Annotated in this window: 51 protein-coding genes and 1 other RNA gene (1 of these 52 running past the window's edge); 21 read left to right on the top strand and 31 right to left on the bottom strand. The window is 34.8% G+C overall.

Features of this window, described 5'->3' with window-relative positions; all coding sequences use genetic code 11:
- Window positions 1-42 precede the first annotated feature (42 nt).
- Together EQG63_RS07080 and EQG63_RS07075 are read left to right on the top strand one after the other, a co-directional pair.
- Entirely contained in the window at window positions 43-2,421 is a 2,379-nt protein-coding gene (locus tag EQG63_RS07080; protein ID WP_129435660.1) for a hybrid sensor histidine kinase/response regulator, read from the top strand.
- A gap of 178 nt (window positions 2,422-2,599) precedes the next feature.
- Window positions 2,600-3,859, top strand: a complete 1,260-nt coding sequence (locus EQG63_RS07075; RefSeq protein ID WP_129435659.1) for an aminotransferase class I/II-fold pyridoxal phosphate-dependent enzyme — start codon at window positions 2,600-2,602, stop codon at window positions 3,857-3,859.
- 55 nt (window positions 3,860-3,914) lie between these two features.
- Here the strand turns inward: EQG63_RS07075 and EQG63_RS07070 are convergent, their stop codons facing one another.
- On the bottom strand, window positions 3,915-5,033 hold the full coding sequence (locus EQG63_RS07070; protein WP_129435658.1) for a GTP cyclohydrolase: 1,119 nt from the start codon (window positions 5,031-5,033) through the stop codon (window positions 3,915-3,917).
- A 5-nt stretch (window positions 5,034-5,038) separates the two neighbouring features.
- Window positions 5,039-6,100, bottom strand: coding sequence for a transporter (locus tag EQG63_RS07065; protein ID WP_129435657.1), 1,062 nt, complete (start codon window positions 6,098-6,100; stop codon window positions 5,039-5,041).
- A 93-nt stretch (window positions 6,101-6,193) separates the two neighbouring features.
- Here EQG63_RS07065 and EQG63_RS07060 point away from each other — a divergent pair, with 93 nt between their 5' ends.
- From EQG63_RS07060 to EQG63_RS07045, 4 genes are all read left to right on the top strand, one after another.
- Complete coding sequence (locus EQG63_RS07060) at window positions 6,194-6,469, top strand: DUF4834 family protein (RefSeq protein ID WP_129435656.1); 276 nt, start codon at window positions 6,194-6,196, stop codon at window positions 6,467-6,469.
- 94 nt (window positions 6,470-6,563) lie between these two features.
- Window positions 6,564-8,987, top strand: a complete 2,424-nt coding sequence (locus EQG63_RS07055; protein ID WP_129435655.1) for a YfhO family protein — start codon at window positions 6,564-6,566, stop codon at window positions 8,985-8,987.
- Window positions 8,988-9,353 carry a fluoride efflux transporter CrcB gene (gene crcB / locus EQG63_RS07050; protein ID WP_129435654.1) on the top strand — a complete coding sequence of 122 codons (366 nt, stop codon included), beginning with the start codon at window positions 8,988-8,990 and terminating at the stop codon, window positions 9,351-9,353.
- Between the two features lie 31 nt (window positions 9,354-9,384).
- The gene (locus tag EQG63_RS07045) at window positions 9,385-10,659 is read left to right on the top strand and encodes a glycosyltransferase family 4 protein (protein ID WP_129435653.1); all 1,275 of its coding nucleotides are present in this window, start codon (window positions 9,385-9,387) and stop codon (window positions 10,657-10,659) included.
- An 81-nt stretch (window positions 10,660-10,740) separates the two neighbouring features.
- Here the strand turns inward: EQG63_RS07045 and EQG63_RS07040 are convergent, their stop codons facing one another.
- Window positions 10,741-11,406 (bottom strand): hypothetical protein, encoded by a 666-nt coding sequence (locus EQG63_RS07040; RefSeq protein WP_129435652.1) that lies wholly within the window; start codon window positions 11,404-11,406, stop codon window positions 10,741-10,743.
- A gap of 273 nt (window positions 11,407-11,679) precedes the next feature.
- Between EQG63_RS07040 and EQG63_RS07035 the strand changes: the two genes are divergently transcribed.
- The gene (locus tag EQG63_RS07035; protein WP_129435651.1) at window positions 11,680-12,870 is read left to right on the top strand and encodes a M20/M25/M40 family metallo-hydrolase; all 1,191 of its coding nucleotides are present in this window, start codon (window positions 11,680-11,682) and stop codon (window positions 12,868-12,870) included.
- A gap of 34 nt (window positions 12,871-12,904) precedes the next feature.
- Here EQG63_RS07035 and uvrA read toward each other — a convergent pair whose 3' ends face one another.
- Entirely contained in the window at window positions 12,905-15,691 is a 2,787-nt protein-coding gene (uvrA, locus tag EQG63_RS07030; protein WP_129435650.1) for an excinuclease ABC subunit UvrA, read from the bottom strand.
- 143 nt (window positions 15,692-15,834) lie between these two features.
- On the opposite strand from uvrA, the gene glpK reads away from it, so the two are divergent.
- The 5 genes from glpK to EQG63_RS12240 all read left to right on the top strand — a co-directional run bounded on the left by glpK (window position 15,835) and on the right by EQG63_RS12240 (window position 20,592).
- Window positions 15,835-17,322, top strand: a complete 1,488-nt coding sequence (glpK, locus tag EQG63_RS07025) for a glycerol kinase GlpK (protein ID WP_129435649.1) — start codon at window positions 15,835-15,837, stop codon at window positions 17,320-17,322.
- Window positions 17,323-18,873, top strand: coding sequence for a glycerol-3-phosphate dehydrogenase/oxidase (locus EQG63_RS07020; RefSeq protein WP_129435648.1), 1,551 nt, complete (start codon window positions 17,323-17,325; stop codon window positions 18,871-18,873).
- Window positions 18,874-18,889: 16 nt separating this feature from the next.
- Complete coding sequence (locus tag EQG63_RS07015; protein ID WP_129435892.1) at window positions 18,890-19,597, top strand: MIP/aquaporin family protein; 708 nt, start codon at window positions 18,890-18,892, stop codon at window positions 19,595-19,597.
- A gap of 216 nt (window positions 19,598-19,813) precedes the next feature.
- Entirely contained in the window at window positions 19,814-20,398 is a 585-nt protein-coding gene (locus EQG63_RS07010; protein WP_129435647.1) for an RNA polymerase sigma factor, read from the top strand.
- A 50-nt stretch (window positions 20,399-20,448) separates the two neighbouring features.
- The gene (locus EQG63_RS12240; RefSeq protein WP_164974475.1) at window positions 20,449-20,592 is read left to right on the top strand and encodes a hypothetical protein; all 144 of its coding nucleotides are present in this window, start codon (window positions 20,449-20,451) and stop codon (window positions 20,590-20,592) included.
- Window positions 20,593-20,615: 23 nt separating this feature from the next.
- On the opposite strand, the gene EQG63_RS07005 is transcribed toward EQG63_RS12240, so the two are convergent.
- Window positions 20,616-21,275 (bottom strand): endonuclease III domain-containing protein, encoded by a 660-nt coding sequence (locus EQG63_RS07005; protein WP_129435646.1) that lies wholly within the window; start codon window positions 21,273-21,275, stop codon window positions 20,616-20,618.
- A 63-nt stretch (window positions 21,276-21,338) separates the two neighbouring features.
- Here EQG63_RS07005 and bcp point away from each other — a divergent pair, with 63 nt between their 5' ends.
- Window positions 21,339-21,791 carry a thioredoxin-dependent thiol peroxidase gene (gene bcp, locus EQG63_RS07000; protein WP_129435645.1) on the top strand — a complete coding sequence of 151 codons (453 nt, stop codon included), beginning with the start codon at window positions 21,339-21,341 and terminating at the stop codon, window positions 21,789-21,791.
- Window positions 21,792-21,826: 35 nt separating this feature from the next.
- Here the strand turns inward: bcp and EQG63_RS06995 are convergent, their stop codons facing one another.
- The 3 genes from EQG63_RS06995 to EQG63_RS06985 all read right to left on the bottom strand — a co-directional run bounded on the left by EQG63_RS06995 (window position 21,827) and on the right by EQG63_RS06985 (window position 26,033).
- Complete coding sequence (locus tag EQG63_RS06995) at window positions 21,827-22,447, bottom strand: L-threonylcarbamoyladenylate synthase (protein WP_129435644.1); 621 nt, start codon at window positions 22,445-22,447, stop codon at window positions 21,827-21,829.
- A gap of 51 nt (window positions 22,448-22,498) precedes the next feature.
- Window positions 22,499-23,617 carry a hypothetical protein gene (locus EQG63_RS06990; protein WP_129435643.1) on the bottom strand — a complete coding sequence of 373 codons (1,119 nt, stop codon included), beginning with the start codon at window positions 23,615-23,617 and terminating at the stop codon, window positions 22,499-22,501.
- 79 nt (window positions 23,618-23,696) lie between these two features.
- Window positions 23,697-26,033 carry an ATP-dependent helicase gene (locus tag EQG63_RS06985; protein WP_129435891.1) on the bottom strand — a complete coding sequence of 779 codons (2,337 nt, stop codon included), beginning with the start codon at window positions 26,031-26,033 and terminating at the stop codon, window positions 23,697-23,699.
- A gap of 100 nt (window positions 26,034-26,133) precedes the next feature.
- Between EQG63_RS06985 and EQG63_RS06980 the strand changes: the two genes are divergently transcribed.
- Window positions 26,134-26,655: a DUF7935 family protein gene (locus EQG63_RS06980; protein ID WP_129435642.1), complete on the top strand. Its 522-nt coding sequence runs from the start codon at window positions 26,134-26,136 to the stop codon at window positions 26,653-26,655.
- Window positions 26,656-26,661: 6 nt separating this feature from the next.
- On the opposite strand, the gene EQG63_RS06975 is transcribed toward EQG63_RS06980, so the two are convergent.
- The 3 genes from EQG63_RS06975 to EQG63_RS06965 all read right to left on the bottom strand — a co-directional run bounded on the left by EQG63_RS06975 (window position 26,662) and on the right by EQG63_RS06965 (window position 28,471).
- The gene (locus tag EQG63_RS06975) at window positions 26,662-26,898 is read right to left on the bottom strand and encodes a CBU_0592 family membrane protein (RefSeq protein WP_129435641.1); all 237 of its coding nucleotides are present in this window, start codon (window positions 26,896-26,898) and stop codon (window positions 26,662-26,664) included.
- Between the two features lie 69 nt (window positions 26,899-26,967).
- Complete coding sequence (locus EQG63_RS06970) at window positions 26,968-27,549, bottom strand: hypothetical protein (RefSeq protein ID WP_129435640.1); 582 nt, start codon at window positions 27,547-27,549, stop codon at window positions 26,968-26,970.
- Window positions 27,550-27,571: 22 nt separating this feature from the next.
- Complete coding sequence (locus tag EQG63_RS06965) at window positions 27,572-28,471, bottom strand: OmpA family protein (RefSeq protein WP_129435639.1); 900 nt, start codon at window positions 28,469-28,471, stop codon at window positions 27,572-27,574.
- A gap of 238 nt (window positions 28,472-28,709) precedes the next feature.
- On the opposite strand from EQG63_RS06965, the gene EQG63_RS06960 reads away from it, so the two are divergent.
- Complete coding sequence (locus EQG63_RS06960) at window positions 28,710-31,730, top strand: M4 family metallopeptidase (RefSeq protein WP_129435638.1); 3,021 nt, start codon at window positions 28,710-28,712, stop codon at window positions 31,728-31,730.
- A 58-nt stretch (window positions 31,731-31,788) separates the two neighbouring features.
- Here EQG63_RS06960 and ssrA read toward each other — a convergent pair.
- Window positions 31,789-32,185, bottom strand: a transfer-messenger RNA (tmRNA) gene (gene ssrA, locus EQG63_RS06955).
- Window positions 32,186-32,223: 38 nt separating this feature from the next.
- Window positions 32,224-33,435, bottom strand: a complete 1,212-nt coding sequence (locus EQG63_RS06950) for a serine hydrolase domain-containing protein (protein ID WP_129435637.1) — start codon at window positions 33,433-33,435, stop codon at window positions 32,224-32,226.
- A gap of 159 nt (window positions 33,436-33,594) precedes the next feature.
- On the opposite strand from EQG63_RS06950, the gene EQG63_RS06945 reads away from it, so the two are divergent.
- A complete protein-coding gene (locus EQG63_RS06945; protein ID WP_129435636.1) occupies window positions 33,595-34,797 on the top strand; it encodes an NAD(P)-dependent oxidoreductase in 1,203 nt (400 codons plus the stop codon).
- A gap of 152 nt (window positions 34,798-34,949) precedes the next feature.
- Window positions 34,950-36,320 (top strand): M28 family peptidase, encoded by a 1,371-nt coding sequence (locus EQG63_RS06940; protein WP_129435635.1) that lies wholly within the window; start codon window positions 34,950-34,952, stop codon window positions 36,318-36,320.
- A 37-nt stretch (window positions 36,321-36,357) separates the two neighbouring features.
- Here EQG63_RS06940 and creD read toward each other — a convergent pair whose 3' ends face one another.
- From creD to EQG63_RS06850, 18 genes are all read right to left on the bottom strand, one after another.
- Complete coding sequence (gene creD, locus EQG63_RS06935; RefSeq protein WP_129435634.1) at window positions 36,358-37,716, bottom strand: cell envelope integrity protein CreD; 1,359 nt, start codon at window positions 37,714-37,716, stop codon at window positions 36,358-36,360.
- A gap of 349 nt (window positions 37,717-38,065) precedes the next feature.
- On the bottom strand, window positions 38,066-38,362 hold the full coding sequence (locus tag EQG63_RS06930; RefSeq protein ID WP_129435633.1) for a winged helix-turn-helix domain-containing protein: 297 nt from the start codon (window positions 38,360-38,362) through the stop codon (window positions 38,066-38,068).
- 6 nt (window positions 38,363-38,368) lie between these two features.
- Window positions 38,369-38,977 carry a hypothetical protein gene (locus EQG63_RS06925; RefSeq protein ID WP_129435632.1) on the bottom strand — a complete coding sequence of 203 codons (609 nt, stop codon included), beginning with the start codon at window positions 38,975-38,977 and terminating at the stop codon, window positions 38,369-38,371.
- Window positions 38,978-39,007: 30 nt separating this feature from the next.
- Window positions 39,008-39,292 (bottom strand): hypothetical protein, encoded by a 285-nt coding sequence (locus tag EQG63_RS06920; protein WP_129435631.1) that lies wholly within the window; start codon window positions 39,290-39,292, stop codon window positions 39,008-39,010.
- 106 nt (window positions 39,293-39,398) lie between these two features.
- Window positions 39,399-39,962, bottom strand: coding sequence for a DUF4256 domain-containing protein (locus tag EQG63_RS06915; RefSeq protein WP_129435630.1), 564 nt, complete (start codon window positions 39,960-39,962; stop codon window positions 39,399-39,401).
- 94 nt (window positions 39,963-40,056) lie between these two features.
- Window positions 40,057-40,905: a hypothetical protein gene (locus tag EQG63_RS06910; protein ID WP_129435629.1), complete on the bottom strand. Its 849-nt coding sequence runs from the start codon at window positions 40,903-40,905 to the stop codon at window positions 40,057-40,059.
- A gap of 25 nt (window positions 40,906-40,930) precedes the next feature.
- The gene (gene kdsA / locus EQG63_RS06905) at window positions 40,931-41,749 is read right to left on the bottom strand and encodes a 3-deoxy-8-phosphooctulonate synthase (RefSeq protein WP_129435628.1); all 819 of its coding nucleotides are present in this window, start codon (window positions 41,747-41,749) and stop codon (window positions 40,931-40,933) included.
- A gap of 69 nt (window positions 41,750-41,818) precedes the next feature.
- Entirely contained in the window at window positions 41,819-43,408 is a 1,590-nt protein-coding gene (locus EQG63_RS06900; RefSeq protein ID WP_129435627.1) for an MDR family MFS transporter, read from the bottom strand.
- A 140-nt stretch (window positions 43,409-43,548) separates the two neighbouring features.
- Window positions 43,549-44,628 (bottom strand): HlyD family secretion protein, encoded by a 1,080-nt coding sequence (locus EQG63_RS06895; protein ID WP_129435626.1) that lies wholly within the window; start codon window positions 44,626-44,628, stop codon window positions 43,549-43,551.
- Window positions 44,629-44,640: 12 nt separating this feature from the next.
- Complete coding sequence (locus tag EQG63_RS06890) at window positions 44,641-45,966, bottom strand: TolC family protein (RefSeq protein ID WP_129435625.1); 1,326 nt, start codon at window positions 45,964-45,966, stop codon at window positions 44,641-44,643.
- Entirely contained in the window at window positions 45,956-46,579 is a 624-nt protein-coding gene (locus EQG63_RS06885; protein ID WP_129435624.1) for a TetR/AcrR family transcriptional regulator, read from the bottom strand. The genes EQG63_RS06890 and EQG63_RS06885 overlap by 11 nt, the downstream gene beginning before the upstream one ends.
- Before the next feature lie 238 nt (window positions 46,580-46,817).
- A complete protein-coding gene (trpA, locus tag EQG63_RS06880; RefSeq protein WP_129435623.1) occupies window positions 46,818-47,579 on the bottom strand; it encodes a tryptophan synthase subunit alpha in 762 nt (253 codons plus the stop codon).
- Window position 47,580: 1 nt separating this feature from the next.
- Window positions 47,581-48,759: a tryptophan synthase subunit beta gene (trpB, locus tag EQG63_RS06875; protein WP_129435622.1), complete on the bottom strand. Its 1,179-nt coding sequence runs from the start codon at window positions 48,757-48,759 to the stop codon at window positions 47,581-47,583.
- On the bottom strand, window positions 48,743-49,348 hold the full coding sequence (locus EQG63_RS06870; RefSeq protein WP_129435621.1) for a phosphoribosylanthranilate isomerase: 606 nt from the start codon (window positions 49,346-49,348) through the stop codon (window positions 48,743-48,745). Before EQG63_RS06870 ends, trpB begins: the two co-directional genes overlap by 17 nt.
- Window positions 49,349-49,351: 3 nt before the next feature.
- Entirely contained in the window at window positions 49,352-50,137 is a 786-nt protein-coding gene (gene trpC, locus EQG63_RS06865; RefSeq protein WP_129435620.1) for an indole-3-glycerol phosphate synthase TrpC, read from the bottom strand.
- Window positions 50,138-50,139: 2 nt separating this feature from the next.
- On the bottom strand, window positions 50,140-51,132 hold the full coding sequence (gene trpD, locus EQG63_RS06860; RefSeq protein ID WP_129435619.1) for an anthranilate phosphoribosyltransferase: 993 nt from the start codon (window positions 51,130-51,132) through the stop codon (window positions 50,140-50,142).
- An 88-nt stretch (window positions 51,133-51,220) separates the two neighbouring features.
- Window positions 51,221-51,790, bottom strand: coding sequence for an anthranilate synthase component II (locus EQG63_RS06855; protein ID WP_129435618.1), 570 nt, complete (start codon window positions 51,788-51,790; stop codon window positions 51,221-51,223).
- A gap of 10 nt (window positions 51,791-51,800) precedes the next feature.
- Window positions 51,801-53,201, bottom strand: coding sequence for an anthranilate synthase component I family protein (locus EQG63_RS06850; protein WP_129435617.1), 1,401 nt, complete (start codon window positions 53,199-53,201; stop codon window positions 51,801-51,803).
- 307 nt (window positions 53,202-53,508) lie between these two features.
- Here EQG63_RS06850 and EQG63_RS06845 point away from each other — a divergent pair, with 307 nt between their 5' ends.
- From EQG63_RS06845 to EQG63_RS06830, 4 genes are all read left to right on the top strand, one after another.
- Window positions 53,509-54,024, top strand: coding sequence for a DUF2975 domain-containing protein (locus EQG63_RS06845; protein ID WP_129435616.1), 516 nt, complete (start codon window positions 53,509-53,511; stop codon window positions 54,022-54,024).
- A gap of 2 nt (window positions 54,025-54,026) precedes the next feature.
- Complete coding sequence (locus EQG63_RS06840; RefSeq protein WP_129435615.1) at window positions 54,027-54,233, top strand: helix-turn-helix domain-containing protein; 207 nt, start codon at window positions 54,027-54,029, stop codon at window positions 54,231-54,233.
- Window positions 54,234-54,330: 97 nt separating this feature from the next.
- The gene (locus EQG63_RS06835) at window positions 54,331-55,206 is read left to right on the top strand and encodes an ABC transporter ATP-binding protein (RefSeq protein WP_129435614.1); all 876 of its coding nucleotides are present in this window, start codon (window positions 54,331-54,333) and stop codon (window positions 55,204-55,206) included.
- Window positions 55,203-57,671 carry the 5' portion of a M1 family aminopeptidase gene (locus tag EQG63_RS06830; protein WP_129435613.1) on the top strand. It continues 684 nt past the right edge of the window, so 2,469 of the gene's 3,153 nt are visible here — the first part of the coding sequence; it begins with the start codon at window positions 55,203-55,205; its stop codon lies beyond the right edge, outside the window. Before EQG63_RS06835 ends, EQG63_RS06830 begins: the two co-directional genes overlap by 4 nt.

Raw genomic sequence — 57,671 nt, 5'->3', positions numbered from 1 at the left:
GGTTGAAATTACGTATATTAAAGAATTCCCAAAACATTTCTTATGAAACACAAAGTACTTGTGCCGAAAAGAAATATATTGTTGTGTTTGATTTTGTTGCTTTCAACGCTTCATTTCAACGCACAATTTGTTATTTCTGAAAAAACCAAAATTGAGACAGTGTCTTTACACCAAAATGCAGTCTATTTTGAAGACGGTTCGGAAGCAAAAACCATAGATGAAGTCATAAAGCTCCCTGTTTCGTATTTTAAAAAAATGAAAGGAGTTGCTACGGATTTCGGATTTACGACAAGCAATTATTGGATTACATTTGAATTGATTAATACTACCAACGGGGAATTGACTTATTTCCTTGAAACGGCCAGACCCATTACTGATTTCGTCGAATTGTATGCCATAAAACCATCCAAAGAAGTTGTCAAAATGTTGAGTGGTGACGGGATTCCATTTTACAAAAGAAATTTTGCCGAGCGTAAAACAATTTTTGAAATTGTTTTAAAACCCAATGAGAAGGTCAAGTATTATTTGCATGCACAAAGTGATGGTGAAGCACTTACAATGCCTTTGTTGTTACATTCCACCGAAAATTTATTGCAATTGTTTGCTTTTGAACAATTCGTTTTTGGCTTTTTTTATGGGATTTTGTTTATCGCCGCGATATTGTATTTCTTTTTCTTCTTTGCCATGCGCGAAAAGGTCTTTTTATACTATAGTTTATACATCGTATTTATTGGATTACTTCAATTTTCAGTAGATGGTTATTTTTATCAGTTTATCACTCCAAATTCAGGTTGGTTGTCATTGCATTCCGTTTTGTTGTCGGCAACTTTAGCCAATTTTTTTCTTGGCCGATATGCACAAGTCTATCTGAAAATTCATTTATATAGTAAGGGCATAAATAAAGCTTTTTACATACTTTACGGACTTGATTTGCTTTCATTTATAGCAATTTTATTTTTGCCAAGTGTATTTCAATACTGTTATCCATTAGCCAATTTACTTGGTTTGGTTTTATTGATTTTGATTATTGCGTCGTTATTTGTGATTTATTTTAAAGCTAAAATTAATGATTGGTTTTTTGGAATAGGTGTTTTTTTCTTAGTGGCTGGATTTGTGATATTTATATTTAAGAATTTTAGTTTATTGCCCTTGAATTTTTGGACCGAAAATAGTTCGAAACTGGGAACCGGACTTGAGGTTATTTTCTTATCGCTGTCGATGGCCAACTTAATCCGATTACTTAAAAATGAACGAGAAGATTTACAACGATTAGCCTTGCAGCGTTCGGAAGAAATGAATGAATTGAAATCTTATTTTCTTTCCAATATCAGCCATGAGCTTAGAACTCCATTGAATTCCATTATGAATGTAATCGAAACCATTGCTACAGAAGCAAAAGACGAAAAACTACTTCAAAATTGTGCTTTAATCCAGTATTCTTCCAAAAGCCTATTAAATTCAGTCAATGATATCTTAGATTTTTCAAAGATTGAAAAAAATGAACTTCAATTGGATTCGTTTCCTTTCGATGTTCAAAAAATTATGAATACTATTAGCGAAACATTTCAAGAAAAAGCTACCGAAAAAGGATTGTTGTTCATTTATTCCAAGTCGGATGATTTCCCCAAACAGATAATAGGAGATGAAGCACGATTGGAACAAATTTGTTATGATGTATTATCGAATGCCATTAAGTTTACTTCTGAAGGCACCATTCAGTTTCATTTGAATTGTGAGTATACCAGTGGTAAAACGGTGCAAATAAATATTACCATCTCAGACACTGGAATTGGCATTGCAAAAGAAAAGATAGATACTATTTTCGAATCTTTTTCCCAAGAAAACAGCAACAATAAAAGGAAGTATTACGGATTAGGATTGGGTCTTTATATTGTTAAAAATTTAATCAAATTACACGGTGGAACTCTTGAAGTAAATAGTCATTTGGGAGTTGGAAGTACTTTTAAAATTGTATTGTCCTATCCCTTAGCAACTCCTGAAAACAAATCAGAGGAACCTAAAGAAATCAGAACTCCTTTTGATTTAAAAGGAAAACGAATTTTAGTGGTGGAGGATAACAAAATGAATCAAATGATCATAAAAATGATGACTAAAAAATGGCACAATACTACTATCGAATATGTCGACAACGGAATGGAATGTATTAATCATTTAAAAGAAAAACATTTCGACTTGATTTTGATGGATCTTCAAATGCCTGTGATGGATGGTTATGAAGCAACGATCGCCATTCGGAATGGAGAAGTTGGAGAAGCCATGAAAAACATTCCTATTATTGCCGTTACAGCAGATGTTATGGAATCGACTAAGAACCGAACACTCCAAATCGGGATGAACAAATACCTATCCAAACCCATAGAAAAAGATAAATTATTTAATGCAATAATGAATTTGATTTGATTCTTTTCAAGATATTTTACTGCAAAACGAATGAATAAAGCTTTGTCAAAATTACATTTCACATCGCTGTATTTTATAAGAGAACTTAAATAGTTTTTTTTTGAAATATATCTCTAAAATAATGACAGTTAATCTATTTTAATTTATATTTTTGCGAGGCTTTAAAATCAATTTTGAAATGGTAAAAGATTTATTTGAAAGAATTCAAAACAATAAAGGTCCGTTAGGGAAATGGGCTTCTCAAGCAGAAGGTTACTTTGTTTTTCCTAAATTAGAAGGAGAACTTGGACCACGTATGAAATTTCACGGAAAAGAAATTTTAAACTGGTCAATTAATGATTATTTAGGTTTAGCCAATCATCCAGAAGTGCGTAAAGCCGATACTGATGCGGCAATTCAATATGGTGCAGCTTACCCAATGGGGGCTCGTATGATGTCAGGTCACACCAATTATCATGAACAATTAGAAAATGAATTAGCGGCTTTCGTTATGAAAGAATCGGCTTATTTGTTGAATTTTGGTTACCAAGGAATGGTGTCTATCATCGATGCGTTGGTGACTAAAAACGATATTATTGTGTATGATGTTGATTCGCATGCTTGTATAATCGACGGTGTTCGTTTGCACATGGGAAAACGTTTTACATACAAGCACAATGACTTGGAAAGTATGGAGAAAAACCTTCAGCGTGCTACTAAAATGGCAACAGAAACTGGAGGCGGAATTTTATTCATTACGGAAGGCGTTTTCGGAATGCGTGGGCAACAAGGAAAGTTGAAAGAAATTGTTGCCATGAAAGAGAAATACAATTTCCGTTTGTTAGTAGATGACGCACATGGTTTTGGTACGTTAGGTAAAACGGGTGCTGGAGCAGGCGAGGAGCAAGGTTGCCAAGATGGAATTGATGTGTATTTTTCAACTTTTGCAAAATCGATGGCTAATATTGGGGCATTTGTGGCAGCTGATAAAGATATTATTGATTATTTGAAATATAACTTACGTTCTCAAATGTTTGCTAAAGCATTGCCAATGATTCAAACTATTGGGTCGTTAAAACGTTTGGAATTATTACGTCAATCTTCTGAAATTAAAGACAAATTGTGGGTAAACGTTAATGCCTTACAAAATGGTTTAAAAGAAAAAGGATTCAATATTGGAGATACCAACACGTGTATCACGCCAGTATATTTGGAAGGTTCTATTCCAGAAGCAATGGTGATGGTAAATGATTTACGTGAAAATTATGGAATTTTCTTGTCGATTGTAGTCTATCCGGTAATTCCAAAAGGAATTATTTTATTACGTATGATTCCTACCGCTTCGCACACAATTGAAGATATTAATGAAACATTAGCTGCTTTTGAAGCTATCCGTGAAAAATTAGTAAACGGAACGTATAAAGCATTAGCGGAAGCAAATGTTGAAAATGTAGAGTAAATACAACTTACAATAAATAAAAAACCATCAGTTGTTGCTGATGGTTTTTTTATTTTTATATCATTTTCAAATAGGTTCTTCGTCTTCTAAATACTACAGGGTTGAAATTCTTCCAAAGCAAATGAATGGCAATATTGTCTTCCAATTCTGGGGTTCTGATACAGTTTTCGATTCCTTTTTCGGTAAAAGTGGTATGGTTCTCTTTGAATAAAATGGCATGTACTCCTTTGTTTTGATAATCAGGATGCACACCGATAAGGTAAAAAAGCACATCTTTACTGTTTTTTCGAGCATTTAACATGTGAAATAGACCAAACGGGAACAACTTTCCATTTGCTTTTTGTAAAGCTTCCGAAAACGAAGGCATGACAATACTAAAAGCGACTAAATTATCGTCTTTATCTAATACAAATTTGATGTATTCTGGATTGATAAAACTGATGTATTTCTTTTTAAAGAATTTTTTTTGCGTATCGGTAATAGCAACAAATGAGGATAAATTCGCGTACGATTCGTTAAACAAATCAAACATTTTATCCACATAAGGCATAATGTCTTTTGTTTTAGTAAAATTTAAGGGTCGAACTTGGTATCTCTTTTTGATAACTTCTTGTGCTTTATCGAAGAATTCTAGTTTTACATTTTCAAACGGAAATTTATTTTCTAGATATTCTTTCTCTTTGATATAACCTAATTGTTCTAAATGATTTTTGTAATACGGATAGTTGTACCAAGTAATCATCGAGCCAATTTCATCGAAGCCTTCGGTCATTACACCCACTTTATCCAAATTGGAAAATCCCATTGGACCTTCAATATGTTCCAGGTTGTTTGCAACACCTAATTCTCTGACTTTTTCTAGTAAGGCTTTGGTTACTTCAACATCGTCAATAACATCCCACCAGCCAAAACGAACTTTCTTTTTACCTTGTTTGTTGACTTCATCCCAATTAATAATTGCGGCAATACGACCTACAATTTCATTGTTTTTATAGGCCAAATAAAAGTACGCCTCTGCCGTTTCGAAAGCAGGGTTTTTGGTTTTATCAAAGGTTTCTAATTCATCTTGAATTAATGGTGGAACCCAGTATTTATGGTCTTTATATAATTTGAAAGGAAACTTTACATACTCTTTTAAAAGTTGTTTGGTGTTGGCTTCGATAATTTTAATCATGCTTTTTATTCTTTACCTTCTTCAAAATCATCTAAACGTTTTTTCTTTTCCTCAACAGGTTTTTCGATTTCTTCCTCTTCCGAATCTTTATTCTTCTTTTTATCTTTTTCTGCTTTTTTAGCGGCTTCTTCTAATTCTTCATCCGATAAAACACCGTTTTTCTTTTTATCTTTCTTGTCTTCTTTTACTTCTTTACCATCTTTCATTTTTGGGTCTTTGTGTTTTTTGTCGAAACGCCAAGAACAACCAATTCCTCCATATAATAATTCAGGTGTAGTTTTGATGTTTTTATTAATCGAAACGTCAACTTGTAAATTATTTTTCAAAAGATGGGTAGCGCCTAAAGTAAGAATTCCATCAGAATAATAATCACCTTTGATGCCTCTGTTTTCAAACATTGCCGACCATTTTTCATTGATTCCATAGGTCAACGTTAAAATATATCCAAAACTAGAATTGATAGAAGCAATTTTATCAGCAATTAAATTGGTAACTAATACCCATTTGCCTTGAAAATGATTTTGAGCAATAACCATGACTTTTGGACTAAAAGCTGATTCGCCTGGAATGCTAAAATCGTTTTCCATTACATAGTTTCCTCCTACGTAAGCGGAAACAGCAGGAATTAACGTTTTCCATTTGAATTTTTTATTGGCTTTCCAACTGTAAATATTTGGTTTGTCTGGTCCTTTTTTATACGGATCATAAAATAAATACTTGGCACCAATGGTGGTTTGTCTTAATCCGCCTCTACTATTTTTAATTAAGTTGGAAGTGTATTTATCCATTTGATATTGAAGATCTACAGAAACTTCAAATTGCTCGCGCCAAACACCATAGCGTCCGGTTAAATCGATGGCAAATCCATTGGCTTTATAGTTTAATACATCGTGGGCTTCGTGGATGTAATTTAATCCGCCTTCTAATTGCAACACTTTTTTTCCAACAGAAAACGCTCCAGCAGAATTTCCGGGACGATTCGAATTAATTTGATCGGTAAATTGCGCATAAGTGGAAGCTGAAAAGCTAACTATTCCAATTAAAAATACTGTTTTAAGTAGATTCATCTTGATTGATTTGTGAAATTCAAATGTAGCATTTTTTATTATTATTTTAAGAATTGAATTCGGAATAATGTTTAATTTTGGAAAAAAAATATCATGCAAGAAGCTTCTTTTAGTGGTTTTTTCAAAACCATAATATATATGATTGGGTTTTACTATTTAGTAAAAATTTTGGCCCGAATTTTTATGCCTATTTTAATGCGAAAAGTAATGAATAAGGCACAAGATAATTTTAATAGACAGTACCAACAAGGTAATTTCAATCAAGGTTTCGATACGCGATCTCAAGAGCCTGAAAGAACAACGCGTGACTTTAAAAAACCTACGAAGCAAGTGGGCGATTATGTTGACTATGAAGAAGTGAATGACTAGTTAATAGTCTTCTGTATTCAAAAATCAAAAATCTGATATCTAAAATCTAAAATTTAGTTATCTTCACGCCTTATTTTGATTTCATCTATTTTTTATGAATAATTTCAAACGTTTTTATCCGCATGCACTAGCTGTTTTAGGTTTTGTGCTTATTTCTATTGTCTATTTTTATCCAGTATTGCAAGGAAAAAAAATCCTACAATCTGATATTGTTCAGTACAAAGCAACAGCCAAAGAATTAATTGATTATAGAGAGCAAACAGGTGAAGAAACGTATTGGTCGAATAGTTCATTTGGTGGAATGCCTACGTATCAATTAGGAGCGCAATATCCACACAATTATATCAAAAAAGTTGATAGTGTGTTGCGTTTTTTACCGCGTCCTGCCGATTATATGTTTTTGTATTTCTTAGGCTTTTATGTCTTACTATTAGCCTTAAAAATTAAACCACTCAAGGCATTTTTAGGGGCGCTAGCTTTCGGATTATCAACTTATTTAGTCATTATTTTAGGTGTCGGACATAATGCCAAAGCTCATGCTATTGCGTACATGCCGATGGTGGTGGCCGGAGTACTTTTAGTTTTTCAAAAAAGATGGATTGTTGGTGGATTATTGACAATGATAGCCGCTGCTTTAGAGTTAAATGCGAACCATTTTCAAATGACGTACTATTTATTGATTTTCTTACTGATTCTAACAGCATATTATACATATAGGGCAATCAAAAAAAATGAACTAAAGCCATTGATGTATAGTTTTGGAGTGTTTGTGGTTTCAGGCTTGGTTGGGATAGGTACAAATGCAACTGGAATTTTAGCCACACAAGAATATGCGAAAGAAAGTACACGTGGTAAAAGTGATTTGACTTTTTCACCTGACGGTAAAAAAAGTGAATCCAATACATCTATGACGTATGATTATATTACCGAGTATAGTTATGGAATAGCAGAAAGTTTTAATTTGATTTCTCCTCGTATTTTTGGAGGTTCCAATAGTGAAAATGTTGGTACTAAATCAGCACTATATGAATTTGCCATTTCACAAGAAGTTCCCGAGGATCAGGCTAAAGAAATCGTAAAAGGATTGCCAACGTATTGGGGAGATCAGCCTATTGTTGCAGCTCCGGCTTATATTGGAGCAGTTGTTTTCTTTTTGGCTGTCTTGGTTTTATTTCTGGATAAACGAAAAATTAAATATGCCTTTTTAGCAGGTGCTATCGTTTCTTTACTTTTGTCTTGGGGGAAAAACTTCGCAATACTTACAGATTTGTTCATTAACTACGTGCCGCTTTATAACAAGTTTAGAGCCGTTTCATCGATACAAGTAATTTTAGAATTGTGTATGCCAGTATTGGCAATTATGGGTTTACAGAGCTTCTTTAAAGCGGAAGAAAATCAAAGATGGTCAGTTTTATGGAAATCGGCAGCGGTGTGTGTTGGTATTTTAGTGACGCTATTATTATGCAAAGGAATGTTTAGTTTTTCAGGTGGTAGTGATGGCTATTTGCGTGACTCGTACGGACCTGAATTTGTAGATGCTTTAAAATTAGATCGTCAATCGATGTATACTAGCGATTTAATTCGCTCAGCAGTATTTATTTTGTTGGCTTTTGGAGCTTTATTCTTAACTATTAAAAATACTATTTCTCATAAAGTAGGGATAGTTTTAGTTGGTATTTTAATGTTTGCCGATTTGTTTATTATCGCAAAAAATTATGTAAATGCTGAAGCATTTGTAAATGCAAGTGAAGTGGATGAACCTTTTGTGGAATCTTCTTTTGACACCGAAATTAGAAAAGACACATCATATTATAGAGTATTTGAAGTATCTGGAAATGCGCTGAGTGATCCTCGTTCTTCTTATTTTCATAAATCAATTGGAGGATATTCGGCTGTAAAACCAAGACGTATGCAGGAATTGTTTGATTATCAAATCACCAAAAACAATATGCAAGTGGTCAACATGCTAAATGTGAAGTATTTGATTCAAACGAATGAAAAAGGTCAACAAATCACGATTTTAAATACACAAGCCAATGGAAATGCATGGTTTGTGAAAGATATCCAGGTGGCTAAAAATGCGGATGAGGAGATGAAATTCTTGTCCAAATTTGACTCTAAAAATCAAGCGGTAATGAGTTCGGCTAATGCTGCTAAACTTCCCGTTGTTAAAGATTTTGCAACGGAAGGTGCAACAATTAAACTAACGTCATACAAACCAAACGAATTACAATACGTTTCTAATAATCCTAATCTGGGTTATGCTGTTTTTTCTGAGATGTATTACAAGAATGGATGGAATGCCTATATTGATGGTAAATTAACGGATCACAATAGAGTAGATTATGCTTTAAGAGGATTGTCAGTTCCAGCTGGAAAACACAACATTGTATTCAAATTTGAACCACAAGTTGTCAAAACAGGAAGTACGATTGCTTTAATTAGCTTCGTGTTGATGCTTTTGTTAATAGGTGGCGGAATTTATCTGGAAAGAAAAAAGTTAATTTCAAATAACTAATTGAAAACCATTCTGTACATAGCATTGGGTGGAGCATTAGGAAGCGTTTTACGTTATCTAACTTCTCAAGCTTTATCAAAATATGAAGGATTTCCTTACGGAACTTTTGTAGCGAATGTATTGGGTTGTTTGTTAATAGGTTTGTTCTTCGGTTATTTCGAAAAACAAAATGTACTCTCTCAGGATTTAAAATTCTTTTTAATTACGGGATTGTGTGGAGGCTATACGACGTTTTCTACATTTTCGAATGAGAATGTGCAATTAATACAAAATAATCAAATGGGACTCGCTTTGCTATATACAGCTTTAAGTATTCTCGTTGGATTTACAGCTACTTGGGTAGGATTAATACTAATGAAAAACTAGAAGTGAGATTGCTTCGTTCCTCGCAAAGTCTATGAAAAAAGTACTGATCATAACCTATTATTGGCCTCCAGCAGGCGGACCCGGCGTGCAACGCTGGTTAAAGTTTGTAAAGTATTTACCTGATTTCGGAATTCAACCGGTAGTGTATATCCCTGAAAACCCAACATATCCATTAGTGGATGAAAATTTACTTTCAGAAGTTTCCGATATAGCAATCATTCTAAAAAATAAAATCATCGAGCCTTATGCTTGGGCTTCGGTGTTTTCAAAAAATAGTACCAAAAAAATAAGTTCTGGAATTATTCCCAATCAGAAAAAGCAATCGTTTGTTCAGAAAATGATGCTTTGGGTTCGTGGTAATTTGTTTATTCCCGATGCTCGCGTGTTGTGGGTGAAACCTTCGGTGAAATTTCTTTCGAAATACATACAAGAAAATCAGATAGAAACCATTATTACTACGGGGCCGCCCCATAGTTTGCACTTAATTGGTTTGTCTTTAAAGAAAGAATTAGGAGTGAAATGGATTGCCGATTTTCGTGATCCTTGGACAACCATTGGGTATCATAAAGCTTTAAAATTGACGAATTCCTCGGCGAAAAAGCACAAAGCTTCGGAAAGCGAAGTGATGAATACTGCTGATGAATTGTTGGTTACGAGTCCGACGACCAAAAAAGAATTTGAGGCGATTACGTCCAAGCCCATTTATGTAATCACGAATGGTTATGATGTAGAAAAAGTGGTAAAGCAACCTTTAGATGAAAAGTTTAGTTTAGCGCATATTGGTTCTTTTTTATCCGATAGAAATCCACAAATTTTATGGGAAGTTTTACAGGAATTGATTGCAGAAAATACCCAATTTGCAGACCAGTTTCAATTGAAATTAATCGGAGCCACAAGCCAAGAAGTATTAAATTCTATTGCTACCTTTCAGTTGGAAAGTTATGTCAATAATTTAGGATACGTCTCGCATCAGGAAGCAGTAGCACACCAACGAAAATCGCAAGTGTTATTATTAATTGAGATTGATTCGGAAGAGACTAAAAGTATCATTCCAGGAAAAGTATTTGAATATATTGTTTCGGAAAGACCTATCATTGCGATTGGTCCAAAAGATTCTGATTTTGCCGAAATTATTACTTCCACTAATACCGGTTCCTTTTTTAAATATTCAGAAAAAGAACGATTAAAAGCCACTTTGCTATCCTACTTCGAATTGTATTTACAAAGCAACCTGAAGTCAAATGGTGTCGGATTGCAACAGTATTCGCGTAAAAACTTAACCGAGAAATTGGCTAAATTATTATAAAAGAAAAACTCCCCGCAAAGCGAGGAGTTCAACATAAACAAACCAACCTAACCAAATTTATATATAACCACTATATAAATTCTATCTTCGAGAGTCATCGTCTCTCTTATCTTCTTTTTTATCTTCCAAAGTCTCTACTTTCGCTTTAGTACCATCTTGTTTGTAATAGTAACTGTCACCGTTATCATAAGAATCATAATTGTTTCTTGGATAATCATAATCGTGAGTGTAACCAGTATGATACGTTCTCTTTACATTACCAAACATATCTACAATTCTTCCTTTTCGGTCATAAATAATACGCATTCCTCCAATTTGAGTTAAAGCAAAGCTGTTGTAGCGCATATAGACTGTTCCGATTCTATTCACTCTATCGAATGCATCATAGTTGATGAATGTATTTCCAACTCGGCGAACTCTACCAAAAGCGTCACGCTCTATTCGAACTCCGAAGTTTTCAGGTCTTCCACCTCTTTCTACTACTACAGTCCCTCTTTTTCCTGCGGTTTTGAAGTAGTAATCACCATGCGAATCGTCTGGACGAGTATTGAAATCAAATTCTCCAGTTGGGAAAACATAAAAATCAATTCCTCTTTCATTGAAAACAATTGGCTCGGCATCGCGATAATCTACCAATCGAATTCTTTTTTCTTTGTTGCCTTCAGAAAAAACTGGATTTTCTGACGCATAGGCCATTCCTCCTGCCAGGAAGATGCTGGCCACTAAAAGTGTAATTTTTTTACTCATGACAATAAAGTTTTAAAAATTAAGGTATTTGTGAATCTTTCGATTTCATAATACACCAATTTAAATTTGCTTACTCTAATCGATTTTCAGCTTCCTCGTTCAAGAAAAATATCTTGTTGTGTAGGAATATTCAATATGCGTGCCAAAAATTAATTTTTAGATAAAAAGGAATAGATAATATTTTTAAATATTTGACAAACAGTACGTTGTGATTTTTGATTTAAATGCAGTTTTTTATTAAATTTGAAAAACCAAATCAAATAACTAACCAAAATGAAAAAACGAAACTATTTACCTACTATTATTGCATTCTTATTTTTGAATGTACTACAATCTCAAACTTTCATTCAACGTTATGCGGATATTGCCAATCAAGTTTCTCAATCGAATATTACTACTAATTTAACCGAATATGAAGCCTTGGGAGTAAAGAGAAGAGGAACTGCCGCATTACAAAACACACTCGATTGGCTTAAAAATAAATATACCTCTTTTGGATATTCAGCATCACAAATGACTGAGGATTCTTATACCTACAGTGGTTCTACAGCAGTTTGTAAAAATTTAATTATAACCAAAGTTGGAACGGTTTATCCGAACACCTATGTAATCGTTTGTGGACATTATGATTCAATTGTTGGTACAGGTACCAATGACAATGGAAGTGGCGTTGTGAGTATATTAGAAATGGCGCGTTTGCTTCAAAATGTGCCGACAGAATATTCTATAAAATTTATCAATTTTAGTGGGGAAGAAGATGGATTAAAAGGAAGTCAACACTTTGTAAGTTCGGTTGTAAATGGTACCACTCCAAAAATGGACATTCGCTTGGTCTTTAATTTAGATGAAGTTGGTGGAGTAGCTGGTCTAACCAATAACAATATTACTTGCGAAAGAGATACTAACAATTCTCCTTCAACGAATAATGCCGTTTCAGCAACTTTTACGAATGAATTAATCACTTGTGTGGGCTATTATTCTCCCTTGCAAACGACACTTTCGTATGCTTATGCTTCCGATTATATGCCATTTCAAGCCAATAATGAAATCATTACTGGTTTTTTTGAAACCAATGAAACATCACATAAACATTCAGCAACCGATTTATTGGTGAATATGGATCCCGTTTATAATTTTAATGTGGCAAAAGCAGCGACTGGTGCCATTTTACATTTCGCAAAAGCAGAAACTGCATTGAGTACAACTACGATAGATCAAGATTTTCAAGTTAGTTTTTATCCAAATCCTGCTAAAGATTCCTTACATATCAATATTGGTGTGTTAAAAACAACAGAATACAAAGTATCTGTAGTGGATAGTAATGGAAAAGTAGTTTTAGTGAAGGAAGTTAAAAATCCTAAATTAATTGAAACATTACAAATATCTAGTTTATCAAAAGGGATGTACTTAGTTCAATTACAATCGGAAGACAAACAAATCTTTAAAAAAATTCTGATAGATTAAGTTTTAAAAAAGGGAAGCATTTGCTTCCCTTTTTTTATAATTTATCTTTTAAATAAGAAGCTGTAATCGACTTCTTGTTTTTTACAATTTCTTCTGGAGTGCCAAAGGCCAATAGTTGTCCACCATTTTCACCGCCTTCCGGACCTAAATCAATAATGTAATCGGCACATTTTATCAAATCCAAATTGTGTTCAATAACAATAATAGAATGCCCTTTTTCGATTAAAGCTTCAAAAGAAGCTAATAATTTTTTGATATCATGAAAATGTAACCCAGTGGTAGGCTCATCAAATACAAACAATGCTTTTTCTTTGGTGGTTCCTTTTACCAAAAATGTAGCCAACTTGATACGCTGTGCTTCACCACCAGAAAGGGTAGAAGAGGACTGCCCTAATTGTACATAACCCAATCCGACATCTTGTAAAGGTTGTAGTTTTTGTATGATTTTAGTTTGATTCTTTTCTTTAAAGAAAGCTACCGATTCATCAATAGTCATGGTAAGAATATCATCGATATTTTTGCCTTCAAATTGGACTTCCAAAACCTCTTTTTTGAAGCGTTTTCCACCACAAGTTTCACAAGGCAAAGAGACATCAGCCATAAACACCATTTCTACATTAATCGAACCTTCTCCTTTACAAGTTTCGCAACGTCCTCCATCCACATTGAAAGAGAAGTGTTTGGCTTGATAACCTCTGTTTTTGGATAATTTTTCTTTGGCAAATAACTCACGAATATCATCGTAGGCTTTGATATAGGTGACTGGATTAGAGCGGGAACTTCTTCCAATCGGATTCTGATCGACATACTCGATATGTTTGATATGCGAATAGCTTCCCGATATTTCGGAATATTGACCTGCTTTTTCGCCTACGCCTTCAATTTGTTTTTGAATGGCTGGATATAATATTTTCTTAACCAAAGTACTTTTTCCAGAACCGGAAACCCCTGTAATGACAGTTAGTACATCTAAAGGAAAGGTAACATCTATGTTTTGAAGATTGTTTTCACGCGCTCCTTTAACTTCGATATGGTTTTTGAATTTTCGACGTTTTTTAGGTATTTCTATTTCTAATTTTCCATTCAAATACAATGAGGTCAATGAGTTGGATTGTAAAATCTCTTCATAAGTGCCTTGTGCGACTAATTCGCCTCCAAATGTGCCTGCTTCGGGTCCAATATCAATAATCATATCGGCCGCTTTCATAATGTCTTCATCGTGCTCCACTACAATTACCGTATTGCCTAAATCACGTAGCGAAAGCAATACTTGTATCAAGCGTTCGGTATCTTTCGGATGCAAACCAATACTAGGCTCGTCTAAAATGTACATAGAGCCTACTAAGGAACTTCCGAGTGAAGTCGCTAAATTGATTCGTTGGGATTCTCCTCCTGATAAACTGGCCGAATTCCGATTTAGGGTCAAATAATCCAAGCCGACATTTTGTAAAAAAGCCAATCGGGTATTGATTTCAATTAGCAATCGTTTGGCTACTTTTGAATCGTATTCGGATAATTGCAATTCGGCAAAAAAAGGAATTAACTTTTTAATTGAAACATCTACCAATTCAGGTAAGGTTTTTCCGCCGACTTTGATGTTATTCACTTCCGAACGAAGTCGTTTTCCTTTGCAAGTGTTACATTTCGTTTTTCCGCGATAGCGAGAAAGCATCACACGATTTTGAATTTTATAATTTTTCTCTTCTAATTCTTTGAAAAAGCTATGCAAACCTTCAAAGTATTGATTTCCGTTCCAAACCAGTTCTTTTTGTGCTTCTGACAATTCAAAATACGGTTTGTGGATGGGAAAATCGAATTTATGAGAATTATTCACCAATTGATCTCGGTACCAGCTCATGCTTTCACCTCGCCATGGAAAAATCGCATTTTCATATACCGAAAGTGCAGTGTTAGGAATTACTAAATCTTCGTCAATCCCAATGATATTTCCGTATCCTTCACATTGTGGACAAGCACCATATGGATTATTGAAACTGAATAAATGAACATTTGGTTCTAAAAAGGTGATGCCATCTAATTCAAAATTGGCACTGTACGAATTTCTTCTCTCCGTATTTAACTCTTGTAAATAGCAAATTCCTTTCCCTTCATAAAATGCCGTTTGTACCGCATCGGCCAATCGGTTATAGAAATCTTCCTCATGTTTGACAACAATTCGGTCGATAATTAAAAGAATGTCTTTATTGTCAAACGAATGTTGGTCAATTTCATCTAAACGAATCATTTCGTTATTGACTAAAATTCGTGCGAAACCTTGATTTAGAAGTGCCTTGAGTTTGTTTTCTAATTGACGCCCTTCTTCCAAGTGAATTGGAGAAAGCAGTAACCATTTGGAATCTACTTCAAAAGCTTTTACATCATTAATGACATCGGAAACGGTATTTTTTTTGACTTCTTGGCCTGTTTTAGGAGAATAGGTTTTTCCAATTCGCGCAAAAAGTAATTTTAGATAGTCATAAATTTCGGTCGAAGTTCCAACGGTAGAACGTGCGTTGGTTGTATTCACCTTTTGCTCAATAGCCACTGCCGGGGCAATTCCTTTGATATAATCGACTTTGGGTTTGTCCAATCGCCCTAAAAACTGACGGGCATAACTCGATAAACTTTCTACATACCGACGCTGTCCTTCGGCATACAACGTATCGAAAGCCAAACTCGACTTTCCTGAACCCGATAAACCTGTAATTACTACTAATTTATTACGAGGAATGGCCACATCCAAATTTTTTAAATTATGAATTTGTGCGCCTTTAATAAGAATATTTTTTTTGGGTTCGAGTGTTGAAATATCGGTAAGCATATAAAAATGTCAATTTTTACAAAGTTAAACATTTATGAAATGACTTTTGTTAATAAGTTGTTGTCAGAAATAATAATCCTACATTTTCAATGATTATTTTTATGAAAAAGAATTATTTTCTTTTCTGTTAAAATCTATTTTTTATGTCAAAATACATCTTGTCGCTTGATCAAGGTACTACTAGTAGTCGCTCTATTTTATTTGATAAAGACGGAAATGTTGTCGCTGTTGCTCAAAAAGAGTTTGCTCAAATTTTCCCTAATCCAGCTTGGGTAGAACACAGTCCAATGGAAATATGGGAATCGCAGCTTGAAACCATGTTGGAAGTCATTCAAAAAGCCAATATTCAAGTTTCAGAGATTGCTTCTATTGGAATTACCAATCAAAGAGAAACGACAGTCGTTTGGGATAAAAATACTGGTTTTCCAATTTACAATGCCATTGTTTGGCAAGACAGAAGAACGGCTTCATTTTGTGATGAATTGAAAATAGCTGGAAAAGCAGCTTTAATTCAACAAAAAACAGGACTAATAGTCGATTCGTACTTCAGTGGTACGAAAGTGAAATGGATTTTGGATAATGTTGAAGGGGCAAGGGCTAAAGCAGCATTGGGTGGTTTGCTTTTTGGCACTATTGATACGTGGTTGCTATGGAAATTAACGAATGGTAAAGTACATGCGACTGATGTGAGTAATGCCAGCCGAACAATGCTATGTAATATCGCTAGCTGCGAATGGGATGAAGAATTGCTTACAATTATGAATGTTCCTAAAAGTGTACTTCCTAAAATATGTAGTAGTAGTGAAGTGTATGGACAAACTACTATTCTTGATGGGTCAACAGCAATTCCAATTGCGGGAATCGCCGGCGATCAACAATCGGCTTTGTTCGGACAGATGTGTATTTATCCTGGAATGGTTAAAAATACCTATGGGACAGGTTGTTTTATGCTAATGAATACCGGAGTAGAAATGATTACTTCCCAAAACAATTTATTAACGACTGTCGCTTGGAAAATAAACGGAGTGACCCACTATGCACTCGAAGGTAGTGTTTTTATTGCAGGTGCTGTCGTACAATGGCTTCGTGACGGATTGGGAATAATTAAATCATCTGATGAAGTGGAAGCTTTAGCAACGAAAGTCGACACAACCGATGGCGTATATATAGTACCTGCTTTTGCCGGATTGGGGGCGCCATATTGGAATCAGCATGCTCGTGGCACCATTACCGGATTGACTAGAGGGACAAATACATCTCATATTGCGAGAGCAGCGGTAGAAAGTATTGCCTATCAAACGATGGATGTGCTTTCGGCGATGAATGCCGATAGTAATATCAAAATAAAGGAACTTCGTGTCGATGGCGGAGCTACCATTAATAATTTACTAATGCAATTTCAAGCTGATGTTTTAGATACTAATGTAGTTCGTCCAGTCATTACCGAAACTACAGCATTAGGAGCCGCTTATTTGGCCGGATTGGCGGTTGGATTTTGGAAGAATATAGATGAAATTCAAAACCAATGGAAAGTCGAACGCATTTTTGAATCGCAAATGACAGAAGCGAACCGAAATGTTTTAAAAACAGGATGGGAAAAAGCCATTAATGCTTCTATTTCTTTTATATAAATGAATCGCGAAGAGCAAATACATATACTTTCTCAAAATCCCACTTACGATATCATTATCATAGGTGGTGGTGCAACGGGTTTAGGTTGTGCTATCGATGCCACCTCCCGGGGCTACAAAACACTATTGTTAGAAAAGCATGATTTTGCCAAAGGGACTTCGAGTCGAGCCACTAAGTTGGTTCATGGTGGCGTTCGTTATCTGGCACAAGGCAATATTCGATTGGTTCGAGAAGCACTCTTTGAGCGTGGTAGAATGCTTCGAAATGCACCGCATGTTTGCAAAGTTTTACCATTTGTAATGCCTTCGTATACCTATTTCGATAAATGGTTTTATGGTACTGGACTTTGGATTTATGAATTCTTATCAAGTACATTAAGTTTGGGAGCCACCAAATTTTTATCTAAATCAAAAACATTAGAATACCTACCGGATATTAATAAAAAAGGATTAGTAGGCGGTATTTTATATTTTGATGGTCAGTTTGATGATAGTCGATTGGCAATTAATCTGGCCCAAACCGCTATTGAAAATGGAGCAACTGTGCTCAATTATTGTGGTGTTTCGCAGTTTATTAAAGAAAACAATCAGATTGTAGGTGTTGTTGCAAAAGATTCGTTTAACGAGGAAGAATATCAAATTAAAGGGAAGTCAATAATTAATGCAACTGGCGTTTTCGCCGATGATGTTTTGCAAATGGCTGAGGGAACGTCAACCAAAACCATTGCACCATCACAAGGAATTCATTTAGTCATAGACAAGCATTTTTTTAGCGGAAATACTGCTTTAATGATGCCTAAAACAGATGATGGACGAGTGTTTTTCTTGATTCCTTGGCATGATAAGTTGGTTTTAGGAACGACCGATACACCAGTGAAAAATGTTGCATTAGAACCTCAAGCCTTGCAAGAAGAAATTGATTTTGTATTGCATCATTTCAATAAATATTCGACATCCAAAATTTCAAGAGCCGATGTGAAAAGCGTTTTTGTGGGATTACGTCCTTTAGCAAAAGTAGTAAACGAATCTTCTACGGCAGTCATGCCTCGAGATCATAAAATTACAATTCTATCTTCGGGGTTAATTCATATTACTGGTGGAAAATGGACCACCTACAGGAGTATGGCACAACATACCATAGATATTGCCATTCAAAAAGCCCAATTGGAATTTGTGAAATGTAAGACCAAGCGATTAAAAATTCACGGTTGGGCAGATGTTTTCGAACCTTCTCACTTATCGATTTATGGTTCAGATGCAGAAAAAATTCAAAAGTTGATTCAAGACGATTCTGAATTAGGTGAACCTTTGCATCCCGATTATCCCTATACCAAAGCGGAAGTGGTTTGGATGATTCACAATGAAATGGCACAAACTATAGAAGATATTTTAGCCAGAAGAATACGATTACTTTTTTTGGATGCTAAAGTAGCTAAAGAATGCGCAGTTGTCGTTGCTTCGATCATGGCTAAAGAAAAAAATAAATCTCCCGAATGGGAACAACAACAAGTAGTGTATTTTACAGCACTCGCCAATCAATATTTAATTTAACTAAACAAGCAAAATGATGAGTCCTTTTTTCGCCGAATTTTTAGGCACAATGATTTTAATCCTTCTAGGAAATGGAGTAGTAGCCAATGTAGTTTTAGACAAAACCAAAGGGAATAATGGTGGCTGGATAGTGATTACTTTTGGATGGGCTATGGCAGTTTTTATCGCAGTTTATATGGTTTCCGCAAGTAGTGGTGCACATTTAAATCCAATAGTAACATTATCTTTAGCTGTTTTAGGAAAGTTTGCTTGGTCGAGTGTTCCACTTTATATTTTGGCACAATTTTTAGGAGCAATGGCAGGAACAACTTTAGTATTTCTTGGATACAAACAACATTATGATGAGACTTCTGATGCCGGTTTAATCAAAGCTACTTTCTGTAATGAACCAGCCATTAGAAATAACTTTTACAATCTCCTTTCTGAATGTATTGGAGCTTTCGTATTAATTATTGGTATTTTGTTTTTAACCGGTCCTGATAATTCTTTAGGAAGTTTAGATGCGTTACCGGTAGCATTGTTGGTACTTGCCATCGGATTATCATTAGGAGGTGCCACAGGTTACGCAATTAATCCCGCTCGTGATTTAGGACCACGAATTATGCACGCGCTTCTTCCTATTAAAAATAAAGGAACTAGCGATTGGCGTTATAGCTGGATTCCGGTAGTAGGCCCAATTTGTGGCGGTTTACTTGCTGTACTTGTATTTAGCATCTTGCAATAATTACGATAAAATTTTAGAAATCACTTCTTTAGAATACAGAGAAGTGATTTTTAGTATATAAAAAATGTTAAATTTTTAAATTTATTTTGTTTTTGTTGACTTTTTTAATTTAACTTTGGGGCAATAACCATTAAAAACGTAAGCTTATAATATAAAAATACTTTTAAGAGAAATTATTCTCGTAAGATTAACACCCAAAATCTAAAAAGTATTGTTATGGCTACAAATCAACTTCCAGACGCTTTATTAGTTAAGAATTATATTGACGGTGATGAAACTGCATTAGAAGTTTTAATCAATCGACATCAATCTAAAATCTATGGTTTTATCTATTCTAAAGTATTAGATAGAGACATTGCTGATGATATCTTTCAAGACACTTTCATTAAAGTGATTAAAACCTTAAAAGGAAACTCCTACAATGAAGAAGGTAAATTCTTGCCTTGGGTCATGAGAATTGCACATAATTTAATTATTGATACTTTCAGAAAAAACAAAAAAATGCCGATGAATAGAGAAACGGAAGAGTTTTCTATTTTTTCATACATGACCGATAATAGTCCAAATATTGAAAGTCAAATAATTACCGAACAAGTTGAAAATGATTTGTTAAAATTGATTGATGAATTGCCTGAAGATCAGAAGCAAGTCTTAAAAATGCGTATCTATGACGATATGAGTTTCAAAGAAATTGCCGATTTAACCAATGTGAGTATCAATACCGCTTTAGGAAGAATGCGATATGCATTGATGAATTTACGAAGACTCATCGAAAAAAATCAAATTATTTTAACCAACTAAACAATATTACAATTGAAGTTGCGTTATAGTGTAAACAATTAACATAAAATATGGCAAAACTTTACACTAAAAAGGCAAAATCTACCCAAAAAATGTTACCGAAAAAAGAAACGGTTAATTTTATTTTAAACTATTCAAAAGCTTTGAAAATAGTGAAGGTAGGAAATGAAAATGTCGAATTGAATGCAAACTAAAACAACACGAAAAACGTCCCAATTTATCGGGACGTTTTTTTATAGTATTCTTTAAGAACGCTACTTCTTCCAATGGTTTTAGTGATGATGTCTTTTTCTAAATCCCATCCACGAGCAGGGGAATATTCTCGACCGTACCAAATAATTTGTAAGTGTAAATCATTCCAGGTTTCCTCCGGAAAAATACGCTTCGCATCGGCTTCGGTTTGTTGTACATTCTTTCCATTGGTCAAGTTCCAACGGTACATTAATCGATGAATGTGTGTGTCAACCGGAAAAGCTGGTACTCCAAAAGCCTGACTCATTACAACACTGGCTGTTTTGTGTCCCACTGCCGGCAATTCTTCCAAAGCTTCAAAACTTTGAGGTACTTGACCGTTGTGTTTTTCGATTAAAATTTGCGATAGACCATAAATTCCTTTCGATTTCATTGGAGAAAGCCCGCATGGCTTAATAATTTCGCGTATTTCTTCCACCGAAAGTTTTACCATATCATAAGGATTATCAGCTTTGGCAAATAGGAGCGGAGTGATTTGATTCACACGAACATCCGTGCATTGTGCCGAAAGTAACACCGCAATTAAAAGTGTATAAGGATCTTTATGATCTAACGGAATGGGTATTGTAGGATATAATTCTTTTAACGTATTTATAACAAACGTTGCACGTTCAGCTTTGGTCATTTTAGTTTATTTTTGGTAAAGCTAAAAACTAAACTTTTAAACTCCTAAACTTTTAATACGAAAATGACACATTTGAATAGTGGTGATAAAGCACCTAATTTTTCAGGCTTTGACCAGGATGGAAAACAACATACTCTTGAAATGTACAACGGAAAAAAATTGGTGGTTTTCTTTTATCCGAAAGCCAATACTCCAGGTTGTACAGCAGAAGCCTGCGATTTAAGAGATAATTTTGAACGTTTTCAAGCGAATAATTATGCTCTGTTAGGTGTAAGTGCCGATTCGGCAAAAGCACAAGGAAAATTTAAAGATAAATTTGAGTTTCCCTTTCCCTTATTAGCAGATGAAGATAAATCGGTGATAAATGCATTTGGAGTTTGGGGGCCGAAGAAATTTATGGGGCGCGAATTTGACGGTATTCATCGTACAACTTTTGTGATTAATGAGAACGGAATTATTGACGAGGTAATTACCAATGTCAAAACCAAAGAACACGCCAATCAGATTTTAAAATAAAAAAAAAGACAGTACTAATTGATACTGTCTTTTTTTTATAAGATATCTAAGCTACCTTTTCCTTCCCTAACAACAATTGGTTCGCCGTCGGATAAATCGATAATGGTAGAAGCATGATTGTCTCCATAACCACCATCGATAACCAAATCGACAAGGTTTTGCCATTTTTCAAAAATCAATTCAGGATCAGTAGTGTATTCAATCACTTCGTCCTCATCGTGAATAGATGTCGATACAATGGGGTTTCCTAACTGACGCACAATTTCGAGAGCAATGCTATTATCTGGAACACGAATACCCACTGTTGTTTTGTTTTTAAATTCTTTCGGCAGACTATTATTTCCGGGTAAAATAAAAGTATAAGGTCCTGGTAAGGCTCTTTTTAATATTTTAAAAGTTGGTGTGTCAATTTGCTTGATATAGTCTGAAATATTACTCAAATCACTACAAATGAAAGAAAAATTAGCTTTTTCCAACTTGATTCCTTTGATTTTGGCGATACGCTCTAAAGCTTTGGTATTGGTAATGTCACAACCTAAACCATACACCGTATCCGTTGGATAGATGACCAAACCTCCATCACGCAGTGTTTTAACGACTTTCGCAATTTCCTTTTCGTTCGGATTTTCGGGATATATTTTGATGAATTGTGCCATTATTAAAGCTTTAATTATTAAGATAATAAAGTTAAGTCTTTTTCTTACTTATTACAACTCCTTTTTCAATTGCATTTGAATAGTATCCTTATAAAAAATCATATTCCATTCCATCGAATTACCTTTAAACTTATTTATTTTGACAGCAATTGTATCAGGTCGTTCAGGATTTTTCTCGTAGGATATCACTTTTATAGCATCTTTTTCTTCATTGTATTCATATTTCATAAAAATTGAAGTATCGTCATCATACTTATAAGGATTGGGTGTAAACAATAATTTACCGCGTTCTTCAAAGTAAATAGTTTTCCAAGCGGTAGTATCTTTTTCCCAAGCATCATCGGCAATTAATTTTCCGTTGCGTTTCAGAGTTTCTACTTTCCATTTCCCGAAATATTTTGAAGAAGCATACACATTGGTTTTGTATTGAACCAAAAACAAAATCGGAATTATAAGACATAAAATTCGGGCAATATTCCTAAAACTACGACTTCCAATTGAAGGTAAATTATTTTCGAAACTTTTGAATAACGCTAGAATCTCCTGTTTTCTTTGATACAATAAATAACTCAAACCCAACACCATCGTTAATGCTGTGAATGTTGTTATTGGACCAATTCCGTAAAATATATTAATTAATAGAATATTGAACATTACCGGTAATAGCATCGAAACTCCGACTAAAATAGTTTTTCTGTATAACAACAAATAGCTTCCTACTATTTGAAAAAAGGCTACCACAATGGAAATTCCATACGAATAACTATAATAAATCCAAGTTAATTCTTGACCGTTTAAAAGCCCAGCAGGTGTATCATTTCCATGAAAAGAAGGCGCAAAATTGATTCCCATTAATTTCTCAAATCCAAATATGGAAATGTGTAAGGCTAACCAATAACGTAATAATGAGGTGAGCCACAAATGCCATCTTTCAGAGTTAAAATTTCCCTTCTTCTCTTTAACTTGCCAATAAATTGAAAAACCAACTGAAAACAAAATAGCAATTGCCAAACTAATTAAACCAAGTGGCATAATGAATTTTGATAAGTGAAATGGTAATAAAGGTAATGCGATGAAAAGACATACATTGACGGAACCAACGAAAGCTAAAAAATTGATACTAAACTTGGTGAACCAGTTGGAATTTTTTAAAATTTGAGTTGAAATCATAAATTGGTTTGGTTAAAATAGATTGTACAGAAATAGCATCAAATTTTATACCAATTTTAACAAGAAAATTCTTTTTGAATTACCCAATGACATCCAACTTTGCAAAACGTAGTAATAACTTCTTAATGCCTCCGACTTCAAATTTGATTTCCGCTTTTTTATCAGCACCAACGCCTTCCAAATTAAGTACTTCGCCTTTGCCAAAACGTTCGTGCATCACCACATTACCAACGGCTAATTTATTGTCAAATAAATTGGTGTTTCCTGAGGATGGAGCATTTCCTGCAACAGGTTTTAATTTACGGATATTTAAATTAGGTGCTGGTTCGTTCTCGGTAATATATTTTGGAGGTGTACCTGCAATAGGTTTGGCCAATCGAAGTTTCGATTTATCAATGTCGCCAAAAATATCCACATCGATACTAGGTTTGTAACGGTAATTACTTTCTAAAGGCGTCAAATATTCTAAATACTGACTGTCGATTTCTTCAATAAAACGGGAAGGTTCACTATCGACTAGTTTTCCCCAACGGTAACGCGATTGTGCATAAGTCAAATACGCCTGATGCTCGGCACGAGTCAAAGCCACATAAAACAAACGACGCTCTTCTTCCAATTCGCTACGGGTATTCAAACTCATTGCACTTGGAAACAAATCCTCTTCCAATCCCACAATAAAAACGGTTGGGAATTCCAATCCTTTCGCTAAGTGAATCGTCATCAAAGCCACACGGTCGTCATCGCCAGTATCGTTATCTAAATCGGTTGCCAAAGCTACATCTTCCAAGAATTCGGATAACGCGCCGCGCGCACCATCAATCTCTAGTTGTCCTTCGGTAAAATCTTTGATACCATTTAGTAATTCTTCTATATTTTCTATACGGGCAATACCTTCAGGAGTTCCGTCTTTTTTAAGCTCTTGGATCAATCCTGTTTTTTTAGTAACGTGTTCGGTCAAATAGAACGCATCTTGATTTTCATTGATAATCTGAAAACTTTTAATCATGGTGACAAAATCCTGTAACTTTTGCTTAGTTCCGGAATTCAGTTTCAAATCAATTTTATCAATATGTTCCATTACTTCAAAAATGGAACGTTTGTAGTGATTGGCGGCAACGGTTAATTTTTCAACAGTAGTATCTCCAATTCCACGTGCCGGATAATTAATCACACGGACTAAAGCTTCTTCGTCCTTTGGATTGATCACCAAACGCAAATAACACAATACATCTTTTATTTCCTTACGTTGGTAAAAGGACAAACCTCCATAAATTCGGTATGGAATATCGCGCTTGCGCAAAGCATCTTCCATCGCACGGGATTGAGCATTGGTACGGTATAAAATAGCAAATTGCCCATTGTGCATTTGCTTTTGCATTTTCTCTTCAAAAATTTGAGACGCTACAAAACGTCCTTCTTCACCATCGGTTAAACTACGGTGGACTTTAATCTTCGGGCCGAAATCGTTATCTGTCCAAACTACTTTATCTAACTTGGTTTTATTATTATCGATGACATTATTCGCGGCTTCCACTATATTTTTGGAAGAACGGTAATTTTGTTCCAAACGATAGGTTTTTACCCCTTCATAATCTTTTTGAAAGTTTAAAATATTATTGATGTTGGCACCACGAAAGGCATAAATACTTTGCGCATCATCTCCAACCACACAAATGTTTTGAAAACGATCGGACAATGCTTTTACAATCAAATACTGCGAATGATTCGTGTCTTGGTACTCATCCACCAAAATATAACGGAAACGATCCTGATATTTCATCAAGACATCTGGGAAACGAACCAGTAATTCATTAGTTTTAAGTAATAAATCATCAAAATCCATGGCTCCCGATTTGAAGCAACGTTCCACATAATTATTATAAATTTCCCCCATGCGTGGCTTCTTGCTCATCGCATCGGCTTCTTGTAATTCGGGATTGTTGAAATACGCTTTTACAGTGATTAAACTATTTTTATAAGAGGAAATGCGACCAAAAACTTGTTTGGGTTTATAGATGTCTTTGTCCAATTGCATTTCTTTGATAATCTGACCGATCAATCGTACCGAATCTTGCGCGTCATAAATGGTAAAATTGGAAGGATATCCTAATTTTTCGGCTTCAATACGTAAGATTTTAGCAAAAACAGAGTGAAAAGTTCCCATCCATAAGTTTTTGGCTTCGTTGCTTCCAACAATATCGGAAATACGCTTTTTCATTTCACGTGCCGCTTTGTTGGTAAAGGTCAGGGCCAAAATATTAAATGCATCGACACCTTGACTCATCAAGTTAGCGATACGAACGGTAAGTACGCGTGTTTTTCCCGAACCCGCACCTGCAATCACAATCATGGCACCGTCTTTTTGTAAAACAGGCGCACGTTGGGCTTCGTTGAGTTGGTTAATATATTGATCGATCATAATAATTCTTGAAAGGTCAAAAATACGCTTACGAATGGTTTATTACAATAAATTTTTAAGATAATTTGTTTATTTTCGCATCAATAAATATAAAAAAATGGATACTTCAAAAATCATAGAAATAGCAGCTTATACCATCCCTTCTTTAATTACTGGTGGAGTGGCTTATTATTTATTTACCGCTTACTTTAAAGACCAGCAAAATACCCGTCGTTGGTTGTTGCAAAAAGAGAATCAGAAAGAAGCATTGCCATTGCGATTACAAGCTTATGAACGCATGGCTATATTTTTAGAAAGAATCAATCCGTCGAAATTATTGATTCGAGTAGAGCCCATGAGTCAAGACAAAAATTTATATGAAGCTTTTGTAATTGATCATATCGAGCAAGAATTCGAACACAATTTGGCGCAACAAATTTATATTACGGAAGATTGCTGGAATGTGATTTTGACGGCGAAAAATACTTTGATTCAAAACATACGCAAAACAGCCATGAATGAAAAAGTAACTAGTGCTGATAAGCTTCGCGAAACTATTTTAAGTGATTTAATGGAACAAGAATCTCCAACAAGTATTGCATTGTCTTATTTGAAGAAAGAAGTGACACAAGTGATATAATTTCTTTTATTTCCTTGTGCTATTGATTAAGGCAATTAAACTAATTCCCGACCAAGTACCTTCAAGAATTACAAACGGGAAATATTGGATTAATAAAGAAGCATAACAAGCTAATGCTGCTCCTAAAAAATTCATGAAATAATAAATAGTGCTAGTTGGCGAGATTATTTTTAAAATGCTTAAAAAATAAGCCAGTAATACGATAGCCACCCCAATGGTTCCGATAATGTCATTGTAATTCATAGTCAAATATAAAAAAATCCTGCATTTATTGTGAATGCAGGATAATAATTTAGGTGTGTTGCAGTAGTTTTATTCTTTTCCGCCTTTGTGTTTTTCCTGCCATTTTTTAAGTTTTGCCCATTTGCCCTGATAGGCCATTAAGGCTTGTTTTGCCCAACTTCCAGGATTGTGTACGGCATATTTATCACCTGCGGCGGCTAAAATGGCTTTTGATTTTTTCAAAGGAGTTTCAGACAATGCTTTCCAAGTTTTAATGTCTTCATTGTGATATAATTGCTCAATTTTAGGGCCAATGCCTTCTACAATTTTTAAATCATCTTGTTTTATTTTTTTTCCGAAAGCAGCTAAAGCCAAAGCGGCATCAAAAGGTATTGACGTTTCACTTACGGATGCAAAACCTTGAGCGCTTTCATCACTACTTTTTGTTTTTGAAGAATCGAGGTCTGATTTCCATTTTGCGGATTGTTTTTTGCAAGCCTCTAAATCTTTTTCAAGCAAATGAATTTTTCCATTTAATTTATCATTCTCGGCTTGACTGACCTCTAATTTTGATTGCAAATTTAAATCGTTACCTCCTGATAACATTTTGCCCAATAAATAACCCAAAATGGCACTTATAAGACCTACTAGAAAGGGGATTAAAAAACACATAGTTAAATTGGTTTTGGTTAGTTTATTTTAAAGTAATTACAGTTCTTCTGTTTTTGGCTTTACCTTCAGGAGTGAGGTTGTCGGCAATGGGTTCATCGGGACCTTTAGATGTGGCTTCAATTCTTTCAGGATTAATGCCATTTTTAACTAAATATTCTTTGGCAAAATCAGCACGTTCTTTTCCTAATTGAATATTAATATTTCGATCTCCAACACTATCGGAATGGCCGACACAGCTAATTTTCGCATTCTGTACATGATCAAGATAGGTACTTAAATCCGCAATTTTTTGTCTTTCTTCAGGAGTTAAATTAATCTCGGTTTGGTTGGTATTAAAATATAATATCAGTGGATCTTCGGTAATTTTTTCCTTTAAAGCATTCCAATCATCACCTTTTGTATCTACAATATCATTTGAAACAGCGTAGGTAATTGGTCCTACTAAGGTTTGATTATCAGCTGTTAAAGCGGCTTTGATTTCACCATTAATTTCAAATCGATTGGAAGGGATTCCTTTAGAAATAAAATAATTTTTCACATCATTGGCGCGAGCAAATCCTAAATTAGGGAAAGCGGAAGTGTTTTTTTCGGTAGTTAAACAATATCCAGTTATTAATAAACTTCCGTTGGGTTTTTTATCGAAATAGGTTTTCAATTTTTCAATACCTATATTAATATTTGCATCTACTGGTTCAAGATGATTAAAAAAGTTGTTGGAGAAATTAAAGTTTTTCTCTGTATTATATTCAAAATCACTTCCTTTTAAATGAAATGCGCTTTCAATGTCAGTATTAACCTTCGTTGTATTTGGAGCTGTTTTATCTTTTGGTTCGCAACATTTGCAACAAAATTTAGAATACAAAAGGCTTCCTAAAACTATTGTTGCAAGAATGCCAAGTAGGTAAGTGGTTTGTTTAGACATGGTTACGTTGATTTCATTCAATCAAATTTAGTAAAAAAAACCTTATGTTTATATATGTGTCTAAAAATTAGCTACTTAGATTTTATTCGTGAATTATAGCTGTTTTAAACTCTTTTGTGTTGGCTGATTGAAGAAAATAATGAAAATTTTACTAAAACAGTAAAAATTTTGCAGTATCATGAATTTTTAAATTGTTTTTTTACTAATATTGCTTCCCAAATACTAAAAACAACCACTTATGAAAAACAAATACCATTTGTTGCCAATTTTGGCTTTATTTTCGATGGGAACGTTTGCACAACATACTGCAAAACACGAAACAGATGTTCCATATCAAAAAACATTAAAATTAGACCAACCAGTTTCTAAAGAAACGGCAATGTCTCAATTTAATAAAATGTATAATTTAAAAGCAGGTTATACATATCAAACGATTAGAACGACTTCTGATGTTTCAGGAATGACTCACGAAAGAATGCAACAATACTTCAATGGTATAAAAGTTGAGTTTGGGACATTAATTTTGCATTCCTTAAATGGAACTGTAGTATCAGTTAATGGGGAGTTGTATGATGCTTCACAAGCAAATTTAAAAGCGTCACTATCTCCAGATACGGGACTTTCACTTGCGATTAATAGTGTTGGAGCTCAAAAATATTTATGGCAAGATCCTGCACAAGCAAGCTTGATGGAGTATAGCATGCCGAAAGGGGAATTGGTTTTATTTTCAAATGCAATTACTGGAAAAGTTAGTTTGGCTTATAAGTATGATATTTATGCAACGGCTCCAATTTCTAGAGAAGATGTCTATGTAGATGCGAATTCAGGTGAAATTTTATTTAAAAATGCCATTATTAAACACGCCACTGGATTAATTTCTGACAAACAAATTAAATCGTATTCGGATAAAGTTGAAGAAGCTGTTGTTGGAAAATCAACCAATGCATTATTGACTGCAACCGCTGCTACACGTTATAGTGGAACAAAAAGCATTGAAACTTCACTTGATACAGGTTTAAGTAAATATGTTTTAAATGATGCTACCAGAGGTAATGGTATTGTTACTTATAATAGTGCAAATACGAATACCATGCCTTCAACACATTTTCAAGACAATGATAATGTTTGGACAGATGGAAATTATGTTGCAGGTCATGCAAGTAAAGATAATGCAGCTCTAGATGCCCATTGGGGTGCAATGAAAACGTTTGATTTTTGGAAAAATACCTTTAACAGAAATAGTTTTGACGATGCGAATGGACAAATAAGAAGTTATGTTCATTATAATGCGACCAATAATGGTACAACTGGATGGGATAATGCTCAATGGACAGGTTCTGTGATGCGTTATGGTGATGGAAGCAGTTTTAACGTTTTAACTTCTGTGGATGTAATCGGACATGAAATTGGTCATGCAGTTTGTCAGTATACCGCAAATCTAGTTTATGCTAATCAATCAGGAGCAATGAATGAAGGCTATTCGGATATTTGGGGTGCATGTATAGAACAGTATGCTAAGTTCGGTAATCTTAATGCGGGTACAGACACGGCTTCGCCTGGAACGTTAGGTGTTTGGAAAATCGGAGAAGAATTGGCTACTAATCCTTTACGTTCTATGAGTTATCCTTTAACTAGAAATAACCCAGATACTTTTTTAGGAACTCGATATACAGATACACAGGATGATAGTGGAATTATTCCAGCTTGTAATACTCCAGGTTCAGGAAATGACAATTGTGGAGTACATAACAATAGTGGTGTTTTGAACCACTGGTTTTATATTTTAACTGCTGGTAAGTCAGGAACTAATAATGCTTCTGCAGCAAATGGTGGGCCTGATACTTATAATGTAACGGGGATTGGAATGACGAAGTCTTCTCAAATTGCTTATTATGTGGAGAGAGATTATTTAACTCCAAATGCAAAATTTAGTGACGCCCGTACGGCTAGTATTGCGGTTGCTAGTGCATTATATTGCGCAAGTAGTCAGGAAGTGCAATCGGTAATGAATGCTTGGTATGCAGTAAATGTTGGTACTGCCTATGTGGGATATGCGAATGATGTTGCTTTAAAAACGATTTCAGGAGTTTCTAATATTGCCTGTGGTGCGCCATATTCCGCTTCAATTGTTTTCGAAAATGCAGGAACTGCAAGTATCAGTTCGGTTTCAATTTCTTATAATATCGATGGTGGTGCTAATACTAATCAAACTTGGACAGGCAGTTTGGCAAATTGTTCTACTCAATTATACCCAATTTCAATTTCAGGTTTAACCAGAGGTACACACGTTTTGTCTGTTACAACAACCATTACAAGTGATGGAAATGCCACAAACAATACGAAAACAACAGTGATTACGGTAAACACAAATGGTACCGTTAATACCGTTAATAATTTCAACACTGCCACTGATGTTTTAGTTTCTATAGATGAAAGTGGTACTACAAATAACTTATGGCAAAGAGGAACTTCCACAAAAACACAATTAAGTAATACAGTTGCAGGAAATTCACCTGTGTATGCTACAAAATTAGCTGGATTATACCCAGATGCTACAAAATCATATCTAGTATCACAATGTTATGATTTATCAACGGTTACAAGTCCGATGTTGAAGTTTGATATGGCTTATGATTTAGAAACAGATTGGGATATTTTATATATGGAGTATTCTACAGATGGAGGTGCTACATGGGGACAATTAGGAACTGGTGCAACTGCTAATTGGTATTCAAGTAATAGATTACCTAACGGGACAGATTGTTTTAATTGTATTGGTGGACAATGGACAGGAGAATTTGCATTAACGCGACCAGTAGGAGGAGGAACGCATGGTACTAAACGCCAGTACAGCTATGATTTATCTAGTTTTGGATTTGGTTCTAGAACTTTAGCACCACAAACCAACATGATGTTTAGATTCGTATTCTTATCAGATGAATCTGCAACAGAAGAAGGAGCGATTATTGATAATTTCGTAATTGAAGGAACTTTATCTAAAGAAGAAAATCAATTCGAACAATTCGCAGTTTATCCTAACCCTTCAAATGGAAAATTCAACATTGTATTATCTACAACAGATAAAGTTAATGTTCAATTATTTGACATGAGAGGACGATCTGTTTATAGTAAACTATACAATTCAACTGGTATTTCATTTAATCAACAAATTGATTTAAGCTCACTTTCATCGGGAGTTTATATTTTAAATGTGGAAAGTAATGGCAAAAAAGAAGCCAGAAGAATTATCATTGAATAACCAAAATGTATTGGTAACAAAAAACCCCGTTCCGATTATCGGAACGGGGTTTTATTTTCTGTGGAGTCGCCGAGAATCGAACTCGGGTCCAAACAAGCAATCAAAAAGCTTTCTACATGTTTAGTTCCTGATTAAATTTTCGATGTTATGCTACGCCAAGAACAGCAACACAACACTTAGCTTTATCAATGTCAAGAAGGATTTAAAGCATTACCTTCTCTAGGTTTACTTTTACGGTTCTCCTTGACGAAACGCCATAAACCAAGGCTTTTCAGGAGAATCCAGCTTCCCGACCTGGTCGGGACTAGGCAAATCGTACTATAATTCGGATTAAGCAGCTAAAGCGTAAGTATTTTCGCCGTGTAAAATTTTGAGACATTATATTAATGAGCAACACCTCAATGCTCAACATGCTTACAATCTAATTCCACTTGCTGTCAAAACCAGTCGACCCCAAATGAAGTCTGCAAACTTAATGAAAAAATATCAAAAACTATTCCACTAATTCATCTGATTTTTTTCGAATATGAAAAGGATAGTCTCCAAATAAACCAGTAGCCAATTTTAGGTAATAGGCTTTTCTTGTGTATTTATTGGAAAGGGCTATTAAGGTTGCTTTTTCATTAATCAATTTGATATAGGCAGAAGTATTTCCATGCCACCATCCGTTGTGATAGAACATTTTTTTATCATCACCCCATTCTAATAAGCGTATTCCCAATCCGTAGTTTCTTTTGCCTCGGCTTTCGTAACTATAGCCTTTAAATACTTCCTTTAACAGTTTTTTGTTCAAAAATGTCGGACTGTAAGTCGCCATATCAAATTTTAGCAAATCCCTCGCCGTAGAATAAATGTTTTTATCGCCATAAATATCATCCAAATGATTTAATGGATACTTGATATAATTCCCTTTATACGAAGCACTAACAGTATCGGCGTGTTTTTTTATATCAAAAACAAAAGTATTTTTCATATTTAAAGGTTCAAATATGAGTTTTTTCATGGCTGCTTTATAATCCATTTTAGTAATTTTTTCAATCACTAAAGCCAAAATGGCATAATTGGTATTACAGTAACTAAATCTACTATCCGGTTTGAATTCTAATTGAATATTATTATTGGCTAAAATCGGAATGATATCGGTATTTTGAAGCGTTTTATGTCGGTCCCAAACGCCTTTGTCCTCAATAAAATAACTATAATTTCTAATTCCACTTCGATGGTTTAAAAGCATTCGAATGGTGATATCCTCGTAAGGAAAATCAGGAAATAACGTTTTTACTTTTTGATCCAGCTTCAATTGTTTCGAATCTATAAGTAATAAAACTGCCGTAGCGGTTAACACTTTGCTTACAGAAGCTATATGTAGTGGTGTTTGAGCCGTTATCGCTTCTTGTTTTTCGAAATTAGCCATACCGCTATACTTCTCGTAAATAATATGACCATTTTGAGCGACTAATACACTTCCAGAGTAATCATTACTAAAAAACTCTTTGTCGTATAAATAGTTTAAACTATCGATGATGATTTTTTTCTTTTTTTCAGAGATAGTAGGTAAACTGTCCTCAAGAGGCTGCATTCGGTATACCGAACCCACTTTGTTTTCTTCTTTTGTTTTTTTTACTTTTCGTTGTTCAGTGCATGAAAAACAGATAGTTAATGTTGTAAAAAGTAAGAGTAGTTTTATATTTATTCTGGATGTCATTTTAAGTAGCTTGAAAGACAAATATAAATAAAGAAATCAGTTTCAAAAATAGCTTGACTATAATATTTTTGAGTTGTTTTGTGAATTCTAAATGTTATATTTGTAACAAATTATAAACGATGAGTTATATAATAATATAACCCTATAATCAACAAGTTAATGAAATTTGGATTAATAAAAGAGCGTAAAAATCCGCCAGACAGACGAGTGGTTTTTACTCCAACTGAATTACTAAAATTAAAAGAACAATTTCCACAGGCTGATTTTGAAGTAGAATCTTCTGATATTCGTGTTTTTCCGGATACTGCTTATGCTGAATTAGGAATTAAAGTCGATACCGATGTTTCCGATTGCGATGTGTTAATTGGGGTTAAAGAAGTTCCAGTGGAGGCGCTAATTCCAAATAAAACGTATTTTTTCTTTTCGCATACTATAAAAAAGCAATCGTATAACAGAAAACTGTTGGTGGCTTGTTTGGAAAAAAACATCACACTTGTTGATCATGAAACAATTGTTGATAAAAATAACAAACGATTAATTGGTTTTGGTCGTTATGCTGGAATTGTTGGAGCTTATAACGGAATTCGCGCTTTCGGAATGAAGTTTGATTTGTTCAATTTAGTGAAAGCAGAAACATTGAAAGATCAAAACGAATTGATTGAGCGTTTGCGTCGCCCAATGTTGCCGCCAATTAAAATTGTATTAACTGGTCATGGAAAAGTTGGATTAGGAGCCAAAGAAATGCTTGACGCGATGAAAATCAAACAGGTTTCGATTGAGGATTATCTGACTAAGAACTACGATAAGCCCGTTTATACGCATATCGATTTAGAAGATTATAATAAAAGAATAGACGGAAAACCTTTCGATAAAAAGGATTTTTATGCCAATCCACAGGAATATACGTCGAATTTTGAGCGTTTTTCAAAAGTTTCAGATATTTTCATGGCAGGACATTTTTATGGAAATGGCGCTCCTGCGATTTTAACTCGCGAAATGCTTAATGCACACGATAATAAAATTAAAGTGGTTGCCGATATTTCATGTGATGTTGATGGTCCGATTGCTTGTACACTTCGTGCTTCTACTATTGCTGATCCAATTTTTGGATATTTGCCTAGTGAACACAAAGAAGTGCATTATGATCATCCAGCAGCCATTGTGGTGATGTCTGTTGATAATCTACCTTGTGAATTGCCTAAAGATGCGAGTGAAGGTTTTGGAGAAATGTTCTTAGAACACGTTATTCCAGCCTTGTACAATAATGATGCGGATGGTATTTTGGAACGAGGGACTATTTGTAAAAACGGTCAATTAACCGAAAGATTCCAATACTTACAAGATTATGTAGATGGGAAATAAGTAATTTTTGTTAAAAAAAATAATGATTTTAAATTTTAAAGCCTCAATTTTTGAGGCTTTTACATTTCCTGCTATTTCTTTAAAAATAAATAAAAATTTAGCTCATATTCTGAAGAATGTGATTTATTTTTGAGGAAACTAAATGCAAAAAAATGAAAAAATTGCCCTTCCTACTCGTATTCACTTCATTCCTTGGGTTTGCTCAATCTAGTGATGAAGAACAATTAAAGGCCATATACCATCAATCGTTAACCAATTCGAAATGCTATTCTTGGTTGGATTATTTGTCGAATACAATTGGACATCGTCTCTCAGGTTCCGTTGGTGCTGAAAAAGCTGTACAATACACCAAAGCACAAATGGAAGCGTCTGGTACTTTTGATAAAGTATATTTACAAGAAGTAATGGTTCCGAAATGGGTGCGAGGTGAAAAAGAATCGGCTTATATTTTGGATGGAAAAAAGAAAGTTGCGGTTCCGATTTGCGCTCTCGGTGGTTCGGTAGCGACACCCAAAAAAGGGATCTTGGCAGAAGTCGTAGAAGTGAAGTCGCTAAAGGAATTAGAAACGTTAGGAGAAGCAAAACTTACCGGTAAAATTATATTCTTTAATCGCCCGATGAATCCCGAAAACGTGCAAGCATTTTTGTCGTATCGAGATGCCGGTGACCAGCGTCGTTCTGGCGCCAAAGAATCACTAAAATATGGTGCTTTGGGCGTTATTGTTCGTTCATTAACGTTTACCCTAGATGATTTTCCGCACACCGGAAATACGAATTATGGAGATGTATCAATTGATAAGCGAATTCCAGCCTGTGCCATCAGTACTAATGGTGCTAATTTGTTGAGTCAAATGTTAAAACAAAATCCGACACTAAAGTTCTATTTCAAACAATCTTGTTATCAAGAAGCTGATGTATTGTCGCATAATGTCATTGGAGAAATAAAAGGAACCTCAACCCCAGAAAATATTATTGTGGTGGGAGGACATTTGGATTCTTGGGATTTGGCCGATGGATCTCATGATGACGGAGCTGGCTGTGTGCAAAGTATGGAAGTGGCCAATATTTTTAAAAACATAGGTTACAAACCAAAAAATACGATTCGAGTGGTTTTATTCATGAATGAAGAAAATGGAGGTAGAGGAGGGGATAAATACCAGGAATTGGCTCAGAAAAACAATGAAAATCACATTTTTGCGATGGAAAGCGATTCGGGTGGATTTGTTCCAAGAGGTTTTTCTATTGAAGGAACCGATGCAAATCTGGCAAAAATTTCAAGTTTTAAAAATCTTTTTGAACCGTATTTTATACACAGTTTTACCGCTGGGCATGGTGGTTCTGATATTGAGCCTTTAACTTCGCCAAAATTAGTAAAAGCGGGGCTAAGACCTGATTCTCAACGCTATTTTGATTACCATCATGCCGGTAATGACAAGTTTGATGCCATCAACAAGAGAGAATTAGAATTAGGAGCGGCTACAATGACTGCTTTGATTTATTTGATTGATACCCATGGGATATAAAAAAGAGCGGTTTTATAACCGCTCTTTTTGTTTGCTATTAATTGGAACTCCAGTCAATTTTTCTTGAGAAGTACATCACTGCTCCAAGAATAGCGAATAATCCAATACTTCCTACTAATAAAGCATAACTTTCCAATTGAATAATTACATAAATGAAGGTGTATAAAGCTGATAGGGCTAATCCGATAAAAGTGGCGAATTTCTTGTTGTTCAATATTGAAGTGGAGTAGAGCGTAATCATAGTAATTACAGCTATTCCGGCAATGATATAGGCCAATTTAAAACTTGAATGTTCGGTTATCGAAATTAGTAAGGTATAGAACATGATTAAAGCCAAACCGATCATACTATACTGGAAAATATGAATACCAATTTTACTTATCGACTGAATCAAGAAGAAAACTAAGAAAGTCAACCCGATTACTAAGAAACCATATTTGGAAGCACGTTCATTTTGTTGGTATTCGTCTACGGTTTCAATAAGTTTGACACCAAAAGCATATTCGTTTAAATTCGGAATTTTATCCAGATGCTGTTGTGAAAACGAACGGTTAATGTCTAAAATCTTCCAATCGGCGTGGAATCCTTTTTTGGTGATCGATTTTGTGGTATCGTTAGCAGCAAAGGCACCTTCAAAACTTGGAGAATCCCAATCGGAATCAACACTTACCTTACTGGTTTTTCCAATCGGAAGGAATTTAATGCTCTTGCTTCCGTTGTATTGCATTTCAAAATTGAATTTTATGGCATCCGTTTTTGCTAACGTATGATAATCAAATTTATCCGACTCCAGCGTCCCGTAAATAGTATCTTCTTCCGATTTCGATTCGAAGTTCAGCTTCTGATTGTTTAAGTTGATATTCAAATCACTTTTGATACTTTTTAAATTGGTTGTTTTAACCACAATGGAAGCACTATTCCAAAGTAAATCTTCCGATTTGATATTCAGTTTTTCGAAATTAGGCTTGCCAAAGTGTCCGTCAAATTGCATGTTGGCGGTAAAAACCACATTGTTGTAAATGCCTCTTTTAAGGGAAGTGTTTTTCTTTACATTCGATTTGTTGTTTAATTTCTCAGGAAAGAAATACGCATATTTAATCGAAGATTTTCGTTCGATTGTTGTGATATTAGACTTTGGGTTGGTGACATTGTATTCGTCAAATGATTTGTATGGAATTTTGAGTATAGGGCCATAAAACAAGATGTCTTTTCCCCATAGTTCGGCCACTTCGTCTACCACTTCTTTTTTACGTTCAGAACGTTCTCTAATTAAATCTTTTACAAATTCTAGGGGAATAAGTAAAACAAGTGCTAAAAAGCCTACCAGCATCATTTTTGCGGTATTACTTTGAAAGATGGATACTGTTTTTTCTGTTTGTTGTGATTGATTTTCCATTTTTTAATTTATTGATTGTTAATTGTTAAAGTGAAATACAAATAGGCAATAGGAATATTGCTTAATACGATTAGGATTTTTATAGCTGTTTCTTCTTTTTTTGATTTAAAAGCAAACTCATATAACAAATAGAGGAGCAGGATAGAATTGATTAGTATTGCTAATAAAACATAGCAAAGTCCTATAATTATAAGGCTTTCGTTTTTTGTTAGCTGAAATGAAAGAAATAGTATGGTACCAATTAGAAAACTTCCAATGGCAAATAGTGTTGAGAATGATATTTTGTTACTATTCATATTTTATAATTTAAAGTACTTTGAATTTCAAAGTAAATGATTAAAAAAATAGTTTATGATTTGGATAATAATTTTTCCAATGCATTAATATGGTCTTGAAAGGCTTTTCTTCCATCAAGAGTGGCTTTATAACTTGTGTTTGGTTTTTTACCTATGAATTGTTTTTCCACCACAATATAATTTTCGCTTTCCAATGCTTTGGCATGACTGGCTAGGTTACCATCAGTAACACCAAGTAGTTCCTTGAGTGTAGAAAAATCGGCACTTTCATTGACCATTAGTACCGACATAATACCCAGTCGGATGCGATGATCAAAAGCTTTGTTTATATTTTGGATGATGTTTTTCATTACCGATTACTTTCTATCGTATTTAAAATGCATCATCGCGCCGTAGACAATATGACAAATTCCGAAACCTAAAATCCAAAAATACAATCCAAATCCCGAAAACTCAACGGCTAAAAGACCCAATATAATTTCGGAAATGCCCAAATAGCGAACATCACGCAAGGTATATTTACTAGCATTAACACAGGCCAGTCCGTAAAACAATAAAGTCGCTGGGGCGATCAAACCATAATTTTCATGACGGAGTAGGAGCAAGATGAAAATTCCACCGGTTACTAAAGGAATGGCAAAATTTACTAGCAATCGTTTTGAAGAGGTATTCCACATGTTTTCACCCACTTTTTTCGCTTTATTTACCGTCATAACGTAAGCCGTAAATAAAGAAGCTAACAGAACAATAACAGCAGTTGCTATAATTTTTTTGAACGTCATGCTTTCAAAGGCAATATAACTTTCTGTATTTTCCAACAGTAGTGTTTGTACATAAACAGCTCCAATTAAAGCATAAATTCCAGCTAAAACGCCTGATAATCCGCTTAACGAGATAAATTGAGTCGATTTGTTCATCAAATCCTTTATCTCCTTTAAATCTTGCAAATAATTTTTATCTTCCATTTTTTCGACTATTTATGACACTTCTTTTAGTTATGAACCTGCAAATGGACTATTAAAAATGCCTACAGCTAACTCGGCCCAAATTAGTAAAAATAATACTAATACCAAGGCAACTATTCCAATTCTGGATTTGGTATCGGTAATTTTTTGTAAAACAAATTCAATGAGCAGTATCACAGTTAGTAATAGAGTTCCCATAATTAGAAAATCGCCTGCTGACCAATTTACTTCAGTTGTAACTTGCATTGCTATTAAGGGAATTGACAACAAGCCCAGTATCCCAAAAATCATTAGTTGTAATCTTGTGTTTTTCATAGTATATAATTTTTTAAAGTACTTTGAAAAACAAAGTAAGTATAAATAATTGATTCAGCAAAATGTTTTTAAATATTTTTTTTTTGGGAAATGAAAAAGGGATAGCTTAGATTCTTAATACACCTCGAAAGCCTCTAGCCGCATAATAGGAATCGGCTCCATTGTGGTAAATAAAAACAGTATTGTATCTAAAATCGGCAAATAGGGCACCACCCAATTGTCTGATTTCTGAAGGAGTTTCAATCCAACTCGAAGTTTTGGTGTCAAAGTTTCCGAGTTGTTGTAGGTATCGATATTCAGTTTCTGTTAAAAGTGTAATTCCCATGGCGGTGGCTACATCCATAACATTATTTTGTGGTTTGTGTGCTTTTCTTGCATCAAGTGCTTTTCGGTCATAACAATAGCTTCTGCGCTCTTTGGGTGATTCAATCGAACAATCGAAAAAAATATATTCGTTAGTTTTTGCATCATAGCCCACAACATCAGGTTCACCGCCTGTTTTTTCCATTTCATTTAGCGACCAAATTTTTTCAGAATGACTTTCTAATTTAGATTGAACATCATTCCATAAAATATCTTGGTGACGGTTCCTGTTTTTCTCAAAACGAATTTTTAGGATATTGAGTAAAGTCGAATATTCTTCTGGTGATAGTGCTTTTTCAGATTCCATAGGAAATGGTTTTACTGTAATTAGTGACACTCAAATATACAAAAGCGTTTATAATTATAAAAAAAGAAAGTCCCGATTAAATCGGGACTTAGTATTATATTTTGAATATTCCACCAACAGTAATGATTCGCTGTAGAAACCAAAATTGTTGATCAGCTCGATCAACCCCGCTGTGAGTCGTTCGGATATCATTCATGTTGATATAACCCCCTTTCAATTCGGTTTGAATGAAATAATGTTTGAAAAACGTAATGTTTAAACCAGCTTTGGCTGAAAGTCCGAAGCCTGAAATATGAAAATCGTCATGACGTTGTTTTCCTAATACTTTCGCATTGGTTTTCGGATATAAGATACCGGCACCAATTCCTTCTGTAAGGTTGATTTGTATTTTGTCGCTATTCCAAGTTTTAAATAGTGTAGAAGAAATGTCATCTACTCTAGCAATCTCAGAATTTACATAATTTAAACCATCTGTATGTTCAAACGTTAAAAAATCTTCTGTTAAGTAAACCTGATTGGGAGCAATCGCTTCGCCATAAGTTCCACGATTTTGATAATACCCTGAATAATTAACCGCTTTGTCTTGAAACATTACATATTTCATATGGTCAACTCCAATGGAAACATTATAATGATCGCTAATAAAATAACCAAATCTCAAATTCGTTTGAGGAATTGTCATTCTACCAGGATTGATATAATCGACATGCCAGCCTTTTGGTTTGTCATGCGCAGTTACATCGTATAAGGTAAAATCGTAACCGTCGCCTTTAAAGTGAATATCTGATTTGGAAAAGCTTTCACGATTTCCACCCCAATACACATAAAACTTTCCTTTGTTGTGTGCCGTGTATTTTTCAGGATTTTCGACTGTTTCTTGCGAAAAGGTGTACTGTGAAAAAACACAAAAAGTTAGTACAACCATTAAAAATGGATGTTTCATAAGTAGGTTACTTTCTATTTATAAATTAAAATTGATTAACAGTTTGACGAATCGCCACTAGTTTCTTCATTAAATCTTCGAAATAATCCAAATGAAGCATATTAGCACCATCACTTTTGGCATTTGCTGGGTCAAAATGGGTTTCGATAAAAATTCCATCAACCCCAACTGCAATTCCAGCTTTAGCAATTGTTTCAATCATGTCCGGACGTCCTCCAGTTACACCGGCCATTTGGTTAGGCTGTTGCAAAGAATGCGTGACATCAAGTACAGTTGTAGCTAAATTACGCATGGTAGGAATACCTCTGAAATCCACAATCATATCCTGATAGCCGAACATGGTACCTCTATCGGTTACCATTACATTATCGTTTTGGCAATCTAATACTTTTTGAACGGCATGTTTCATGCTTTCCGGACTCATGAATTGCCCTTTTTTCAAGTTTACTGTTTTACCAGTTTTCGCTGCTGCGACTACTAAATCTGTTTGACGGACCAAGAAAGCAGGAATTTGTAATACATCTACATAAGCAGCAGCCATCGCCGCGTCTTCGTTTGTGTGAATATCTGTTACGGTTGGTACACCGAATTCTTTGCTTACTTTTTCTAATATTTTTAATGCTTTTTCATCTCCAATTCCTGAAAAACTATCAATTCTGGAGCGGTTTGCCTTTTTGAAGGAACCTTTAAAAACATATGGAATTTTAAGATTATCTGTGATGCCTACCAATTTTTCAGCAATACGCATCGCCATTTCTTCACCTTCTATGGCACATGGTCCTGCTAGTATAAAAAAGTTCCCGCTATCTAAATGTTTGATGTTAGGGATGTTGTGTAAGTTCATGGTGTTTAAAATTTTTTGCAAATATACCAATAATTTCTATTGGTAATTAGTGTTTAACTTCTTTTATGATTAATGCATGGCTTCTGATAAATCGACTTTATTTTTGGATCTTTTAATCAAAAAAACAATAGGAATACAGCATAAAAACATAATACCGAGGTATAAAAATATATCCATATACGATAAGACTGTGCTTTGTTTCATTACTGAGAAATCCATGACCTGATATGCTTTGTTCAACGCTTCGCTAGTGCTAAACCCTTTATTCATAAAATTTCTTTGTAAAGCTTCCACACGTTGTTGAACTTCCAATCGACTTCCGTCAAGATGCGTAACCAAATCAACTCTGTGTTTTTGACTAAATCTTGTGATAAATGTGGTAATGATTGCTATACCGAATGAACCACCTAATTGTCGCATCATACCTGTAAAAGCGGCTCCTTCCCCAATATGTTTTCCTTTTAAAGTCGATAAAGATAAAGTTGTGATTGGAACAAATAACAATCCCAAACCGATTCCTCTCAAAATTAAAGGCCAGTAAAAATGTTCCACTCCAGTATCGGGTGTCATTACGTTTCGCATCCAGAAAGTAAAGAAAAAGAAGACTAAAAATCCCACTGCAATCATATATCCTTGCGGAATTCCTTTCTGAATCATTTTACCAACGAACGGCATTAAAATAGCTGTAGTAATTGAACCAGGAATCAATAATAATCCGGCATCTAAAGCTGTCCAGCCTAAAATAGACTGGGTGTAAATTGGAATAATCAGCGTTGATCCGTACAATCCAAATCCGAGGATGAATCCCATTAAGATACCAATTCGTAGGTTTCCGTCTTTTAACACACTTAAATTCACGATAGGATGCTTGTATGTTAATTCTCTCCAGACGAATAGGAGCAGACCCACTACAGTAACAAGACACAAAGTTACAATGGTCGAATTACTAAACCAATCGTCTTGCTGTCCGTGTTCCAAAACAAATTGTAAGGAACCAATAAAAGCGGATAAAAAAACTATTCCCCACCAATCGACTTGATTCGCTTTTAATTTTTCGCCGTATTTCGGACTTCTAACAAAAGTCAAAGTCAAAAATGTTGCTATAATTCCTAATGGAATGTTGATGTAAAAAATATAAGGCCAAGAGAAATTATCAACCAAATAACCTCCTAACGGTGGACCTAAAGTAGGGCCTACAATAACACCCATTCCGTAAATAGCTTGTGCCATTCCACGTTTGGCCATAGGGTAACTTTCAGTAATGATGGTTTGTGCCGTTACTAACAAAGCGCCACCTCCAAGTCCTTGAATGAATCGAAAGCCTACCAGTTCCCATATGTTAGTAGCATTTCCACATAGGAAGGAGGCTACCGTAAATATAATGATGGAAACGGCAAAGTAATTTCGTCGCCCAAATTGCTGGGATAACCAACTTGTCATCGGAATGACAATTACGTTGGCAATTGCGTAAGCCGTAATTACCCAAGCCACATCGGTTAAGGTAGCGCCTAAACTTCCACGCATGTTGGTTAGGGCTACGTTAACGATGGTAGTATCTACAATTTCCAACAAAGCACAAAGTACCGCTGTAATGGTGATAATTATTCTTCTAAAGCCGTATTCTACTAAATCGTCTTCGGGTGCAGTAGTTGTTGCCATATTTTTAATTGATAATTAACAATTGATAATTGATAATTTGTTTTTAACGGAATTCCCTAGCCCTGACAGCAGCGGAAATCCTTTTTGAGTTTTTTAACGAAAAAAGATTATAGCGAATGGCAGGAAACAGCTCCTAAAAATTATTTTAGATGCACATCCACATCCACATTCATTCCGGGACGTAATAATTTCATTTTTGAAGCATCATTGCTGGCATTAAGGCTAATTTTAACCGGTAAACGCTGAATGGTTTTTACAAAGTTTCCTGTCGCATTATCCGGAGGCAAAATTGAAAATCGAGCTCCTGTTGCAGGTGAAAAGGAAGCAATGGCACCTTCAAATTCGGTATCTGGAAATGCATCTACTTTGATAGTTACTTTTTGACCTTCTACCATTTTGCTTAATTGTGTTTCTTTGAAATTTGCAATCACCCAAACCTCTTGATTGTTGATCACATAAAACAACGATTGTCCTGGTTGAATGAATTGTCCTGGTTGAATGGCAATCTTCGAAACTTGTCCGTCAATAGAAGCGGTAACCACAGTGTAGTTTAAATTCAATTGCGCGGCATCTAGAACTGCTTTGGCACGTTTGATATTGGCGGCAGCTGCTTCTGCTTGTTTAGCTGAAACGTTAGATCGCGAGGAAGCTACTGTTTTTTGGTACGACGTTGCTTTTTGTTGTTCTTGTAAAATTCTCAATTGGCTTTCTGCTTCCAATTTTGCGGCCTCTGCCTGCTCGAATTGTTGTTTAGTAATCGAATGATTTTTGTACAGATTGTTATATCGTTCGTAATCGTTGGAAGCTCTGTTCAATCTTATTTTAGCTGTTTCAATGCTTCCTCCAGCCGATTGTACATTAGCATCAGACACTGAAACATTCGCCTGTGCGGTTCCAATATCGGCTTTTGATACTGCATAATTTTCTTCCGCTACAATAAAAGCGGCTTTGGCTTCTTCTACTTTTACTAAGTAATCTCTATTGTCAATCGTGAACAACGTATCGCCTTTTTTGACAAATTGATTGTCCTTCACGTATACTTTGGTTACATATCCAGCAACTCTAGGAATTATAGGATTCATGTTCTTCTCAATCTGAGCATCATCCGTTTCTTCATGTGCAAGCGAATGCATGTATTTGTAAATTCCGTAAGTTCCTCCTAAAAGGATAAAGACTGCAAAAATTAATATGAATCTTTTGTTTGTTGTTTTCTTTTCCATCGGGATGACTATTTAGTTTTGAGAAAGATTGAATGAGTTGATTAATTTTCCAGCTACAAATTGTAATTGATAGTATTTTAAGGCAATATCGGCTTGTGATAGTGCTAAATTTATTTTCGTTTGAAGTTGTTGCACATCCGCTTCTAATAAATCGTTGGTTGTTGATAAACTATTGTCGTACTTGTCTTTTACAATTCTGTAATTTTCTGTCGCTTGTTCTACCGCTTTGGTATACACTATATTTTGTTTCAAGCAAAGATTGTAATTTTCTTGTGCTTCTTGTGTTTCTTCTTTGATTTTATCGGTTAATATGGCAACTGCAGCTTTGGTTTGTTCCACTTTGCTTTTAGCTAATTTGACTTCTTTTCCATTTTTGAAAATCGAAGCCAAATCATAACTTAATCCAATTCCAACATTCATCGCGTTACTAACTGACATCACATCTTTCAAATCGAAAGCAATATAACCACCTACTAAAGCTAATGAAGGATAATAACCACTTTTGGCAATCTGTATGCCAGCTTCTGATGCTTTTTGTTTGAAATTTAAAGCTTCCAAATCGCTTCTTTGTCCATTTAGAACTACATTTTGATTTTTGGCCATATCGTTTTTAATAGTTTCAATATCAATTTCGATTTTAGTGTTTTCCGGTAATTGTAATAGGGTTACCATTTGGTAGTTGATCACATTTACATTTTTATGGGCACTTTCTAACGAAAGTTGAATATTTGATTCCTGTAATTGTGCTTTCAATAAATCATTTCGAGCCATCAAACCGTTGTCTACCATTGCCGAAAAATCTTTGGTACGTTGTTGCGCACTTTTAAGGTTTTCTGTAATTAGTGCCGCCATTTCTTGTGCTTGGTACAGTTTAGCAAATAGCTCCACTACATGAATGGCTAATTGCTCTTTAGTATGCGTTGCTGAAAAAGTTTCCGATTTGTATACGTTTTCTGAAGCCAAAATGCTATTTTTTAACTTAAAGCCATTAAAAATTGGCATAGAAACATTGGCTTGACCTAAAAATAATTGACTGACTTTTATTGGGTCGCTTTTTTCAGTTGAAGTACTTCCAGAATTAAGATTGGAATCAACATTAGCGTTTGTTAATTGTAAAAACTGCCCCGAAAGCTTTACACTAGGGTACTGATTGTTTTTCATGGTTTCCATTTCCAATTTTGAAGTATTGACTTTCAAATTGAATAATGTAGCTTCATTGCTTTTTGTTGTGGCAATCGAAATGGCTTCTTTAAGTGAAAGCACCTTTCTTTCTTGGGAATGTCCCATCACGATTCCAACTAAGAAAAGTATTATCGGGATGTATTTATTAATTTTCATATGTTAAAAGTGCTCTGATGGTTTGTTGAATGTGTTTTGTCAAATCGTTCACAACGTAATTATTAAAATCGTCCTTAGTTTTCAAATCAAACAAGTCAGCGTAAAATGGTTTGTTCATTTGGAAGTGGAAATATGTTCCCATAATTGTCGGAGGAATTAAAGCCACGTTTACGTTTTGTGTAAAAAGTCCTTTCAATTGGCCTTCTTCAATGATGTTCTTTAAAACCTGTAAATTGTATTTTTTTACTTCGTTAAATGCTTCGTAATTGATGTCTCTTTTTCTGGACATAATTTCAAAGTGTATAATTTGATACACACCACAATTTTTATTAATACGGGTGATGTACAATTCGATTAGTTTGTCAATTTTTTCGAAAGGGGATAGTTCCTTTTTGAAAAGATTTTCCATTTGCAAACGGAGGTCTGAAATTCGGTTGATGATTAATGCTTCTAGTAACTTTTCTTTCGAACCAAAATAATAGGATATCATTGCAATATTGATGTTCGCTTCTTTGGCAATGTCTCTTATCGAAGTACCGTCAAAACCATGGTCCGAAAAAAGTTTTTCAGCCACTAAAAGTATCTCAATTTGTTTGTCATTAAAATCAGTCATGTGTAATGATTTTTAAAATCGCTACAAATTTAAACGTTTGTTTAAATTAAACGTTTGTTTAATTTAATTTTAACCTTTTTTTAACTAAATAAAATTGGTTCTTTTATAGTTGAAAAAAAGGTGGGTACTTGTGAAAATAATAGACTTTAAAATGATGAAAAGTATCTTTTTTTTATCATAAATAAAATCTATATTAATAATTTAAATTGCTTAAAATTATGTATTTAAAGTAATAATACTAAATAATTAGTTTAATATATTTTGCTATCGATGAAATTGCATTGCTCTTAAGATAATTTACAAAAGAACTTCCAATAATGGCTCCTTTTTGATACTTGATAGCTTGTGAAAATGTATCTGAATTTGAAATGCCAAAACCTACAATTTGAGGGTTTTTTAGGTTCATTTTAGCAATTCGTTCAAAGTAATTTTTTTGTATTTCTCCGAAAGAATTTTGACTTCCAGTAGTGCTAGAGCTACTAACCATATAAATAAAACTATCGGAAATGGCATCAATTTTTTGGATGCGTTCCACGGAAGTTTGTGGCGTTATCAAGAAGATGTTTTTCAAGTTATACTGTGCAAAAATGGATTGAAACTCCTTTTCAAAAACATCTACAGGAAGGTCCGGAATGATCAATCCGTCGATGCCAATAGCCGCACATTTTTGACAAAATTTCTCGATACCAAATTGCAAGATCGGATTAAAATAGCCCATAATTAAGAGTGGAATTTGTACGGTTTTTCGAATGTTTTTTAACTGTTCAAATAACAATTCTGTAGTCATCCCATTAGCCAAAGCTATAGTCGAACTCTCTTGAATTGTGGGGCCATCGGCTAGCGGATCACTGAACGGTAAGCCTATTTCAATCATATCGACACCACTTTTTTCTAATTCTTCAATAATGGAAACGGTATCGTTAAGATTTGGGAAACCTGCTGTGAAATAGATCGATAGCAGTTTTTTATTTTCGTTTAATTTTTGATTGATTCTGTTCATATTAAAAGTCAAAATAGTTAATATAAGTATTCAAATCCTTGTCGCCACGACCAGAAAGGTTGATGATGACGATATCATTGGGATTAAATTGTTTTTGGTCTAAAACAGCCAAAGCATGAGCGGTTTCGATAGCTGGAATAATGCCTTCTGTTTTGCATAAGTGGAGTCCAGCAGTCATGGCTTCTTCATCGGTAATCGCTATGAATTCTGCTCTTTTTGATGCAAACAAATGAGCGTGTAACGGTCCAACTCCCGGATAATCCAATCCTGCCGAAATAGAGTAAGGTTCAGTAATTTGGCCATCTTCGGTTTGCATTAAAAGGGTTTTACTTCCGTGAATAATCCCTATTTTACCTAATGCCGATGTTGCGGCACTTTCACCCGAATGAACTCCTTTTCCTGCAGCTTCCACGGCAATGAGTTGTACCTTTTCATCCAAAAAATGATAAAAAGCACCAGCGGCATTGCTTCCGCCACCCACACAAGCGATAACATAATCGGGGTTGGAACGGTTTTCTTTTTCCTGTAATTGCTGTTTCATTTCGGCAGAAATCACACTTTGAAACCGCGCCACCATATCGGGATAAGGATGAGGTCCCACGACCGAACCAATGATGTAATAGGTGTCGACTGGATTATTAATCCAATCCCTAATGGCTTCATTGGTAGCGTCTTTTAATGTTTTCGACCCAGAAGTTGCGGGACGGACTTCCGCTCCGAGCATTTTCATTCGGGCAACATTTGGGGCTTGTCGCTCAATATCGACTTCACCCATATAAACAATACATTCCAAACCCATTAATGCACAGACCGTTGCTGTGGCAACACCATGTTGACCCGCGCCGGTTTCCGCAATGATGCGGGTTTTGCCTAATCGTTTTGCCATCAGAATCTGTCCGATGGTATTGTTGATTTTATGCGCTCCCGTATGGCATAAATCTTCTCTTTTGAGATAGATTTTAGTGTTGTATTTAGCAGATAATCGTTCGGCAAAATAGAGTGGCGTAGGACGTCCAACATAATCCTTTAGTAATTGTTGGAACTCGGCCTGAAATTCAGGATCTTCAATATAATTAAGATAATTTTGACGTAATTCTTCCACATTAGGATAGAGCATTTCAGGAATAAACGACCCTCCAAAATCACCATAAAAACCTTGTTCGTTAACTTTGTAATTCATCTTGTAATAATATTAGTTGTTGTCTGTTTTTTAATCCGGGTAGGCTTTCAAATTTGCTGTTGACATCGATTGCATGAATAGGCAAATTGAGTTGTTTGATTTTTTCAATATCCTCTAAACCAATGCCTCCACTAAGAAAAAAAGGCTTTTTCGACGGATATTGTTGTAATAACTGCCAGTTGAAAGAGGTGCCGTTACCACCAGGATTTTTGCCCTTGGTATCAAATAAAAAGTAATCACAAACGCTTTCATATGGATAGATTTGAGAAAACTCGAAGGCATCATCAACAGCGAAAACTTTAATAATTGTAGTATTGATATGTTTTAGCAAATGGCAGAATTCGGGAGATTCATTACCGTGCAACTGTATTATTTGAAGGTCATACTGCTTGATTTTGGCTAGAATTTCTTCCAGAGAAGCATTAACAAAAACCCCCACTTTTTGAATGGAAGGGTTGATTGTTGGAAGTCCACCATAAAAGTAACGTGGAGACTTCTCATAGAAGATAAATCCGAGATAGTCCGGCTTTAATTGGGCTGTTTCTAGAATATTATTGGGATATTTCATCCCACAAATCTTGAGTTTCATGGTTTATCGGATTAAATTGTTAATGAATTCCTTGGTGGCTTTACCAACATTATCGTTTTTCATAAAGTTTTCACCGATTAAGAAGCCTTGGTAACCAAAGGATTGTAATTCTTTGATAGCTTCGGTAGTGCTGATACCGCTTTCGGAGACTTTTACAAATTCGTCAGGAATGTATGGTGCCAATTCTTTGCTGTAATCTAAGTTTACTTCAAAAGTCTTCAAATTACGATTGTTAACACCAATCATGTCTAGACTAGGCAGGATTGACTTTTCTAGTTCTTCTCGGTTATGGACTTCTAATAATACTTCTAATCCGAGAGAATGGGCAAATTCTGATAAATATTTGATTTCGGAACGGGTTAGTACAGCAGCAATGAGTAAGATAACATCGGCTCCGTGGGCTTTGGCTTCTACAATTTGATACTCGTCGATGATAAATTCTTTTCTTAATAAAGGGATAGAGGTACAGGCTTTTGCTAAAAGCAAATCGTCTAAGGAACCGCCAAAGTACTTTCCATCGGTTAAGACAGAAATTCCTGAGACACCAGCGTTTTGGTAGCCTAACACGACTTCTTCCACAGAAAAATTGTGACTAATTACTGATTTAGATGGAGAACGACGCTTATGTTCGGCAATAATTCCCGAAGGACTATTTTTCAAAAGTTTGGATAAAGAAACGGTTCTACTTCCGAAAAGGGCGGTGTTTTCTAACTGAGAAGCAGAAATAACAGATTTCTTTAATTCGACTTCTCGTTTTTTGTCTGCAATAATTTTATCTAGAATGGTCATAGTTATTGGCTTAATTGTTGTAGTTTTTTGAATTTTTCTAATGCATTTCCGTATAATAGACTTTCTTTAGCAATAGCAAATCCTTCTATTGGTGAGCATTTAGTTACGGTAGCAATGGCCATTCCGGCATTGGCACAAACCACATTGTTTTGTGCATCGGACCCTTTTCCGGATAGAATGTTCATAAAAATGGAGGCTGATTCCTCGATAGTTGTCCCTCCTTGAATGTCAATTTGTTGCAGTTGATCTACACCGAAATTTTCAGGTCTTAACATGCTTTCCATCGTATTGGAAATGGTTTTGGTATTGCCTGTTAGTGAAATTTCGTCATAACCGTCTAAACTGTGTAAAATGGTGAAATTTGCATCAGTATTTTGATACAAATAAGCATACATTCTGGCCAATTCCAAATTGAAAACACCTACTAACTGATTCTTGGGAAAGGAAGGATTCACCATGGGACCTAACATATTAAAGAAGGTTTTTACCGCTAATTCTTTTCGGATAGGGGCTACATTTTTCATAGCAGGATGAAATAGGGGAGCATGAAGGACGCAAATGCCTGCCTGATCGATACATTTTTCGAGAAAATCTTTGTCATTGCTGAATTTGATTCCGAGAGTTTCCAGAACATTACTGGATCCTGAAATGGAAGAAACACCATAGTTTCCGTGTTTTGCAACATGAATTCCAGCGCCTGCCGTCACAAATGAAGCCAATGTAGAGATGTTGAAAGTGTCTTTTCCATCCCCGCCAGTACCGCACAAGTCGATGGTATTATAATGGGATAAATCAATTGAAATGCACAATTCCAATAAGGCTTCTCGGAATCCGGAAAGTTCTTCAATGGTGATATTTCGCATCATGTATACTGTCAAGAAACTTGCAATTTGTGCAGGATTGTAAAGTCCGTTGGAAATATTTATCAGCACATTTTTGGCTTCTTGTTTGGATAACGTTTCGTGTTGTATGAGTCTGTTTAAAATTGCCTTCATAGGATTTAAATTAGAAATAAGTTGGGCTAGGCTTTAGACTTTTTGGAGCCTAAAACGAATGTTATTTTCGATATAGTTTTTTTGTTAATTAGCTACTTAGCCAATTTTCCAGTATTTTCTTTCCGTGGGGCGTGAGAACGCTCTCTGGGTGGTATTGCACGCCGCGAACATCGAACGTTTTATGTCGGAGGGACATAATTTGACCGTTTTCATCTACAGAAGTAATTTCTAAAGCATCAGGAAAATCGGCCGTATTGACTACCCAGGAATGGTAGCGTCCCACTTCAATTTGCTTTTCTAAACCAGTAAAAAGTTTTTCATCATCAACAACAATGTTAACATGGGTAGCCACGCCATGATATACTTTTTCAAGATTGGTGAGGCTTCCGCCGAAAACTTCCCCTATGGCTTGCTGACCTAGGCAAACCCCAAGAATACTTTTGGTAGTCGCATATGTTGTGATGACTTCTTTCAGCATTCCAGCTTCATCAGGAATTCCAGGACCGGGAGAAAGCAGAATTTTATCGAAGTTTTTAAGCTCATCAATATAAAATTCATCGTTACGAAAAACCGTAACATCACAATTTAAATCTTCCAAATAATGCACTAAATTGTAAGTGAAACTATCGTAATTGTCTATGACTACTATCTTTTTCATGGTTTTTCTTTTAAATGGTTTCCGCTAGTTCTAATGCTGTATTCAAAGCACCTAATTTATGATAAACTTCCTGCATTTCGTCCTCTTCATTGGAACTGGCAACAATTCCGGCTCCAGCTTGGTAATGCAATTGGTGATTTTTGCTTAAAAATGTACGAATCATAATCGCATGGTTAAAGTTACCATCAAAATCCATAAAACCAATAGCGCCACCATAAAATGTCCGATTAGTATTTTCTATGCTTTCGATGAGTTGTAAGGCTTTGTGTTTTGGTGCTCCGGATAAAGTTCCAGCAGGAAAGGTGTCTGCAACCACTTGCATTGATGGTATTTCTGATTTTAGCCTTCCCGATACTTTGGATACAAGATGGATGACGTGTGAGAAATACTGTACTTCTCGGTATTTTTCGACTGTAACATCATTACTGTTTCTGCTTAAATCGTTTCTAGCCAAATCGACTAACATGACGTGTTCGCTGTTTTCTTTAGGATCTTCCGATAATTGTTTCGCCAAAAGTGCATCCTGTTTGTCATTTCTTGTTCGTTTAAAGGTTCCGGCGATTGGATGGATTTCCGCTTTTTTGTTGTGGATGACCAACTGAGCTTCAGGTGAAGATCCCATGATTTTGAAATTTCCATAATCGAAAAAGAATAGGTAAGGAGAAGGGTTTATACTTCTTAAGGCGCGGTATACATTGAATTCATCACCTTTGAATCCTTGCGTGAATCTTCGGGAAAGTACCAATTGAAAAACATCGCCACGGAAACAGTGTTTTTTGGCAATAGTCACATTGTTTTTGAAATCATCATCCGTTAAGTTTGAAATCGTATTTCCTTCTTTACGAAACGAATAAGAAGCAAAGTTTTTAGATTGGATTAACTGTTCAATTTCGGCAATATTGTTTTGATTGTCAATACTGTGACAGAAAATATAGGCCTCATTTTTAAAATGATTGATAGCAATGATATTCTGATAAACCGAGTAAAAAATGTCTGGAATTTGTAAATCGGATGCTTTTTTCTCAATAGTCACCTTTTCGAAATAACGAACGGCATCATACGCGATATAGCCAAATAAGCCATTATTGATGAATTTAAAATCAGTGTTGGAACATTCGAATTGTGACGCAAACTGCTGAATACTTTCTATTACTTTTTCTGGACTTTTAATGACATTCATTGTTGTTCGACCATCTGGTAAAGTAGTTACAATGCTTTCATTTTCTACTTTTATACTTGCTATTGGATTGCAGCAGATGTAAGAAAAACTATTGTCACTACTGTGGTAATCATTGCTTTCAAGCAAAAGGCTATTCGGAAATTTATCTCTAATTTTTAAATAAACACTTACCGGCGTAATAGTGTCCGTAAGAATTTGTTTGTAGTTTGTATGTAATTGAAATTTTTGCATAATGTTGATTTTTGACAATAAAAAAAGGCTTGTCGTGATTGACAAGCCTTTTTATCTATTTTAGTTTTAAAAATACAGATAGGAGGATTCGCTCACGATTTTCGACGTAAGTTATTCCACCACCAAGTATTGTTTAAAATGTTGTTCATTTTCTAATTGTAATTGTACTTTGCAAATGTATAGAATGTTTTTTAAACTATCCAACTTATTTTTACTTAAAGTTTAAAAATACACATAAAAAGATATTTAATTATTGTTTTACGATATTTAATTATTATATTTGTACTTTAATTTTAAATCAATACTAATGAAATCGGTAAAAATTATAGCTTCTTTTTTGGATAAAATAGTAAAAATTGTAGCCATTGGTTATTTGGTTACGGCCATTTACACTTTAATAAATTGTCTTTTCCAAGGACCATTTTTTGAAACATTGGAACGCAATCGTTTTGCTATTAATTTTCCTTTTACCCATATCCATTTTTTGCTTGGCTCAGAATATTCTTTTGAATATGTAGCTGAAATGGTAATTGGTCTTGGACTTTATGGTCTTTTCTTTTGGGTGCTCGGCAATGTTTTTAAAACGTTTAAGCAGGAACGTTTGTTTACCCAAAACGGATTAAAGTATTTAAAGCAGTTTTATATTTTTAATTTGATATTATATCCTGTATTTGCTATCATTTGGGCGTTTATTAGCATAGAAGATTTTCCTTTTTTTGCCATGATTGTTGCACATGCTATCATGGGGATATTTATCTATTTTATGGCAGCGATATTTGAACAAGGAGTGAATTTACAAGTCGAACAAGATTTATACATATAGTTATGGCAATAATTGTAAATGTTGATGTAATGCTTGCGAAACGCAAAATGCAAAGCAAAGAATTGGCTGAAAAAATTGGCATAACAACGGCTAATTTATCGATTTTAAAAACCGGTAAGGCCAAAGGTATTCGATTTGATACTTTAGAAGCCATTTGCGAAGCTCTTAATTGTCAGCCAGGAGATATACTAGAATACACAAAAGAATAATTCAATCATCATAGTATTTAAATGTTTCGGTTTTTCGACCGACAGGGATTTATTTGCTGTAATCGAAAAATAATCAATCAATTATAATCATCAAAAAATGAACAGTTTAACAATTAAAAATCTCACCAAAACCTACTCGAATGGTAGGTTAGCGTTGTGTAATATTTCGTTAGAAATCGAAAACGGAATGTTTGGTTTATTAGGTCCAAATGGTGCAGGAAAATCATCATTAATGCGAACTATCGTTGGTTTACAATCGGCAGATTCGGGAGAAATTTTGCTCAATGGAATTAATGTTTTGGAAAACCCACTATTTATTAAAGAGCAATTGGGTTTTTTGCCTCAAGATTTTGGAGTGTATCCCAAGATTTCGGCGTATGATTTATTGAATCACATTGCCATTTTGAAAGGAGTTTCTAATGCAATGGAACGTAAAAATCAAATCGATTCTTTATTGGAAAAAGTAAATTTAACTTCTCATAAAAACAAAGAAGTATATACTTTTTCGGGCGGAATGCGTCAACGATTTGGCGTGGCACAAGCCTTGTTAGGTAATCCTAAAATTATTATTGTAGATGAGCCTACAGCAGGTTTAGATCCGGAAGAACGTAACCGTTTTAATGGATTACTTTCTGAAATTGGAACAGAGCGTATCGTGATTCTTTCCACCCATTTGGTTGAAGATGTCCGTAATCTTTGCTCTCAAATGGCCATTATGCAAAACGGAAAAGTTTTACTACAAGGGAATCCGAACGATTTTGTAAATGAATTGGAAGGAAAAATTTGGCAAAAACAAATTGAAAAGCAACAATTAGAGCAGTATAACAGAAACTTCAATGTCATTGCCTCCCATTACAGTGGTGGAAAGTTAAATATTCAAGTGTTTTCTGAAGAATTTCTGTCTGATTTTGAAGCGGTACATCCAACTTTGGAAGCAGTTTATTTCAATGCTTTAAATCAAATGGAAGTATGAAAACAATGATTGTATTTGATTTGAAATCGTATGGTAAAAACTGTCGGTTTCTACTTTTAGTACTGGCTTTACTCAGTTTTGGCATTTTTGGAGGTAGTACTGCTCGTTTTACATTGAGTGAAAACCTAGCGTATAACTCACCGTATCAAATAGCATTCATCACGGCATTTCTGAGTCTATCGAGCCTGTTTTTTTCCACATTATTTTCTGCACAATTGGCCTTAAAAGAGATTGATTATAATCTGAATCACATTTATTTTTCATTGCCTATTTCGAAAAAACAATTTCTTTGGAGCCGATTTGTTTCCATTTTTATATTGAGCTTCGGATTTACGTTTTTACTAACGCTTAGCTTTTTTATAGGTAGGGAATTGTCCTCGGTCGGAATGAAAAGTGTGGCTTTTAATCTTACTTATTACCTAATTCCGTTACTTCTATTTTCGGCAATCAATACTTTTTTTGTCGTTGTAATTACTACTGTTGTTGCTTGGTCGACAAAGAATAAGCTTTTTGTTTACGTAAGCGGTTTACTGCTGTATGTTTTTTATATGGTGAGCTTGTTGTTTTCGAGTTCTCCTTTTATGGCGAATCAATTGCCTCAGTCAAAAAACGCCCAATTGCTTTCGGCCATTTTTGATCCTTTTGGTTTATCCGCATTTTTCTATCAAACAGCTCATCAAACCATTGTGCAACGAAACTCTGTTATTACAGCAGGTGGGATTTTACTAACCAATAGAATAGGCATTCTTTTCATTTCAGTAGTACTGTTGATTTTAATTACCCGAAATTTTTCAGTTTCTAGGAAAGTGAAGTCATCCAAAGTAAAGCAAATTGCTAGTGAAGGAGTTTTAAATTTACCATTTGAATTTGTTTCCACAGAAAAATCAGTTTATGTCAATCTGCTATCGTTTTTTTCATTTGTGAAGATGAATGGAACGTATATATTAAAAAGCATTCCCTTTGTTTTGATTGTTTTGAGTCTGCTTTTTGCTGTCGGAATGGAAATGTATGCTGAAATTGAAAAAGGAATTCGATTGCCTCAAAAATACGCTTCGTCAGGCTTAATGGTGTCGACTATTATTCAAAATTTTTATGTTCTAGGGGCGTTGGTTTTGGTTTTTTATGCCAACGATTTGTATTGGCGAAGTAAAAATTCAAATTTCCATTTTATAGAAGAATGTACGGCGAATTATACTTTGAAATTCTGGTCCATTTGGTTGACGTTAATCATTTTCAGCGTTGTATTTACACTTGTTTTGATTTTGGAAGGAATTGTTTTTCAGTGGCTGTACAACTATCCAATAATCGAATGGAAGGTCTATGCCAAAACGTTTTTATTTACTACGTTTCCTCTGATTCTTGTCAGCGGATTCGCATTACTACTTCAAAAAATACTTCGGAATAAGTATTTAGCATTGGCGGTTTCGGGAGTTTTTGTGTTAGTGATGACAACTACACTAGGAAAAGTAATTATCAAATATCCATTGCTTAAATTTTTACAGACTATTTCTTTCGATTACAGCGATATGAATGGCTTTGGACGTTATGAAAATGTATTTCAGCAGCGATTGTTTTTCGGATTCGTAATCGTTTTATTTTTAATGTATTTGATGCATCAAAGTAAAAAAGCCATTCGAACCTTTTCGTTTTGGATAATCGTGTTTTTCGGTATTGGATTCGCTTCTTACTTAGGCCAGCAATTAATTTCAGAATATATTCCAAAAGACAGGGATAAAGCGGAAATGCAACAAGTACATTATGAAAAGCAATTCCGAATTTTTCAAAGTAAACCGCAACCAAGTATTACCAATGTGACAACGAGAGTAGATTTGTTTCCTTCCCAAAATGCTTATGCTATAAAAGGGAATTATGTTTTAGAAAACAAAACATCCCAATCAATTGATGAAATTTTATTCAATTTTTCTGATGATTTTAGTATTAAGAATGCGGTGTTACATACTGAAAACGGACCTATTTTAGTTAAGAATCAATATCAAATTATTCGATTGAAAAAAAACTTATTACCAAGTCAAAAACTAACCTTAGATTTTGAATTATTGTACCAGTGGAAACCTGTAAATGGACATCAATCGTTTAATGCTATTGTCGAAAATGGAAGTTTTATGCGCATTAGTCGGAATTATCCTCTAATAGGCTATCTCGCTTCCAAAGAAATTGAAGAAAAAAGTGTTAGAAAGCGTTATAATTTAGGGGAAAGAACTCTGGTAAAACCATTAGACGCTCCGAAAATTCCCAACAATGATTTTATTTCACTTGATATGATTGTTTCTACAGAAGCCAATCAAACCGCAATTGGAGTAGGGGAACTAACCAAGCAATGGAAAGAAAGCAACCGCAATGTATTTCAGTTTAAAACCGATGCCATTCCGTTCCGATTTGCCATTTCTTCGGCCAATTACGCAATGAAAAAAGAAAGATATAACGGCAAAATAGTTGAAGTGTAT

It is taken from the genome of Flavobacterium amnicola (genome assembly GCF_004122165.1).
GTDB classification, from domain to species: Bacteria; Bacteroidota; Bacteroidia; order Flavobacteriales; family Flavobacteriaceae; genus Flavobacterium; species Flavobacterium amnicola.
The sequence above is the reverse complement of the archived record's forward strand: the minus strand, read 5'-3'. Positions and strand labels throughout refer to the sequence as shown.

What these genes read in the sequence shown, in the direction of transcription:
- EQG63_RS07080 (WP_129435660.1), top strand. Translation starts at nt 43, where the DNA reads ATGAAACACAAAGTACTTGTGCCGAAAAGAAATATATTGTTGTGTTTG.
- EQG63_RS07075 (WP_129435659.1), top strand. Translation starts at nt 2,600, where the DNA reads ATGGTAAAAGATTTATTTGAAAGAATTCAAAACAATAAAGGTCCGTTA.
- EQG63_RS07070 (WP_129435658.1), bottom strand. Translation starts at nt 5,033, where the DNA reads ATGATTAAAATTATCGAAGCCAACACCAAACAACTTTTAAAAGAGTAT.
- EQG63_RS07065 (WP_129435657.1), bottom strand. Translation starts at nt 6,100, where the DNA reads ATGAATCTACTTAAAACAGTATTTTTAATTGGAATAGTTAGCTTTTCA.
- EQG63_RS07060 (WP_129435656.1), top strand. Translation starts at nt 6,194, where the DNA reads ATGCAAGAAGCTTCTTTTAGTGGTTTTTTCAAAACCATAATATATATG.
- EQG63_RS07055 (WP_129435655.1), top strand. Translation starts at nt 6,564, where the DNA reads ATGAATAATTTCAAACGTTTTTATCCGCATGCACTAGCTGTTTTAGGT.
- EQG63_RS07045 (WP_129435653.1), top strand. Translation starts at nt 9,385, where the DNA reads ATGAAAAAAGTACTGATCATAACCTATTATTGGCCTCCAGCAGGCGGA.
- EQG63_RS07040 (WP_129435652.1), bottom strand. Translation starts at nt 11,406, where the DNA reads ATGAGTAAAAAAATTACACTTTTAGTGGCCAGCATCTTCCTGGCAGGA.
- EQG63_RS07035 (WP_129435651.1), top strand. Translation starts at nt 11,680, where the DNA reads ATGAAAAAACGAAACTATTTACCTACTATTATTGCATTCTTATTTTTG.
- uvrA (WP_129435650.1), bottom strand. Translation starts at nt 15,691, where the DNA reads ATGCTTACCGATATTTCAACACTCGAACCCAAAAAAAATATTCTTATT.
- glpK (WP_129435649.1), top strand. Translation starts at nt 15,835, where the DNA reads ATGTCAAAATACATCTTGTCGCTTGATCAAGGTACTACTAGTAGTCGC.
- EQG63_RS07020 (WP_129435648.1), top strand. Translation starts at nt 17,323, where the DNA reads ATGAATCGCGAAGAGCAAATACATATACTTTCTCAAAATCCCACTTAC.
- EQG63_RS07015 (WP_129435892.1), top strand. Translation starts at nt 18,890, where the DNA reads ATGAGTCCTTTTTTCGCCGAATTTTTAGGCACAATGATTTTAATCCTT.
- EQG63_RS07010 (WP_129435647.1), top strand. Translation starts at nt 19,814, where the DNA reads ATGGCTACAAATCAACTTCCAGACGCTTTATTAGTTAAGAATTATATT.
- EQG63_RS12240 (WP_164974475.1), top strand. Translation starts at nt 20,449, where the DNA reads ATGGCAAAACTTTACACTAAAAAGGCAAAATCTACCCAAAAAATGTTA.
- EQG63_RS07005 (WP_129435646.1), bottom strand. Translation starts at nt 21,275, where the DNA reads ATGACCAAAGCTGAACGTGCAACGTTTGTTATAAATACGTTAAAAGAA.
- bcp (WP_129435645.1), top strand. Translation starts at nt 21,339, where the DNA reads ATGACACATTTGAATAGTGGTGATAAAGCACCTAATTTTTCAGGCTTT.
- EQG63_RS06995 (WP_129435644.1), bottom strand. Translation starts at nt 22,447, where the DNA reads ATGGCACAATTCATCAAAATATATCCCGAAAATCCGAACGAAAAGGAA.
- EQG63_RS06990 (WP_129435643.1), bottom strand. Translation starts at nt 23,617, where the DNA reads ATGATTTCAACTCAAATTTTAAAAAATTCCAACTGGTTCACCAAGTTT.
- EQG63_RS06980 (WP_129435642.1), top strand. Translation starts at nt 26,134, where the DNA reads ATGGATACTTCAAAAATCATAGAAATAGCAGCTTATACCATCCCTTCT.
- EQG63_RS06975 (WP_129435641.1), bottom strand. Translation starts at nt 26,898, where the DNA reads ATGAATTACAATGACATTATCGGAACCATTGGGGTGGCTATCGTATTA.
- EQG63_RS06970 (WP_129435640.1), bottom strand. Translation starts at nt 27,549, where the DNA reads ATGTGTTTTTTAATCCCCTTTCTAGTAGGTCTTATAAGTGCCATTTTG.
- EQG63_RS06965 (WP_129435639.1), bottom strand. Translation starts at nt 28,471, where the DNA reads ATGTCTAAACAAACCACTTACCTACTTGGCATTCTTGCAACAATAGTT.
- EQG63_RS06960 (WP_129435638.1), top strand. Translation starts at nt 28,710, where the DNA reads ATGAAAAACAAATACCATTTGTTGCCAATTTTGGCTTTATTTTCGATG.
- EQG63_RS06950 (WP_129435637.1), bottom strand. Translation starts at nt 33,435, where the DNA reads ATGACATCCAGAATAAATATAAAACTACTCTTACTTTTTACAACATTA.
- EQG63_RS06945 (WP_129435636.1), top strand. Translation starts at nt 33,595, where the DNA reads ATGAAATTTGGATTAATAAAAGAGCGTAAAAATCCGCCAGACAGACGA.
- EQG63_RS06940 (WP_129435635.1), top strand. Translation starts at nt 34,950, where the DNA reads ATGAAAAAATTGCCCTTCCTACTCGTATTCACTTCATTCCTTGGGTTT.
- creD (WP_129435634.1), bottom strand. Translation starts at nt 37,716, where the DNA reads ATGGAAAATCAATCACAACAAACAGAAAAAACAGTATCCATCTTTCAA.
- EQG63_RS06930 (WP_129435633.1), bottom strand. Translation starts at nt 38,362, where the DNA reads ATGAAAAACATCATCCAAAATATAAACAAAGCTTTTGATCATCGCATC.
- EQG63_RS06925 (WP_129435632.1), bottom strand. Translation starts at nt 38,977, where the DNA reads ATGGAAGATAAAAATTATTTGCAAGATTTAAAGGAGATAAAGGATTTG.
- EQG63_RS06920 (WP_129435631.1), bottom strand. Translation starts at nt 39,292, where the DNA reads ATGAAAAACACAAGATTACAACTAATGATTTTTGGGATACTGGGCTTG.
- EQG63_RS06915 (WP_129435630.1), bottom strand. Translation starts at nt 39,962, where the DNA reads ATGGAATCTGAAAAAGCACTATCACCAGAAGAATATTCGACTTTACTC.
- EQG63_RS06910 (WP_129435629.1), bottom strand. Translation starts at nt 40,905, where the DNA reads ATGAAACATCCATTTTTAATGGTTGTACTAACTTTTTGTGTTTTTTCA.
- kdsA (WP_129435628.1), bottom strand. Translation starts at nt 41,749, where the DNA reads ATGAACTTACACAACATCCCTAACATCAAACATTTAGATAGCGGGAAC.
- EQG63_RS06900 (WP_129435627.1), bottom strand. Translation starts at nt 43,408, where the DNA reads ATGGCAACAACTACTGCACCCGAAGACGATTTAGTAGAATACGGCTTT.
- EQG63_RS06895 (WP_129435626.1), bottom strand. Translation starts at nt 44,628, where the DNA reads ATGGAAAAGAAAACAACAAACAAAAGATTCATATTAATTTTTGCAGTC.
- EQG63_RS06890 (WP_129435625.1), bottom strand. Translation starts at nt 45,966, where the DNA reads ATGAAAATTAATAAATACATCCCGATAATACTTTTCTTAGTTGGAATC.
- EQG63_RS06885 (WP_129435624.1), bottom strand. Translation starts at nt 46,579, where the DNA reads ATGACTGATTTTAATGACAAACAAATTGAGATACTTTTAGTGGCTGAA.
- trpA (WP_129435623.1), bottom strand. Translation starts at nt 47,579, where the DNA reads ATGAACAGAATCAATCAAAAATTAAACGAAAATAAAAAACTGCTATCG.
- trpB (WP_129435622.1), bottom strand. Translation starts at nt 48,759, where the DNA reads ATGAATTACAAAGTTAACGAACAAGGTTTTTATGGTGATTTTGGAGGG.
- EQG63_RS06870 (WP_129435621.1), bottom strand. Translation starts at nt 49,348, where the DNA reads ATGAAACTCAAGATTTGTGGGATGAAATATCCCAATAATATTCTAGAA.
- trpC (WP_129435620.1), bottom strand. Translation starts at nt 50,137, where the DNA reads ATGACCATTCTAGATAAAATTATTGCAGACAAAAAACGAGAAGTCGAA.
- trpD (WP_129435619.1), bottom strand. Translation starts at nt 51,132, where the DNA reads ATGAAGGCAATTTTAAACAGACTCATACAACACGAAACGTTATCCAAA.
- EQG63_RS06855 (WP_129435618.1), bottom strand. Translation starts at nt 51,790, where the DNA reads ATGAAAAAGATAGTAGTCATAGACAATTACGATAGTTTCACTTACAAT.
- EQG63_RS06850 (WP_129435617.1), bottom strand. Translation starts at nt 53,201, where the DNA reads ATGCAAAAATTTCAATTACATACAAACTACAAACAAATTCTTACGGAC.
- EQG63_RS06845 (WP_129435616.1), top strand. Translation starts at nt 53,509, where the DNA reads ATGAAATCGGTAAAAATTATAGCTTCTTTTTTGGATAAAATAGTAAAA.
- EQG63_RS06840 (WP_129435615.1), top strand. Translation starts at nt 54,027, where the DNA reads ATGGCAATAATTGTAAATGTTGATGTAATGCTTGCGAAACGCAAAATG.
- EQG63_RS06835 (WP_129435614.1), top strand. Translation starts at nt 54,331, where the DNA reads ATGAACAGTTTAACAATTAAAAATCTCACCAAAACCTACTCGAATGGT.